The following is a 57671-nucleotide window of genomic DNA, read 5'->3' on the forward strand; positions in this document are numbered from 1 at the left end:
TAACCAACCTTCACCCGTTTTAATATAAGTAATATCGGTTACCCATGTTTTATTAGGCTTATCAGGGTTAAATTGCCTATCTACTCCATTAAAATATTAACAGATCAAACCTTTAGCACCCACTAACACTCAGAAAACCAATTTAGTTTTTCCCGTAATGCAACAACAGGCCCAATAATAATTAAACTAGGACTACAGGCTTGCAAAGATAATTGTGCTAAATCGCATAACTGGCCCGATATTACTTTTTGTTTCGTTGTTGTGCCTTCTTCAACAATTACAATTGGCGTATTTGCATTCATACCGTATTTAATTAATTGTTTTTCGATGTTACTAGCTTGAGATAATCCCATATAAAAAACTAATGTTTGTTTTTCAGCGGCTAAACTCTTCCAGTCAAGGTGATTACCATCTTTCAAATGACCAGTAATTAAACGTACGCTATGAGCATAATCTCGATGCGTTAATGGGATCCCACTATATGCAGAACAACCTGAAGCTGCTGTAATTCCTGGTACTACAGAAAATGGAATATCGGCGTTAAATAATGTTTCGAGCTCTTCACCACCTCGACCAAAAATAAAAGGATCTCCACCTTTTAAACGTACAACACGCTTACCTTTTTTAGCTTGTTGTAAAAGAATCTGATTTATTTGTTCTTGAGGTACACAATGAAAACCTGCTCGTTTACCAACAAAAATACGTTGAGCATCGCGACGGGTTAGATTCATAATTTCATCCGATACTAATCTATCATAGACAATAATATCTGCTTGTTGGATTTGCTGTAATCCCTTTAAAGTCAACAAGCCCGCATCACCTGGGCCAGCACCAACTAACACAACCTCACCACGGGAATCAAGTGAAGTATCAAATAACTCATTAGTGAGTTTTTCAACATGATCTGAATCGCTATTAGCAATCGCTTGAGCTAACCTATCATGAGAAAATAACCTTTCCCAAAACCGACGACGTTCCGTCACTGTTTGATAGGTTGTTTTAACTTTATTACGTAAATAACCGGCATATTTAGCTAATTTTCCTAAATGTTGAGGTAAAATGGACTCTAGTTTTTCACGCAATAATCGAGCCAAAACAGGAGCATGCCCTTCTGAAGAGACAGCAACCATAATAGGAGAACGATCAATAATTGAGGGCATAATAAAACTCGCATCTTTTGGAGAATCAACCACATTACAAAAAATACGCCTTTTTTCCGTCTCAACACTCACCCTTTGATTAGTTTCCTGACAGTCTGTTGCCGCAATAACTAACCATTTATCATTCAGTAATTCGGCATTAAACTCCCCTTGAACTAAAACTAGTTGTTTTTGTTCATTCCAACATATGAATTGCTCGTTAAATTCATGCGCATTGACAGTTAAGCGGGCACCAGCTTCAAGTAATAATCGAGCTTTACGTTCAGCAACTTCACCGCCACCGACCAATAAGCAATCACGGTTTTCTAGCTTACAAAATAAGGGGAAATAATCCATAACACCTCAAAATAAAACATTATCTGTTTAAAAATTTATTAACAACTAACCTCTAATAATAGAAATTTATTAATTATCCTATTGTTAATTGCTTCGTTATTTTTTTATCACTAATTATGATTAAAACCAAATATAATCCTAATTAATTTAACGTCTTTGGGGGATTGCTTACCATGCTTTCCCCCTTATATTGGTTATTTTAACCACATTTCCTTAATTAAACAGCTATTAAGGTCGATCTTCTTTGGGGGTTGAATACCAGTATCCCAGTCCCATAAATAATGCACCAGAAACAAGATTTCCTAATGAAACCCATAATAGATTATGACCAATTCCAGCTAATGTGTAAGCATCGCTATGATGACCAAACCACGAAAGTGAAAAAAGTGTCATGTTCGCAACGGAGTGTTCATAACCACAAGCAATAAATGCTAACAAACACCACCAAATAGCGATAAACTTTGCCGAACCTTCAACTCGATTAGCCATCCAAATCGCTAAACAAACTAACCAGTTACATAAAATACCTCTAAAAAATAATGCCGAAGCTGAAGCAGATGTTTTTGCTAAAGCCGCTGCATGAACCAAACTAGTATCCGTTGATAATAGAGGTGTTGAAGCATAAAAATACAATGCAGCAACAAAAATTGAACCTAATAAATTTCCTAACCATGTTTGTGGCAATACTGTCCACATTTGGGTATGAGTAATTTTTTTGCATTTTACTCCTAGGGTTAAAAACATGGTATGCCCTGTAAATAATTCAGAGCCAGCAATTACAACCAATGTTAAAGCAATACCAAACGTTGCTCCCATAAGTAAAGGTCTTATTGATGGTTCAACAAGGTTTCCTAAAGTAAAAATCAAAATAATACCTATTCCTACATAAGCCCCAGCCATAGCAGAACTTAGCCAAAAACCAAATGGGTTCGTTTTTGCCAAACGAACAATACGCGCAGCATTTGCTGCACATTTATTAATTGTCTCTGTATACATAATTAATTTATCCTTTTAAAAATACATTTAGCGCGACTTTACTTGTACGATCCCATCGTCATTAACATCTACTTCATAATGAGGGATTGAATATTGTTCATCTTCCAAACAATAACCATCTTTTAAACGAAAGCGTTGCTTTTTAAGCGGACTTGCCACCCATAACTCATTTTCATGTTCTGCTATAATGCCTCGGGATAAAACACTTGCCTTAGCAAATGGATCAATATTACTAATCGCATAAAGCTCAGCATTATTATAAGGGCGAAAAATAGCCACATGATCATTACCAACAAGTGCACAAACTCCTGTGCCAGGTAAAATCTCATCAAGTTTACAAATAGTTATCCATTGACTCATATTATTCCCCTAACATTACTTTACGTTCTTCTGCTGTTGCTGGGCGATGCTGAGCACGCTCAGGTACGATTTGGACATTCTCATCACGTTTGTTACTATTAATAAAATGAGAAAATCGAATTTGACCTTCTGTATTTTCAACAGCTTCCTTCCATTCACATACCATTAATTTACGTAAGCGTGTCATTTCACTTTCTAACTCAGCATTTATGCCTAATTTATCGTCAATAATAACACTACGTAAATAATCAATACCGCCATCTAAATTTTCAAGCCAGACTGACGTCCGTTGTAATTTATCTGCGGTACGAATATAAAACATAAGGAAACGATCAATATATCGAATTAGTGTATTTTTATCGAGATCAGCAGCAAGTAAATCAGCATGACGAGGCTTCATACCACCATTACCACACACATAAAGATTCCATCCCTTTTCAGTAGCAATAACACCAATATCTTTACCTTGAGCTTCGGCACATTCACGCGTACAACCTGATACGCCTAGTTTAAATTTATGTGGTGCACGAATGCCTTTATAACGGTTTTCTAGCTCAACGCCCAAACCAACACTATCTCCGACACCGAATCGACACCAAGTACTACCTACACAGGTTTTTGCCATTCTTAATGCTTTGGCATAAGCATGACCACTCTCAAAACCAGCCTCAATAAGCTCCTTCCAAATAGCAGGAAGATCGTCTTTTTGTGCTCCAAATAAGCCAATGCGCTGTGAACCAGTAATTTTAGAATAGAGCTGATATTTTTTAGCTATTTGACCAACAGCAATTAATCCTTCTGGAGTAATTTCACCACCAGCACTACGCGGAATTATCGAATAAGTACCATTTTTTTGAATATTACCTAAGAAAATATCATTACTATCTTGTAGAGGAATCAAATTATCTTTAAGAATATAATCATTCCAACATGAAGCTAATAAAGATCCGACGGTAGGTTTACAAATTTCACAGCCATAACCTTTACCATGTTTTTTAATCACTTGCTCAAAAGACGTTAGGCCCTCAACACGGATAAGATGATATAACTCCTGACGAGAGTATTTAAAATGTCCGCATAATGCATGGCTGACCTCAATGCCTTGTTTAGCTAACTCTAAATTAAGAATTTGTGTAACAAGTGGAATGCAGCCTCCACACCCAGTCCCAGCTTTAGTTTCAGCTTTTATTGCTGCAACCGTATGACAACCAGCATTAATGGCATTAACAATTTTTTCTTTAGTCACATCAAAACAAGAGCAAATCTGTGCTGAATCGGGAAGCGCATCAACACCCATAGCTGGTTTTGCTCCTGCATGTGCAGGCAGTATCAACGTATCTGGATGTTCAGGTAGATCCATATCATTAAGCATTAATTGCAATAAATTACTATAATCTGACGTATCGCCAACCAATACCGCACCCAAGAGTTTTTTATTATCATTCGAAACAACCAATTTTTTATAAACTGGCGTTGTTTCATCTAAATAAACATAACTATGACACCCTATTGTTTTTGCTTTAGCATCGCCAATGCTACCGACATCGACTCCCATCAGCTTTAGCTTAGCGCTCATATCGGCGCCTTCAAATTTATCTGTTTGTCCCATTAAATGCGCTAAGGCTATCTGAGCCATTTTGTAGCCCGGTGCAACTAAACCAAAAACCTTGTTTTGCCAACAAGCACATTCACCAATAGCATAAATATCAGGATCCGAAGTTTGGCAATAATCATTAATAACAATTCCCCCACGAGGACCGATTTCTAACTCGCATTCTTGAGCTAATTTATCATTTGCTCTAATGCCAGTTGAAAAAACAATAAAATCGACTTCAAGTGCAGAGCCATCCGCAAATTGCATGATTTTCCCAGCAGGTGTATGAATAATTTCTTGAGTATTTTTACTGGTGTGAACACCTACCCCCATCTCCTCAATTTTACGACGCAGTTGTTCTCCACCCTGAACATCCAACTGTTCGGCCATAAGCACTGGAGCAAACTCAACCACATGCGTTTCCATGCCTAAGTTTTTTAAAGCTCCAGCTGCCTCAAGTCCAAGCAATCCACCACCCACAACAGCGCCTTTTTGACAACGCTTTGCACATTCCTGAATAGCATCAAGATCTTCAATCGTACGATAAACAAAACAATCCGAACCATTAGCACCTTTAATCGGTGGTACCCAAGGATAAGATCCTGTCGCAATAATCAATTTATCATAAGCAACAATTCGCCCTTGTTGAGAATGAATCTCCTTACGCTGACGATTAATTAAAATAGCCCGTTCATTAAGTAAGACTTTAATATTATTCTCTTCGTATAAACCTTCACGAACTAGAGAAAGCGCTTCTGCTGTGTGACCAGAAAAATAAGAAGAAAGATGTACCCGATCATAGGCAAGACGAGGTTCTTCACAAAAAATAGTAATATTGAATTGATTGGGCTGCATTTTATCAATTAACTCTTCAATAAAACGATGCCCAACCATCCCATTACCAATAATAACGAGGTTGGTTTTACTCATACATAACTCCAATTTTAATTTAATTAAATTGCTAAAAAATTTTAATTTAATAACATTGTATGAAACTGTACATAGAATATAATTACCCTCAAGGATTACTACTTTAGTAGTATTTAAATATCAACTTGCTAAAACGCACTTAAAATAATTGCCAATTTTAGCTAAACCAGTATAATTAGCCGACTAAATAAATTGAGTAATAAAAATTGAATTACAATTCAAGAAAGCTGCCTTCACGTGAAACCTTAGCTCGAGCGCAAAGATTTAACGATGACATCGTTGATGTTTCTGGTGTTGATCTGGTTTTGAGCTTAATAACAACGGCCGATCTAATTCGTGCTAATATCTATGCGCAATTAGATAAAGATTACGGCGTTTCTGAAGGTAAGTTTGCCTTATTGATGTCATTGTTTTCAGAAGGTGAAACCTGTGCCAGTGATCTTGCTTTGCGCATTGGCGTAACACCTGCGACAGTATCAGTAATGGTTAAACGAATGCTGGCAGCGCCAGAGCCTTTAATCTCGATGTCAAAAAGTGGTGATGATGGTCGTTCTCGATTAATCACTTTAACACATACAGGCGAAAAGCTGATTCAAAATGCATTACCCAATCACCTAAAATCAATTCGCGCTTTTGCACAAGTACTCAATTCGCAAGAACAAGAGTCTTTAATATTGATGTTACGTAAATTATTACGAAAATAACGGACTTTAATCATTAAAGTTCTTCATTTCACTTAAATAGTTAGCTGACTAAATAAATGGAAAATAAGCTATATATGAAAAAAAATGTCAAAATTCCTGTTATCTTTTTACTCCTGCTAATCTTTGGCTCATTTTTAATCTTTTTAGGTTCAAGAAATGATGCGGTCTCGGTTGCCAAAAGCATCAAATCTGGTGTATTAACTGCCGATGAGATTAATATTGCCTTTCAAAATGTCGGCGGAAAAGTCACCAAGCGATTTGTAGAAGAATCACAAATAGTAAAAAAAGGTGATCCTTTAATGCAATTAGAAGATATCGATACCAAACTAGCTATCGATCGACTACAAGCTTTAGTTGATAGCCAAAAGGCGGCAGTAAACCAAGAACAAAAAAATATTGAAATCACTGAAAGTGAAACCAACCTTTCAGAATTATCAACTTGGCGAAAAATAGAAGAAGTGCAAGCCAATTTAGAAGCAGCGAAATCGGCTCGATACCTAGCTAATACTGAATTTGATCGCCAAACCCAATTACGTAAATCGGGGGGAAACTCGCAGTCACAACTTGATAATGCTCGCAATGTTTTTATTAATGCAAAAATGCAAGTTATTCAAATTGAAAGCCAACTTTCTACCTTAATGATTGGTGCGACGCCTGAACAAATTAGCCAATTTGAACAAACAAAAAATGCAACAGGAATGACAATACAATCAATCTTAATTGCACGACAAAAACTGCAAAACCGCCAAAATCAATTAACACAGCTTCAATCACAACTCGCGCAAGGCGAAGCTGAATTAAAACAACTACAGCTTAATTATGATCGACTAACATTAAGAGCACCCGAAGATGGAAAAGTATTAAAACTTATGTTTGAAGATGGCGAAATGGTACCAAACGGTGCGCCAGCAGTCTTATTAGAAACCGATCGTAAATATATCGACATTTATGTGAATGAAAAAATGGTTAATGATTATCAACCAGGCACAACGGTTACAGCAAATGTAATTGCACTTAACAAAGAAGTAAAAGGAAAAGTTCGCTTTGCCACCGCTGCACCATCATTTGCTGATTTACGCATGACACGAGAACGAGGTCAAGCTGATTTAACCTCTTATCAAGTTAGAATTTACATAGAATCAATTCCTAAACTATTAACTGGAATGACACTTGAGGTTGAAAAATGATGCAAAACATCATTAAATCCATGCTTGAAGAGCTTGACGCCATGTTGTCTGGCCATTTTATACCTTATTATAAAGTTTCGCTTGGCTTAGCTGCTATTGTTTCGCTTGTTTTTTCAATTGTATTAAGTCATGGAGCTGTGTTTGAAGGAAAAATTGCGGTTATTGATCTTGATGGTTCTCATTATTCGACTGAATTAATTAGCAAAGTCAATACATCGCCTTATATTGAAGTGACAGAAGTAATAAGATCGCCAGTAAATCCAATAACATTGGTTTCACACGACCGTAATTTAGGTGTTTTATATATTCCTAAAGGTCTAGAAAAAAGCTTAAAAAAAGGCGATCAAACCGTACGCCTAGGCTATTTTGCTGATGATACAAACGATGCACAAAATGCCAAAGTACTACAAAGCCTTAATGAATATATTCCAGAATTGGGGGCTGAACTTAGTGTTGGTAAAGTTGCAGCATTAGGACTTGGTAAAGAAGGCATTGAAGCAACTTTATCACCAATGCAACTTAAAACACGATATATGTTTAATCCAGCAAGCTCGTCCACCATATCGACGATTATATATTTTGTCTACTTTTTCTCGTCACTGACTTACGGCCTAACCTCATTAATGATTATTGGCCGCTTGAAAGTAACTGGCATGTGGGAACAAACAATAGAAAGAGGACTCTTACCTTTATTAGCAAAAACAATCCCTTATGCACTATTTTTTACAACAGCATTAACGCTTATCACAGCCATACTTGTTATATTTGGACAACTGCGTTTTGACGGTAACTATTTTGCTTTTGTACCGAGCATATTTATGACAGGATTAGCATTTGGTTGGCTAGGATTGTTACTGTCTTGGAAAACTAACAACCCAGGAGAAGGCGCTGGTCGAATGATTTTCTTAGTACCTCCAGGGTTTATCATGGGCGGTTCAACAATGGCTGTGGGAATAATGCCAATTTGGACTTACTATGTCAGCCATGCTTTCCCATTAGTTTGGTTATTTAAATTTTTCCGCGATTTTGCCATGCGAGGGCGTTCACTGATTGATATGTTAGCAACTTATGGGGCTTTCATCATCTATTTAACGATTATTGCTTTTGTCGTGATGATATTTGTTGAGCGAGCAAAAAAAGCGGCTAATGCATCATAATTTATTAGTAATTTTAGTTTCGAGCGTTTTAAGCATTATAAAAAAAACAATACAATACCTCGCTCGAAAAAAATAATCGATAAATTTATGTATATAAAAAAGCCTAATTTGTAGGAAAACGTCGAGTTATTTACAATTCATGATTAAAATAATCCTCTAAAAACTCATAAGACGTTTTCCCTGAAATCGCTTTATACGGTATAAAAATTAATAAAGCGTTTGAGCTTTTGTTTTCTAACCTTTGAATCGCTCATTATTTGCTGATTGTGCAACCTCTCAATTAACGAACGTATCACACTTTCGATTTAACCATTCGTTTGAAAGCAGGCAGATTTGGTGAATGTTTAATCGATATGATGGTTCTCACACATTTTAATAAATGGAAAACAAAGAAATCTAAATTCATCACAAAACGGTATAGAATCCTGAATATTTTTTACAAAATAGCGCCTAAATGTGAATAATTGGTTAAATATCTAATAGTTAGAATACAACTCACCTAGAAAATGACGCTATCTGTATCCCGTGTTTTATATTCAATGGGAGCATGTTATTTAATGTTTGATGAGATCTTTCAGTGCAATAAATGGCTAGACAACTGACCATAAAGCGGTTAGCCAAATCAGTGACGGTGATTTTTCTTTATGATATAGGCATCATCATCTGTTTGGGATACAGAGTTATGTCTATGCATTACAATTGTTTTTCAAATTACGGTAAACAACGCAAGTCATTCCTACAAATACTTAATGTGCTATCACTTAACACATTTTAACCAGCAGCGTTCAACTGCTGGTAATGAATTGTACGTTCTTGCTAATTCAAAACAACGCCTTGATCTTTCATATTATAATTTACCTGCACTACCGCAAATACGAATTTTATCTTCAACAATTTTTTTCATGGCAGCTTTTGCTGGCTGCATATAGTGTCTTGGATCGTTGACGTCAGGATGGAGTTTAAAATCTTGTTTTAAAGCATCTGAAAAGGCAATTTTTAATTCAGTTGCCACATTTACTTTGCAAATACCCAATGAAATCGATTTTTTTACCATCGCCTCAGGTATACCCGATGCACCATGTAACACTAGTGGAATATCAACTTTATTTCGAATTTTGGCTAATCGTTCAAAATCAAGTTTAGGCTCACCTTTGTACATACCATGAGCTGAACCAATAGCTACCGCAAGTGAATCTATTCCTGTGCGTTCGACATACTCTTTTGCCGCATTGGGATCTGTAAAAGCACTATCTTTGTTATCGACAATAAGATCGTCTTCTTGCCCGCCAAGCCGCCCTAATTCGGCTTCAACACTAGCATTATATTTATGACTAAAAGTAACCATTTTACTAACTATATCAATGTTTTCTTCAAAGGGGTGATGCGAAGCATCAATCATAATCGATCTAATTCCTGCCTCTATTTTTGTTTGAATATCACTGATATTTTCATGATGATCCAAATGTAACGCAAAAGGAAAATGATGAATGCTTGCTGCTGTTTCACAAATACTGATTAAATACTGTATTCCTGCGTAACTATAAGTTGCTGGCGTTGCTGCAAGTATCACGGGGGATTGCATCTGTTTAGCGGTATCAATAACAACTTGGATAGTTTCAAGGTTGTGTATATTAAATGCGGGCACAGCATAACATTCACGTTGAGCTTTTTTTAACATCTCTTGACTAGAAATAAGATACATAATTTAATCCTCATTAATCTGTTATTTTGCAATGATTTTGGTGACTTTAACGTGTTGATAATACTTGTCATAATTATCCATATTGACAAAACCGGTTTGCGATTCCATTGCATTTAGCATTCCCATAGTCATCGCACGTTTAAGCATTACCTCTACAGCTTCATTTTCATGAATGCTAACAGCAAGCCCAGCTAACGTAACATCACCCGATCCAACAGGATTAACCACGTTAATTTTAGGAATTGAAACTTGGTAATAATTGTGATGACAACGAGCAAAAGCACCGTTTTTACCTAATGAGATGATGATAAAAGCAATATCATTTAGTAAAGGATGATTAACGGCTTTAACTAATGAAGTTACATCATTTGGATCGATATCCATTTGAATAATCTGCTGTAGTTCATCTTTATTGGGTTTGATTAAAAAAGGTTTATTTTTAGAGATGAGCGTTTCTAATAACATCTTACCGGATGAGTCTAGCAATACAGGGATCTGATACTTATTTGCCTTTTCAATTAATTGAGTATAAAAACCGACTGGAAATCCTTGTGGCAATGACCCTGAAATAGCAATAACCTGCGCTTGGCTAAGCAAATTTAGGTAGTGTTCCAGAAAAACATTGACATCATGATTATCTAATACTGGCCCTGACTCTAGGATTTCAGTTTGATTTCCCTCATGTAAAATGGCAATACAGTTTCTTGATTCATGTTGGGTGATATAAAAGTTGTAATTAATATTATCGTTATCTAATTGTTTTTGAATATACTCGCCCGTTGTTCCACCAATAATGCCTGATGCAAGAACAGGAATACCTGAGTATTTAATGCCTCGAGTTACATTAAGCCCTTTACCTCCTGCGGTTTTTTTTACCTCTGAAACTCGATTAATATCATTAATCGCTAATTTATTTAATGGATACGATATATCCACCGAAGGGTTCATCGTAATTGTTAATATCATATTTTCTCCTACGCATTGATATCGTTGGGAGAAATAACAAGCTTAAATGATCACTACCATTAAATCGACTTGGCTAGAAGCAAAAATTTTTATCATTTAGGGTATCGAACCTAAACGAGTAATGGTTTTTAATATTTATGACCAATTAAGATATAAAAACACACGAGTGTAAGCACAAATATTAAACCGCTATTAATTTAATACCTTTTACCACAAATTCTTGTTTACAGCTACTGTCAACATCAGTATCAGTAATAATGGTATCAAGTTGGCTAAGTGGTAACACAACATTAATCCCATTACGACCAAATTTTGATGAATCGAGCACGGCAATCACATTTTTGGCGACATTAGCCATAACACTGCTGATAGTGTAACCTTCGTTAAACGTTGTTATTCCTCTTTTTGCATCAATTCCATCTGCACCAACAAACAAAATATCAGCAGAGATGCCAGTTAACGATTGCTCAGCAATTTTTCCATGAAAAGAACGCGTTTTATGTCTAAGTGTACCACCACACATAAATAGCATAATGTCACTATTGTCTGATAATATAAATGCAGAAGTAAGACTATTGGTAATCACAGTAATATGCTTCAATTTTACGAGTTCTTCAGCTATCAACATGGTTGTACTACCACTATCTAAAATAATAGTGTCACCTTCTTTAACATGTTTAACCGCTTCAATTGCAATACGTTTTTTAGCTTCTATAAATCGCTGATAACGTTCTTCTAATTGCAGTTCTTTAAATGATTTTAAGTCACCGTTATTTATGATTTTGGTTGCTCCGCCATGAAATCGTGTTAGCACTCCTTGTTTTTCTAGCAATCTCAGATCGGTTCTGGTTGTGACCTCAGAAACATTGAACTGTTCCGACAAATCAGAAACTAACACAGTTCCTTTCATATTAAGAAGTACTACTATCTGTTGGCGTCTTTCACTTGCATTCATAATATTTCCTTTTTCGAAAATTTTTTAGCAGTGTATAACAAACAGAATCAAAAGATAAGATTTCATTTTCAATCGCTGACTTAAATCAAAATAATTACATGCAATTTAATAAAATTTTGCCATTCATAGGACGACCATTTAAGGCAGTCACTTGTTTAATAAATGAATCAAATTCCTCTATGCCAGCAATCAGCTCATCAAGTTTAATTTTTCCATCCATAAAGTACTGACTTACTAATTGCCACTCTTTACCTGGCCATGGCGCTGAATAGTTCATCCAACTGCCTAAAATTTGTAACTCTTTTCGTAAAATCAGTCCAAATGTTTTTTCTGGAAGTGTAATATCATGATGAAGTGTACCCACCAAGGCTATCTTCGCTCTAGGGCCTGCAATTTCAATGGCTAAGTTGACCGTAACTGGTGAACCCGCCGTTTCTAATACAATTTGATCAAAGCGAGATAAAGATAAAGCTTGGTAAATCGCATCGGTGCTAAGATCTTGAGAATGATATACCATATCAGCGCCTAGTTGTTTGGCTAGATCGAGGCGCTGCTGGTTAATATCAAGCACCGCAACTGATTTTGCCCCCATTGCCTTGGCACATTGCATAGCAAGTAATCCAATTGTGCCACCGCCAACGATGACAACATTTTTGCCCTCACATCCATTAGCCAATAACAAAGCATGCATTCCAACAGTCATTGGTTCAAAAAATGCACCCTCAAGCGGGCTGATACCTTTAGGTAATTTAAACGCATTTTTCTTATCTAACACAATATACTCAGCAAAACCGCCTGTTATCCTTGAACCAACAAAAGTATAATTCTTACAAAGTGAATAATAATGATTTTGGCATTCATCACATTTAAAACATGGTAACAATGGCACGCAAGATATTAAATCATCAATCTCAAATTCAGTCACACCACACCCAATTTCAACAACTGTGCCACTAAATTCATGTCCCAATGTAATGGGATAAAAATGAGCACCATGGTGAAATATACGCGGAATATCTGAACCACATAAACCACAATAAGCCACTTTAACTAAAATTTGATCTGGAGATGTTATTTTGGGCATTTCTATATTTTGTATAGATAAAGCTCCCCCTTCATTGACAACAACCGCTTTCATGTTATTTTCCTTTATTGGTAAACAAATTACGTTGATGTATTGCTTTCACTCGTTACTGAGTGAAAGCTTTCTGATTGATTTTGGTGATGACTGTTTTGGGATTATTTTATTACTCCATCTTCTTGATATAATGATTGATTTTTTAAAAATAACTGGTATTTTTGTGCACGTTTCCATGTCAAAAATAAGCAGAAAAGGTAAAACAATCCAATAAGGGCAAAACCAATAGGTTGTTTCAAGTTGACCAACTGAACCATAAGATAAGTAATGGGTGACCCACCTTGATCCATTGCACCAACTGAAATACCATTATTCGTAGCCATCGTGCCTACATTAATGGCTAGTTGAGTAGTCAATGGAACCATTTGGGTGGCAATCCAAAGTGTAATGGCGATAATGATAGAACCAGAAATAATGATTCTAAACAGGTTACCTTGATGAACCGCTACTCCCATTGCGATAAAAAAGCCAATAGTTGCCAGATCACCAAAAGGTAAAACTTCATTACCAGGTAGGATGATGGCGATAAAAATACTTAATGGAATAAATATTAAACTTGCCGATACTACCGTTGAATGTCCTAATAACAATGCTGGATCTAAACCAATAAGAAAATCTTGCCCACCAAATTTTGATTGCAAATGTTTACGAGCTTGTTTAGAGATCGGTGTTAATCCATCCATAATAGGTTTAATTACGCGTGGCATTAATAACATTACCGCTGCAGTTTGAATCGCTAGTTGTAGCGTTTCTTTCACACCATACCCTGCTAATAAACCTAATATGATGCCCATGAATAAGCCTACGGTAACAGGCTCACCAAACGCACCAAACCGCTTTTGCATATCAACAGCATTAAAATTAATCTTATTAATGCCTGGGATTTTTTCAATGACAGCGTCAACAAAAACAGCAATTGGACCACAATATGCAGACGTACCATGAGGAACCGCAATACCGTCAAGCTCAAAAAAATTTTTGGTATCTTTGGCAAACCAATCACCCAGTTTATAAGCAATAATGGCATGAACAATAACCCCTACAATACCAAGCCAGTAAGAGCCTGTTGCAATGTAAACAAGCGCGCCAGTAAATGTCATGTGCCATATATTCCAAATATCAACATTAACAACCCTAGTTAATCTTAAAACTAACATAATAATATTTACTGCAATAGCGATGGGAATGGCTACTAAAGCAATTTGTGAAGCCCAAGTCATAGGCGCTGCACCAGGCCAACCAACATCGATAACATTTAGACTAATATCAAATCTTTCAGCCATCGCTTGAGCAGCAGGCCCAACAGAACTGGTTAACAAACCAACAACTAGTCCTATACCAACAAACCCTATTCCTATATGAATTCCAGCTTTTAGTGCATCACCCAACTTCATTCTTAAAGCTAATGAAAACAAGATAATCACAATGGGTAGCATCACCGATGGGCCAAGATCGAGAATGTACTGCATAATTTCAGTAAACATAGATTTATCCTTTTAAAATAGATAATATTTTTTCTTTTAGTTGATCAATACCAACCCCTGATACAAAAGGCATTCCATGAACAATTGGAATATCACCAAAATTCTGATCCATTCGGGCTGTAGTACAGATCAAATCAACATCATCAATAAAAGTATTAATTTCATTAATGCGACATTGAATAAGATCAAATTGAATATTATTCTCGTTGCACAATTCTTTTATCTCTTCAGCAGCTAAAGTGGAAGTTGCAACAGCACCACCACAAGCAACAATAATCTTCTTTTTCATAATGCCTCCTGAAACTTATTGATTAAATATCACGTTATTAAAATGATCCACAACTTCATTTTGCGGAGCGTTTAATAAAAATTGGTAAAAGTCTTTATTTTGTAAATTTGAAAAAAGCGCTTTTAATAGCTCAATTTGATCCTCAGGTGAAGTCACAACAAGTGAAATAATCAATGAAATATCAATATTGCTATCATCATCAGCTCGATTAAAAGCAACTGGGGATTGAGTGCGAATAATAAAGATTGCAGGAGTATTTGCATGTTTTGCTTCACAATGCGGAATCGCCACAGCATAACCATCAAAAGCAATACCCGTTGGAAATAATGCTTCCCTTTCGATTAAGGCTTTTAAATGACTTTCTTTAACAATGCCCTTTTGTTGTAATTGCTCACTAATATAAGTTAATGCTTCTAATGCATTATCAAATTTAAGGTTGTTTTCGAAAAAAAGCTGAAATTTATTCATATTTGTTCTCCACTATTTTTTAGTTTATTTTTTCGAATTTGACTTTCGAAAACAAAACAATAACGAAAGATTATTGCCTTTCGAATTAAAAAGCAAATAAGATTTTATATTTTTGTGATCGGAATCTATTTTTCAATAGTAACGCTCAACTAATAGATAATTTTCTATTTATTAATAATTAAAAGTAAAACCTGATCCAGATCACAAATAAACTTTTTTTATATTGCAAATAGAGGTTAGCATGTCAAAATGTTACCCGTAACTAGTTGGATGTACGAAGGATCAATAATGACTAAAAAAAATAAACAAGTTTTTGTATTAATGGGAGTATCTGGTTGTGGTAAATCAGCTGTTGCCAAACAAGTTGCTTACAATCTGGAGGCTGCTTTTTTAGATGGTGATTTTTTACATCCAAAGGCTAATATTTTAAAAATGCGGAGCGGTACACCTCTAAACGATGAAGATAGAATGCCTTGGCTTAGCTTAATCAGTAATGCCGTATTTGCTATGAGTAATGTTAACGATGTCTCAATTATTATCTGTTCGGCATTAAAACAAAAATATCGAGATATTATTCGCGGTGAAAATGAAAACGTACATTTTATTTATTTGAAAGGAAGTTTCGATGTAATCGCTGAAAGACTAGCTAAACGTAAAGGACACTACCAAAAAACAGGGATGCTACAATCTCAATTCGATACTCTAGAAGAACCAACTACTGATGAAAAAGATGTCTACAACATCAATATTGAACAACCATTAGAAAAGGTTGTGCACGATACTGAAAAAGTAATACGCACAATATGTCATTGTTAAAAAAATAGAAAAAAAATAAGACGAGGTCAATGTGAATCCGACTATTCAGGCTGTAACTCAACGTATTATTGAGCGTTCTAGGGCATCTCGTACCGCTTATCTGCAAAAAATAGAAAGAGCTATGCATAAAAAAGTAACTCGATCTAGTTTACCATGTAGTAATTTAGCCCATGGTTTTGCTGCTTGTTGTAGCGATGATAAAAGTGATCTAAAAAACATTTTAAAAAGTAACATAGGGATTATTAGTTCTTATAATGACATGTTATCAGCTCATAAACCGTATGAGTTTTATCCTGAACAAATTCGAAAAGCACTTCACGAAGTTGGCGCAGTTGGGCAAATGGCTGGTGGAGTACCTGCCATGTGCGACGGTGTAACTCAAGGCGAGCCTGGAATGGAGCTATCATTAATGAGCCGTGATGTGATTGCAATGTCGGTTGCTGTCGGGCTTTCACATAATATGTTTGATGGTGCTCTATATCTTGGAATATGCGATAAAATTGTACCAGGTCTATTTATTGGCGCATTAACGTTTGGTCACTTACCTGCTATTTTTGTACCTGCAGGACCTATGCCATCGGGCTTACCTAATAAAGAAAAGGTGCGTATCCGCCAGCTTTACTCAGAAGGTAAAGCTTCGCGTGAAGACTTACTTGAATCAGAATCGGCATCTTATCACACTAGTGGTACTTGTACTTTTTATGGTACCGCAAATAGTAACCAAATGGTTATTGAATTAATGGGACTACATTTGCCAGGGACGGCCTTTGTTCATCCTGAAACAGCATTACGTTATGAATTAACCAATGCTGCTGCTAAACAAATTACTCGCCTAACCAACCAATCAGGAAACTATATGCCTATTGGTAAAATGGTAGATGAAAAGGTGATTGTCAATGGTTTAGTTGCACTACTCGCAACTGGCGGTTCAACTAATTTAACAATGCATATTGTGGCAATGGCTAAAGCAGCCGGCATAATTATTAATTGGGATGATATTTCAGATCTATCAACAGCAGTACCACTACTTTGCCGAATTTACCCGAATGGTCCAGCCGATATAAACTACTTTCAAGCAGCTGGAGGGACATCTTTATTGGTTCGCGAATTATTATCGGGTGGTTTATTACATGAAGATGTTGAAACTGTAGTAGGGCGTGGACTTAGTCGTTATACTCAAGAACCTATTTTAGAAAATGGCAAACTTACTTTCCGTGAAGGTCCAACAAAATCATTAGATGACAGCGTCATTGCATCAATCAAAAGACCATTTAATTCTCATGGTGGATTAAAAGTGATGTCAGGAAATCTTGGTCGTGCAATTATGAAAACATCAGCCGTTGCACCTGAACATCAAATTATTGAAGCACCAGCAGTCATCTTTAATAGCCAATATGATTTAGATGCCGAATATAAAGCAGGCAAACTAAATAAAGACTGTGTAGTTGTTGTCCGTTATCAAGGACCAAAAGCAATTGGCATGCCAGAATTGCATAAACTAATAACACCGCTAGGTGTTCTGCAAGATAAAGGTTATAAAGTTGCGTTATTAACTGATGGTCGATTATCGGGGGCTTCAGGCAAAGTGCCCGCCGCAATTCATGTCACCCCTGAAGCTTATGATGGAGGTTTACTCAGTAAAGTTCAAGAAGGCGACATGATCCGTGTTAATGGTCAAACTGGCGAAATAACATTATTAGTAAGCGAGGCAGAATTAGCCAAACGTGAACCTTATTCTTTCGATTTAGCGGATTCACATCTCGGTTATGGGCGTGAACTATTTACCGTTATCCGAGAAAATTTAACTTCCGCAGAAGAAGGCGCCGTTAGTTTTTAATTCATTTATTCTGCCGCAAATCAGCGGCAGATCCCCCCCAAATTATACTGAAACACCCCTATTTCCTGAAACTTTTTAACAAAAACTCTCTGTAAACTTGTCATTTAAAATAAATATAAAAAATAATATAAACTATTTCTTGATAAAATTATCCACCAATAGATTTACTACATCGCCCATTTTCCCTTGCAAAGAAGCTTTTACACTGTAAAGCGCCATTCCCATAACCTGCGATGCTTGAATTTCAGGCGGCATAACTAATTCATTAGAGCTGGTTTTAACATCTAATAATGCAGGACCTTGATGCGATAAAAATGATTGCATTGCTTCATCAAGAGAATCAGAGTTATCAACTCTTATCGCAAATAATCCCATCGAATCGGCAACTTTTGCAAAATTAGGATTCTGTAAATCGGTATAGTGATCAACTAAACCTTCTGATTTCTGTTCCAATTCAACAAAATTAAGTGAACTATTATTAAGCACAATAATTTTAATTGGCAAATTTTCTTGAATTGTAGTTAACAAATCGCCTAATAACATACTAATACCACCATCACCTGATAAAGTAATGACCTGACGATTAGGAAATGCTTTTTGCACACCTAACGCTTGCGGCATTGCATTTGCCATTGTGCCATGTTTCAAACTAATGACAGTACGTCTTTTTCCGTTGGTATTAAAATGCCTACAAGCCCAAACCATAGCTGATCCAACATCAGCACAAAGCACAGCGTCTTGTGTCGCATATTTATCAACAAGCTCGGTTAAATATTGAGGATGAATCATTGCTTGAGAAGGTACAGCTTTCTTATTCAATTTATCCATTGCTTTTATATACAATTGGCGACATTTTTCTAAAAACTTAGAATCTTGTTTTTCATCAACTAAAGGAATTAAAGCGGCTAACGTTGGCTTACTACTACCAACAACCCCCACACTCACTGGATGACGCCGCCCAAGATGAGTGGCATCAATATCAACTTGAATAATAATCGCTTTATCAGGATAAAATTGTGACCACGCAAAATCAGCACCTAACATAATTAACACATCACACTCTTTAATCGCTGTTGTTCCTGACTCCATACCAAACATACCAGTCATACCAACGTTATAAGGATTATCATACTCAACAAAATCTTTACCCCTCGATGTATGCACAATAGGTGATTTTAATTTTTCAGCAAAGGCAATAAGCTCATCGTGAGCCTCACACACTCCTTGCCCAGCAAAGATAGCTATTTTATGATTATTATTAAGTATTTCTGCGATTTGATTTAATTCTTCATTTGACGGGCGAATAATAGGTTTAGGATGATAAATTTTATGCCCACTATTATCTTCAACCTTAATTAAACTAATATTATAAGGTACCACTAAAACAGCTACACCTCGTTGATTAATTGCAGCTTGAACTGCTGCGGTTGTTATTTGTCTTGCTTGGGTTGGATCATTGATTTGCTGACAAAATACAGAACAATTTTTATAAATAGATTCAAAGTCAACTTCTTGCGGAAAATCGGTACCTTGTTGCGAAGTCACCAATTGGCTTGCCAATAAAACAACAGGTACTTTATTACGGTGTGCTTCATAAATACCGTTAATAAAATGCAAACTTCCTGGACCACAAGATCCAGCACAAGCTGTAATTTGGTCTGTTAAATAAGCTTCTGCCCCTGCGGCAAAAGCACCGACTTCCTCATGACGAACGTGTACCCATTCAATATTACTTTTTTTAATAGAAGAAGTAATATGATTCAAAGTATCCCCAACAATACCATAACAATGCTTAACACCTGCTTCAGACAAAACATCAACTATAATTTGTGCAACAGATTTTTTTGATGACATATTCTCTCCTAAAGAGTTAACGATTAAATAGGTTTAGTTGCTTAAATTACACCTACTTTTCAATAATGCGAATAGGTCATAAAGAAAATAGCAAAAAATGTTAAAAAACGAAAAATAACGTAAAAAAAATTAACGATAAAGTAATTATAGCCATATAAACTTTATTTAGAGATATTCCCTATTACAATAAATCAAGGTATTATGTACAAAATGTAATCTGTATCATAGAGCTACTTTTTGTGGAACATTTGTCATCTGAGGATGGTTTAGTATCATCAATCGCTAAATTCTTACCTAATTATTTTATTGAATATTACCCACTTATTACTGTCTGCATATTATTATTAATAGCAATTTTAATGTTTTCGTTCAGCAAATTAAGAATGGACATTATTGCATTGCTCACAATCGCGGCAATCACCATCACAGGCGTATTAACACCAGCTGAAGCCCTCGCTGGATTTAGCGATCCTAATATTATCTTAATTGCCCTTCTATTTATTATTGGTGAAAGCTTGGTTAGAACAGGTATTTCATACAAAATGAGCGAATACATATTAAAAGTCGCAGGCAAAAACGATATTCGCATTATTACCTGTATCATGTTAGGCGTTGCTTTGCTTGGCTCAGTGATGAGCTCAACTGGCGTAGTTGCAATTTTTATACCCGTTGCCATTAGCATTGCTAACCATACCGGTATTCATGTAAAAAAATTAATGATGCCACTTTGTATTGCGGCATTAATAAGTGGCATGATGACACTGGTTGCCACCGCACCAAACCTTGTGGTAAACAGTGAATTAAACCGTGCCGCTTTGACTGAATTCAGTTTTTTCTCGATCACCCCAATTGGTATTGGTGTTTTAATTGTCGGGGTTATTTATTGCATATTAACACGCAATTGGTTACTCACAGCAGAACAAGTTACCACAACTAATACCCAACCACAAAGACGAAAAATCACCGATTTAATTCGAGACTATAAATTAATTGGCCGAGCCCATCGAGCACAAATACTAGCTGGCTCACCTTTTGTTGGGCGCACAATTGATGGCTTACATTTGCGTAGTGAACATGGTGTAAATGTTATTGGTATTGAACGTTGGCGCAAATTCCACAAAGTATTAATCCCCGTTAATGGCTCAACCGAATTTCGTGAAAATGATATTTTATTACTCGATATGTCACACTCCGAAGCCGATTATCGAACCTTTTTAAACACTAACAACCTTGAACCGAAAGTATTACGAGGTGAATATTTTTCAGAACAGGTTAAACAAGTCGGCATGGCCGAAGTTGCCCTGCTCCCAGAATCGACACTGTGTGGAAAAACACTTAATGAAATTGATTTTAGAGGAAAATATTTCCTGACTGTAATTGGTATTTGGCGTAATCATGCACCAGTTGAAACAAACAACTTATTCCAAGAACGTTTAGAAATGAGTGATACATTATTAGTTTGTGGTGACTGGGGTTCGATCCAAAAACTACAAACTCGAACCAATGACTTTGTTGTATTAGACTTTCCAGCCGATATCGACGATATTGCACCAGCAAGCTCACAAGCACCAGCGGCTTTAATTAATCTCGCCATTATGATTATTTTAATGGTGACAGGTATTGTGCCTAATGTGGTTGCGGCATTAATCGCCTGCTTACTGATGGGGGCAACACGATGCATTGACATGACCAATGCCTATAAATCCATACATTGGCCAACCTTAATTCTAATTATAGGTATGATGCCTTTTGCACTAGCACTCAACAAAACGGGGGGAATTTCACTCATATCAGCTTGGCTTGAAGTCCATTTACGCTCTTTCGGCCCATACATGGTGCTAACATTTATTTTCTTATTATGCTCAACAATTGGATTATTTATATCCAATACTGCAACAGCAATTTTAATTGCGCCAATCGCTATTGATTTAGGACTAAAATTCGGTTACTCACCTTATCCATTTGCCATGACGGTGGCAATTGCCACATCAGCGTCATTTATTACGCCCGTATCCTCACCGATTAAAACCATGGTGGTGGCACCGGGAGGATACAGCTTTAGCGATTTTGTCAAAATTGGTGTACCATTAACGTTTTTAGTAATGGCGGTAGATATTGCTTTAGTACCGGTGTTTTTTCCGTTTTAAAGCCTAACTATGGTAATGATTGAAAATAATACTAATATAAAAGCATATTTTATTAAATTGAGAAATAGGAGAATTTAAAAATGATGAATTTTTTACAAACCATTATGGGACTTGCAGTTTTTGCTGCATTAATTATCGGACTGTTGACTTTCTTAGGCATATTTATTCTATTGCTATGTTACACAATTATAAAGCAAGTAAAATCAGATAAAAAAAGTGATAAAATAAGTGATGAAATATTAATACAACACTATAATATGTTTAAAAAATACAAAGATAGTGTTGTTCTTGCAGTTTTGTGCTACGGCATTCTTTATATGTATGGCATGAAATTAAATCAAAAAGCTTTTGATGCTTATAAACAATGTATGATTAAACGTAATTTACCTTTATAATTTTTACTCACCAATTTAAACATAGTAATGGCAACAACAAAATAATCCACCAAACCTCCTGTTTTGCGTGCTGCTCTTACTTATAATTGTCATTACATTCTGACACCATAAAGAAGATTCCCATATTTACTTTACGGTGTTGTGAGCGTTTATTTTGATTTAAAACCATCAAGATATAGAATTTGATTGTATTGGAATTTTTGTTTTGCTTTTTTAAATTAAATCTGTTGGTTACTGCGTGCTAAGATTTTGTTTGGTGTAGTGGTTTTAGACGTTTTAGCCTTTTGGTGGAATAAATAACAATAGTGGCAAGCAAGCTATGCGAATTGCCAGATCCCATTTAACAATCTCATTCTTAGCTGTACAGAATAAAGCCTACTTATATTTACTCATATTATCCTGATACTCGCCTTTTCGAGATCATCTTCACTTTGCTCAAATATTCAAATTTGTTACAGAAAATATATCCGCCAGCGCTCAGTTTTAACTCATCCTCTATAATTCGTTCTTGACTAGCGCAGCCAAACATTCCTGTTGGCTTGGCCTTATGGAATTTCGCATAAAATTCGCCAAATCGGGCGTTAGTACGAATGTTATTTATTCTATAAAAAAGTCCGAAACATTGTCGAGCTCAAATAACTGTATAGCTGTATAATTGAATTAAAAAAACTCAATAAAATTAGTTAATATAATTTTTTATTATTTATTGGCACACAGGCCTATCAATTTTCAAATTTGAAACCGCTTTATTCATTTGTTTAATCATATCTTTAGGGCTTTGAGCAATATAAACTTTTCCACCTGTTGCATTAGCAATACAGTCAATTTTGTGTTCACCAGCAATATCCACAATATTAATCTTTAATCGTGGTTTTTGTGCAGCTATATAATTTGCTAATGTACAAATATTTTTCCTTGTACAATTATCTTCACCATCGCTAATAATAAGAATATAATCATCACGATTTATGCCATCAAGCATTTTACTCGCTTTTTCTAAACCATTATATAAAGGTGTTCCTCCTCCTCCGGCTGCAGTCGGTGTTAAGTTTCTAATTCTATGCTTTAGTGATGGGCGATTTTTGTAATTATAAAACGGCGAAACTTCTGCTGCTGGGCAATTAGTCAACGTTACCAGTGAAATACCAATATTCGGTTGTATCTTATCAATACTCGATGTAGCCACACTCTTACTACTTGATAAACGAGTTGGTAAACGGGTCATACGCTTTTCGTATTTGATTCTTTCTTCTTCTGACATATTACTACCATACGTCAAATATCGAAAATATTGTTCAACCGCTGATGGTGATTCATTTAATGTTACTGTCATTGATAATGAATTATCAAACACTATCGCCATTTTAGATGGATTAGGATCTTTATTCATCTCTTCTTTGGTTATACAGTTCGGTGGATTTTTTACCTTTGGCTTTAACGGTGGCTGAGGTATCGGTTCAGGTTTAGGCTCTGATGTTGCAATTGGCGTAGATTCTTCAGGCACGGTATCTTTTGGCTCAGTAACAGGCTCAGACGCCGGTTTAGGTTCAGGCTTCTTCACTATAACAGCCGGCGCAACAATAGCTATAGGATCGGGAACAACTGTTTTTTGTTTACCAAAAGGGCAAAATAAATACCACAGAATACCAAGCAAACCAACAAGCAATAAGGCTAATAGTAAAAAATGCCACCAACGCCAAAATGGTTTTAGTGGAATAACTGGAGCTACTACAGGTAAAACTGGTTCTTCAAAGGTATTAATAATAACGGGCTCATCATTAATAACATAAATTAGGTTACCTAAACTTTTAATTCTTGGAAGCCATGCTGAAACTAAATTTCGCTCTTCATCGTTTAATGGCATTAGTTTAATAGCATTTTCAATATCATTAATACGTGTTTGTAATGTCTTGGCTATTTTGTTTCTATGCGATTCATCGACAAGACTATCAAGTAATATAGGTTGCCCTTCAAGATTAGTGTACCATCCAATATATTCATTGTTATCAATCAATTTTGGTATTGCTAAAACCGAAAAAGTACGATCAGTTAAATGTGATTTTAATAATAATATTAAGGAATTATATTGTTCTAATAGAGAAATTTTCTCTAGATTATTATAATCAAAGACTATCCGCGTTATTCGTTGCATTATTGATTTAATTCCTTACATTCTCATATTATTACTCTAAATAATGTGCTAAATCTAACTTTTATAGATAAAAATATAAAAAACGATACATTCGAGCTATGTAATTGTATCGTTTTATTTAAAATTGATTATTCACATATAGGTTTACTAAAATTCATACTCGAAATAGCTTTATCCATTTGGTTAATTATCTGTTTTGGACTTTGAGCTATATAAACCTTACCTCCAGTTTTGTTTGCTACACAGTCAATTTTATGCTGCCCAGCGATATCAACAATATTTATTTTTAAACGAGGTTGTTGAGTGGCAATTTTGTTCGCTAAAGCACAAATATTAGCTTTGGTACAGTTATCTTCACCATCACTAATAACTAATATGTAATCATCACGGTTTACACCATCAAGCATTTTACTTGCTTGTTTTATACCACTATATAAAGGTGTTGCGCTTTTATTTTCTAATGGTTGTAACCTATTTATTTTATTTTTTAACTTGCTTCTATTTTCATAATGATAAAATGGAGTAGTTTGTGCAACAGGACAAGCAGATAGAGTTACTAGCGCAATATTAACGTCTGCTTGTATTTTATCAATGCTCGACAATGCTACTTTTTTACTTGTTGATAACCGATTTGGTAAGCGAGTCATTCGTTTTTCATATTCATCAATTTCTTGTTGTGTCATTGAATAAAAATCAGCATGCAAGTATTGATTAATGGATGCCTGAGTTTCCATTAAAGTCAATGACATCGATGCTGAATTGTCAAATATCATAACCATTTTCGGTGTGTCTGTATTATTCGCAATTTCTTCACGAGTAATACAACTTTTAGGTGCTGGTATCGGTTCAGGCTCCGATTTTACAACAGGTTGTTGCTCTTCTTTTGGTGGGTCTGATTTCTTTTCTTCAACTGGCTGAGTAATTACTGGCTTTGTATCAGGAATCGTAGGCTTTGCTTTTCCATATGGGCAAAATAAGTACCAAATAATACCAAGCAAAGAAAGTAATAATAGGGCCAGAAGTAAAAAATGCCACCAACGCCAAAATGATTTTGGAAGAATAACTGGTGCTGGAGCAGGTAAAACAGGGTCTTCAAAGGTATTAACAATAACCGGTTCATCATTAATAACATAAATATGATTGCCTAAACTTTTAATTCTAGGTAACCATGATGAAATGAATGCCTGCTGCTCAGCTGTTATGGGTATTAGCTTAACAGTTGTTTCGATATCGTTAATACGATATTGTAGCGTTTTTTCTATCTTAGCTTTAAGTGATTGATCACTAATTTCGTTCAATAAAACAGGTTGTCCTTCTAACTCGGTATACCAACCAATATATTGATTATCGTCAATCAATCTTGCTATTGCTAAGATAGAAAAAGTACGATCAGTTAAATACGGTTTTAGCAATGCTAACAATGAATTATATTGATCTAATAAAGATATTTTTTCAGAATTATTACGATCACACATAACTCTTGTTATTCGCTGCATTGCCTATTTATTCCCTTTTATTTAACTTCAGTTTTTGTTTGAATATTGATTAAACCAGAATATATTTATATATTCAGTGCTTTTTGCAATTGTTGAAGTTTTTTATTTAACTTTTCTAACTCAACTTGTTTTTCAAGTTCAGAACTACCTGAATTGTTAACTTTTTTCAGTTGCTGTTCTATATCTCTGACTTGAGCCTGTAGATCGTCACGGCCTTGGGCTTTTTGTTTAACTTCATCAGTTAGTTTAGTTAAATCAGTTTTTAATTTTTGCTGCTGTGCCTGTTTTTGTTTAATGCTTAATGAAGTGTTATTTTTTTGTTTTTCAATTACGGCATAAATTTCTTTAAACTGCTGATTAGCTCTTACTTCATTCTCTAGAATTTGCTTTTTTTGATCAATTCGAGCTTGGTAATTCCCTGAATAATTACAGCTGATTTTGTCCATAATACCAATGTTAGTATTAGTTGGATCACACTGTTCGGGCGTTGTTGAACAACCAACTAAAAAAATAAACGGGCTGAGTAATAGAAGATATTTTTTTTTCATAATTAGCTAACCTTAACCGCTGAACGTTGTTTTGTAACAAGATTAATTTGATTTTCAAGTACTGAAATTTTTTTATGTAATTGGCTTATTTGTTTATCAAGTTTTGATACATTCATACCTGATTGTCGTTCTTGAGATGATATTGAAATCCAATCATTTTCAACGCCTCTCATACGTTGTAATTTATCTTGTAAATAAGCAATATTAGCATCAATTTGAACTAAATCTTTTTGAGCCTGTTTTTTATTTAAGGTTTCTTTTTTAATTTGATTATTTAATACATTAAGTGTCGCTAAATTCTTATCTAATACAGCTTTAGCCGTTTCAGTTACAGCTTGTACTTCGTAAGTGTTTTGTTGAATATCTTGGATGTAAACATCGAGGCGCATTTCAGCATCCGCATATTCTGCTCGTTTGTTGTCAAGATAATAGTTTGCTCCCATCATAACACCACAACCTACGGCTGCAGACGCAATACATACACCTGTTTTTCCTCCTGCTAGCATACAGCCAATACCGCCCAAACCAGCACCAATAGCACAGGATTGCCACGCTGATTTACTAAAAAATTTAGCTGTATTACTTTTGGCCAATGCAGGATCGACATTTCTGGAGCTCACTCCGCCAGAACCTTGGCACCCTGTTAGAATAAGCGATACACACAAAGCAAGTGTTAGGATAATTTTATTCATTATTTATTTCCTTTTATTTCGGTACATGTTTGTAGCCAAACCGTTCGTTCGATTTTTCCCGATTCAATATATTGATTAATATGTTTGAAGTAAAGTTTTAAATAATCACTCATATTAGCCTTGCCACTATTTTCTAAAATAAATTGAGTTGATTTGGCTTGATCATTAATCGTATTTTTTTCGTAATTTGACGCAGTATTAACTATTGTGTCGGAATAATATTTCAATATAAAATCCCGTGCACTTTTAGATTCATCAACAACTTTTTTTAAATTATCTAGCTTCGCTTTTGAGCACATATTGTCATCTTCCAATGCGTCTGTTTCTTTTGGATCACAAACCTCATTGGTCATTGTTTTATATAAATTGTCATTATACTCAAATTTGCTGTTTAAATCTGAAACATTAGCGCACAAAAATGCGCCTAGCTGTAATGCCGATTGAATGGAACGATCCCGTTGTTCATCTCGAGCTTGATTAGCACTTCTTAAAAGCGTATTTAGTTTATTTAATTCTTTTTTTGTTTTTTCATCTTCAACTTGTTTGGTGATTTTTTCAAGCTCATTAACGACATTACCATTTTTTGTGCTGTCTGTTTCGTTACCTAACTGACTCCATTCTTTATCTAACTCTTTGATTTTGTCATTCGAATTCATCACTTCGGTTGTATAAACTAAACGAAATCCAACATCTTTACTTTTATACGCACCTTTATCATCATAAAAAGGTTTTTCGGTACGAAAAGCACTGGTAGTTGATGATTCTGGTGTTAAATAACTCCCACCACGGACAATCACTCCACCTTGTTGACCATGGTAGCGATCTAGTTTATTCATTCGAAACGAATCAAACATCATTTCGCTTGCATTACCTAAAATATCATAAAGATCTAGCGGGTTAGGTTCTAACCTACCAATCAGTTGTAATTTACCATTAGCAGATTTTGCGCCAGAAAACCATGCATAGCTTTCGAGATTACCTTTCATCGGAAATAGGGATTCACGAAACTCCGATTCTGTCACTTTTGACCCACCGCGAGCGGCATACTCCCATTCGGTATTATTAGGTAAACGAACATAACCATTAGGTAAATTACTTGATTTTATTTTTGATTGGTTTTCAATTAACCAACGATTATATTTATCCGTAAAGGCGATGACATCAAACCAGCTAATATCAGTAATGGGAAAAGAAAGATTTACTTTAGGAGTTGGACAAGTCTCGTTCATTACTGATTGATATTGCAATGCGGTAATCTCATATTTACCTATCAGGTAATACCGTTCTTTACCTGCATCAGAAAAACTACCAGCAATATAATTAGGTGTTGCATACTCGGCAAAACCGAGTTCTTTTTGGTTACTACCTAAAATGATTTTAATATCATCTAACGGTTTATTGGTCGGGGTAAAAACCTTTTTCATCACTAAACTGCCATCACATGGCATAGGTAAAATCACGTCATCTTTTGTTGGTTTGGGATTATAAAATTTACTATCCCAAGGTTGAGCAAAACTTAATGATGGATGTAGATTAATTGCAGCCAATCCCCAACAAGCTAGTCGGACGTATCGAGTACAATTATGCTTCACGTAAGCTTTCTGCTGGTTGAATTTTGATAGCACGTCGCCCTCCTATAAGCACAATGCCTGCAGCAATAAATAAAGTGAGTAAAAAGGCAATGATAAGATGATAAAATTGTAATTGACTTACAACAGATTGTGAAACCAAATTTTTACCTAAAACTAAATTAAACGCATAATTACCTATTACAAAAAGAGTACAAGAGGCAACAAAAGCCAAACAGCTTAAAATCATAGCTTGGTTTATTAAATAAAGCATAATACCTTTAGAGCGAAAACCGATTAATCGCATAAAGGCAATATCTTTACGTTTGCGTTCAATATTTGATAAAAATGATCCTATAAATGATAAAACACACCCCAAAATCGCTGTAATTGCAATAACGCTAAAAATAAAATTAAGTACTCTATTAATCGCTTGCATGTTTTCAATTGCGTTAGCCTGTGTACGCGTTTCAATGTGTTTTTCTCTTAATTTAAATGCTAGTGGTGATACATTATCAAGTGAGTCTGCATAAATACGAGCTCGTGCGAACGAGGTATGTTCAGGTGGATTTAATTGTCCTGTTGAGGTTGGAAAAATGTCACTTTGATAACCATCATAATAATTTTCCATATCAATAAGCAATTCTAAAGTAACAAAAACCGCGGCACGGCTATAACGGTTTTCGGGAATAATGCCAACCACATCTAATTCAGTCATGCCTTTTTCTAGTTTTCCATCAAGCTGCCTAGTAATTACCATTTTGACTCGACTTCCTACTGTTACTTGCATTTTTTCGGCTGATAATGAACTTAATAAAATTTGTTTTTTATTATTAAGTAATGGCAAGTTTTTTGTTATTGGATCATCTTTGGCTGTAGGTATAATTTCGGCATTATTAACAAAATGGCTAGCATCTTTCATTAAATCAGCTTGCGTATTTAATGAACGAGTTAATGGAATAACAAAAGCTGTTTCTGGCTGTTTCTTTATCCACTCAAACACTTCATCTTTTAGTTGTAAATTACCAACTATTTTTACTTCTAAATTTTGCGGGTCATTAAGCAATTGCTCTCGAAGTTGAGAAACCACACCATATTTTAAACTAAATAGCAATAATAGCGGTGTAATTACTGATATTACTGAGGCAATAATACAAAATGAAACTTTTTTGTCATACCATAAGTCAGCTACAGACAAACGAGTTATAAGTAACCATTTTGATATTGCTTTAGTCATCTTTTATGCCTTATCTTGTAATGGTAGAAATTCCGAAGATTGTGAGGAGGTTAATTTAGCCGATAAAGTAAATAATCCTTTGTTAGCTATACGCTGCAGGTCATGTGTTACAATCATGGCAGCTATATTATCCTGCTGAGCTTGTTCTATAATTAAATCAAAAAGTAAATTTGCATTATAGGGATCCAATGCCGAAGTCGGCTCATCGGCGAGTAATAACGCAGGTTTATGAATAATAGAGCGAATAAAGGAAGCTCGTTGCCTTTCACCAATTGATAACTGTTTAGGATATTTATTTAGTAAATTAATAATGTTGAGTTTTTGCACTAAATAATCAAAGCGATCATTATCCACTTTTTTCTGTAATAGCTTTAACGATAATAAAATGTTGTCACGAACCGTTAAAAATGGCAGTAATCCACCTGTTTGTAACATAAAACCTAAATACTTAGCACGAACATCTGCCAATTGATCTATTTTATCTTGTTTGATGAGTGTTGCAATATCGATATCACAACTATCTATAGCCAGATTATAACAACCAATTTCGTCTGGTTTTAGAATCATCCCCACCATTTCAAGTAAAGTACTTTTACCAGCACCACTGTCGCCCTGAATAACGACCACCTCACCAGCTTTTACAGTTAGCTTTGGTAGGCAAACACTAAAAAAGGATTTGCCTGTTGAGCGTGAAATTGCAATTTGATTGATGGTTAACATATTTTCTAACAACACAACTTTATGGCAACATTTCTAATGGTATAGGATACACATTCTCACGCGGATCGCTACCTTCAGCTAATGAAATCCAACGATCTACATCTGCATTACATTTTTGATAATAGCGAATTTTACTATTTAAATTACGAATAAATTTTTCTTGTTCAAGCCCACTCATACTTTTCCATGTATCTTGATCAAGCCCCGTTACATCGCTCTTATAAGGGATATTATCTAAATATTCACCAAGTAAACCCAAATCTGCAATTTTTGTGACAGAATCTGATTTTAATTTACTTGGATCTTGCCCCATTGCGGCAGCAACAGAGCGAAGTTGCGAAAACATATCATCGGCAGAAATCAATCCATCATTAGCTGCATTTGCAATTTTGCTAACAACATCACTCAGATCACTCAGTTGTGATTTTGTTAATAATATACGTGGCTCTGCTGTTGGTATAGTTGGTTTAACAAAATCTTTATCGGCAATCCAAGCCTTAAAAACTGACGGTGCTTTAGTACCTTTTACATCCCCTAAATAAGCAAGTTGCATTGCCTTACTTAATAACAATGCATCTTTTAACATATCAGAGTTATCATCTTTTGCATTTAGAGCATTACCAACAGAAGCTTCACCTTTATATGCTAGTTTGACTTGTTCAGATAGTGCTTGCGCTAATAAATCTACTTTTTTACCAAATTCATTAACATCACCAGCATTAACTGGGTAATAAAGTGATTTATGAATGAAATCGTTATAAGTTAAGTCTGAATATTGTGCTGCCGCTACTTGGTGATCTTTTGCACCACTTGGCGTTTTTAAATGTAGTGCATAAATGGCAACTCCTTTATGCTGAGCTTCTAGCCTTAATTGCGCTGCATCCATGCCAGTACTAGAAAGCTTATCATCCCCCGGAATCGCACTAGCATCTGTTATTAAAATCATATAACGTGCGCCAAAACTATTCCAATTAATATCATTTAATGCTTGAGCAATGCCCGCATAAGAATCTTCCGCAAAATACGAGGTAGAAACAGAAGCTTGTTTAAGTGAAGCACTTAACTTTTTAAAGTCTTCTTTATCCTTAACTTTATTTGGGTCGGCAAAAATCTTGGTAACAAATTCGAGCTTATCCGATGCTTTTAAGCTTGAGCGGAATGATATCAATCCGAATTTTACTTGTTCTTGTAGCTTTTCTTTTTCAATATGCTGATAAACTCGCGTTACCGCTTCTTTAGTTCTTGAAATATAAGGATCCATAGAAATAGTTGAATCAATAACAAACACAATAGCGGCTTTAAAAGGTACTACTTGATTTGCACTATCATCAGCAGTTTGAGCAGTGTTTTGCTTTGGGTTATTTTTTATCAATGATTCTTGTTTACTTACTGATGCGACCTCTAGCACTCGCTCATAAAACCCTCGCCCATTCATTACTTCTTCACCTTGCAAAATAGGTAATAAATAGAAATTACTTTTAAAATCTACAAACTCTTTAGGTTCTTGAGCAAGCACTTCTGGAGCTGCTTTATTCGCTTTTAGAGCTTCACGAATAGGTTTTAATAAAGTTTCAGGTTTATCGGCATCAACAATCGCAGTCAATGCAGCCTTATCTTTGAAAAATAGCAAAGGATCACGATCAACTGGATTAGTAAAAACTAATGTCATTTGCATATTCCAAGCAATAGTACATGAATCATTAATCCAACCAATAGTTTTTCCATAAGAATCTGGTCCTACATTAAGCCATTGCTGATTATTCTGATTTTTGCGCTCATAAACATAATAACGTGAAAATGCAGGTAAAGATTTACCAGTAGGATCAGCAATATTACTTTTTAATTCGCATGTTGGCGTACTTAGTACACGCTGATATAGCGTTTTTTTACCTACCTGCTTAAGTGGCTCTGCGGCAAAACCAATTAATGGTAAACATGTTAAACCTATTGTGGAAATCAGTTTTGAGATAGCTAGTTTATTCATTCTTGCTCCTCACTATTTTTGTAATTGGGTTAAACGATCTTTAACGAATGTATTCTTTGGATCGTTAGTCAAAGATGTTTCATACCAATAAATAGCCGTTTCTTTATCAGCTTCAAAACAATTATTCACTTCATAAAATTTTTCGTCATACTCTTTTGCATATAGCATAGCAATGTTAGCATTTGTTTGTGCTTGATTTGCATATAAACGCTGAGCTATATTACATTTTCCTGCTTTTTTAGCTTCAGTAATTATCTGAATAATTGCTCCCGTTTCAGGTTTAGTCTGTAAACATTGTTGAATAAATGTTAAATCATCAGTAGAAATGTTGCTTAAACTACATTGTTCACTAACTTCCACTGTGGGAGTAGGTTGTAATTGTTTTTGGAAAAATAAAAAATACCACGCCGCAAGACCTAGTCCAATTAGTATCATACATCCAACAACAATAGAAACAATTAGCCCTAGGCGACTTTTTGATTTAACTGGTTCCTCAGGAGTTATTCCAGATTCTGACTCCGTTTCAATAGGTTCGACTAATGTTTCCTTTTGAGAGGTAATATTAGATTCTTCAATTAATGGCGGTTCATCTTCAACAATAGGATCATTAACTGGCTCAGGATGTTCTATAACTTGTTCTTCATTAGATAAAGTTGTTTGTGCGTTTAATGCTGTTGAGGCAAAAACAGTTTCTGCAATACTAACAACACCACCATCAACATAACTTTGATTTTGCTTATCACGAATTTGTATAAGAAATCGGAGCTGACTTTCTTGTGTCACCAAAGAGTCGACCAACCATTCACCAACGTATCCCGTTAATTTTTCATTTTCAACTGACATATTTTCAAGAGTATGCCAATTTTTTTCGGGGTTCCATTGATTCAAACCAGATAAGTAATAGCCATCCTGATTGCGTTGTACAAGTATATCAATTTGAGAACTACCACTCCATTTTTGAGCTAAAAACTTCGCAATACCGGGTTTATAACTATCTAATTCAATTCTTAATGCCATGATATCCTCTATTTTTATACTCAAATACGCGAGTATTATTCATCCGATCTATTGAATAGGGAAACATTTTCAACTCAAATAAGACTTCCCTATTACTCTATTTTTTATTTAATTTTAATTAATCTGCGATTGTTTGAAAAAATTAAGAATTTCACCCAATCGGCTATTTTGTTCTTGACTAATTTCTCGTCCTGCATGGTGCCCCACATTTTCTTGCGCAAGCATTGCAAATGCAACAAACCAATCAAATATCGCATACTGGGAATAATTTTTAGTTTTATCGTCCAGTTTCGGTAATGAATGTGATGATTGAACATTCAATTCACTTAGCGGTGAAGAAAATATCGGTTTCCCCTGATTAACTTTACTCATTGGTATATCACCTCCCTGCCCTTGAATAAAACCAAGCCATGCAATAAAATCGGCTAGTAAAGTGTGAATAGTACTAATTTGTCTAGATTCTAGATCATCACGCTTACTACCAGTATTTTCGTTATTCAAAATATGCTCGGTTAAACTTGCTTCGAGTTTCATTCGATTAGCTGCAGTAATAAGTTCTTCTACAATAAAAGAGAGTGATTTTTGATTGATACCAAAAAACTGTAAAATATGCTTATCTAATACAATATTCCTTAAATGCTCTAACCATGCCGAAAAAACAGTTTTGGCAAACTTTGATTCGGTTGGTAATGTGGCAACTTGTTTAGTGGTCAATGGTGAATTCTCATCAGAAAATAACTCGAAATCAGCATTTAAACCAAAATCATTCGATAAATTATCTAACAAATTATCATTGCTATCTTGCTGTGTTTCATTTTCTATTGTATTGGAATGATAAAGTGCTCTAATTGTTTGATCTGGTAATTCAAACACTTTAAGTAGTTCACCTAATAATAGTGCTTTACTTTGCAATTCTTTAACTGCATCAGCAATTACTTGCTTTTTCTTAACTAGCTCTTCATCACTATCCGCTTGATACCAAGTATCAAAACGCATATTAATAATGTAATCAATTTTCTCATTAAGTTGTTCAACAATACGTTGTTGTTTTACTTCCGTAATGGCAACTTGCTCCAAGTATTGGCTAATTCGGCCTATACCGCCATCATTAAGTTTTAACATGGCATCCCATGCTTCTTCTGGCTGGAACACATATTCTTTAATATCACTATTTTGCACAAATGTATTTTTTAATACATTCATTTTATCTTGATAATTTTCTCTATAATCAATCTCTTGGCTAGTGCTCGGTTCGACATTTAAAAATGGCACATCAAATCCTGGTTTTCGAACTAGAAAAATATTATTAAATTTGTGATTGTTCGACCAATTACTTAACCAATCATAACTACCAAAACGTTCTAAGATAGTTTGTTGTAACAAACCTCCTTTGCCCCAGCTATTTTTTAAATTATCTTCAGATAGTGTTAATGATGTGCCAATGCGTTTATCAAACATGGTTATTGCCCATAATAATCCCGGCTTTTTAGTAGCTCTTTTTTCAGCTGTTTCACCTTGGGTTTTATCAATCCAGCGCTCAAGTACTGGACCTACATCATTAACATCAGATTGTTTATCTGATGGTGTACAAACAACTAGCACATTCATTTCCTGGCTGTCAGTATATTTTTCAAAAAGATAAGCAACTTTACCACGCAATAAAAGCTGAGCAATTGGATTACCTTCTTTAACATCAGAAATCGATATTAAGTTTAGACGGCCTCGGTATCCAGGAAAATCAAGTAAATCTACATTTTCAAATGTTGGTACTCTGGTTTTATTGACTAATGGAAAAATTAATTCGGCAGTTAAAAAAGCCAGTTGAGCTAAAGATATAGTTGTTGGTGCGCCATTTAATGGCGTTATAGTGACAGATGAATCTTTGTCGGTATTTAATCGCTCAAGAATATCAACATTCATAATACTGTCAATTTGTGACTTAGTACCGTTATTATCTTTGATTAAGACAGAAAGCGGCGCATATACCGTTTCAGCATGACTAAAACTTGATAAGGTCGTCGCTAGTTGGGTATAGATTGTGGTGAGTTCAGAAATACCACCCCATAAAACAGAAATCAGTTCACCACGATCAGATACAGGCAAATAAGGAAGAAGGTGCGTTGCTTTTTCCCAATATCCCCCTTTCAAACCTTCAAGCGAGTTACCGAAGTTCTCAGATAAATAATCATAAAGATCAACAACATCATCTTCAATAATACCGCCAACATAGCTTATTTGTTTTTTATTTTCTAACCGTTGAATCAACTGATTTAGCTGTGAAAACTCAATTTTATTGGATACTTTTTGTTGGTCAAAATCTTTAAAATAGGCATTTATTAAGATTTTTACAATTTCTATCTCTTTAAATAATTTTAATTCTAACGGATAGTTAGCTATACCACCTTTAGCAATACGGCTAAAACGAGTAACAAGACCTGTCGCTTCTTTACCACTACCTACAGGGTTTACATGATCAATAAAGTCTAAAACTTCGTTATCAACAACCGTTTCAAGCTTACCATTTTCACCCGCAGCTAGCGCTGAAATAAGGTACGATTTACCTGCCTGTGATAATCCAAAAAAACCAACTGCAACAGACTTAGTTGATACATCACCCAATCGTTTTGCACTATTACGTAAACGACGTAAATCTAAAATTAAATTATCTGCTTCACTATCTAAACGTTTAGATGAATGGCGTGTTTGATCTACCCACTCAATGGCCTTTGCTGATGCTTGATAGACCTGTTCCCAAGATTTAGGAAGTTGTTCATTTAAGTTTTTCATCGTTTTATCATTCCACTATCAAGCCAATATTGCGTACTTATTAAACCAGAGTTAACCATTGTATTTAAACTTAGTTTAATATCCTGATTTTTATTGCAGGCTCGCCCATCAGAGGCTTTTACATCCTTAATATAAAAATTTTCGACCGTTTTTTGTTTGTTTTTTATGCCGAGAGTAACTTCTAATACGACGCCTTCAGCACTTAATCGCTTGGCCACTTCACTATTTTCAATTGTTAAAATATAAATAGGCGATGCTGGCCACCTTTCAACTTCGAGTTGCCTAAAACCAAGTCTTGTGGTGCCTCTAATTTCAAATGAGAGATCAGGGAAATCATAATCAGGATTATCTAAGTCAATATCTTGATAATAAACATTTTCTTTTTTAATCATATTAAGATTATCTAAAAGTCCAATGTATTTAACTGTTGAATATAAATCCATATTAGAAGATCTAAAATAGAAATTAGGTAATCGTAAATTTTTGCTTAGAAAACAAAGCATAGCACCCACAGCAGCCGTTGTTTTAGGATCATCAATGCGTTCTTGTTTATGGAAAGGATACCAACCACCAGTATGATAACCATGTAAAGGCAAAATTCGCCCTGCAGGCATAGATAAGCGTGATCGGAAATAACTTTGAATTCCCGGTAATCGAGAAGGGCGACCAGTTAATAAAAGAACATCACACTGATAACAACTAATAATTTCGGATAATGCATCAAACGTTTTACAGATGTTGTAATAATCACCACGAATAAACAAATAATGTATACGTTTAAGGTTAATATCGATACTTAAATCAAGTACCGAAAACTCAGGGTTATTTAATGCGCGCCTAATAGGTTCATTTATAAAATTAAGCACATTGTCAGTCATAGTATTATGTTGTAATAATTCGCCAAAGGTAGAACGATAATCATGTTGCTCTGAATGTAATGGATCATAAAGTTCATACGCTTTTAATATTTGTAATCCAACCGGTGTAAATAACTGTAAAGTGAGTTGTTGGCGCAATACCGCATCTTGGATAGATAGTTGTTGTGAACCAATAATAGTAGATAAAATGGGGTTTGGATCTGCAATTCCAGCTTGTTTTAGACCATTTGTTAAAGCGGTTAGAACGGTATCTTGAATGATATCAAGTAAAATATCATCACCTGCAACTTTGAATCCATCACGAAAACGTTGCGTTGGTACAATATAAGCATTACTACTGTTGGTTTGACCACTTACACCATAATCTAATTGGTAATCGTTAATCACTAAATCTGTTGTGCCGCCACCAATATCAACTGTTGCAATAGTTAGTTTCTGTTTATTAGCTTTACCTGGACGTACCATTGAAGCAATAAATTCTTCACTGCGCCCATTATAATTATTTTGTGTCTCGTTAAAGAGGTAAACCACTTGCCCGCAAGTCGCCTCGTCCCATTGAATATACACTTCAGGGATATTTGGCCATACACTTTTTAGTTGTTCTGGATTATTAAAATCAATATTTTTATCTGAACTATCCCAACCTAGGCTTTTCCAAACCAAACCTATTGCTTGATATACGCAACTTTTAAATATTGCTTGTTCGGGTTTTGGCATGGCTGGCGGAATAGTTAAAATAATAGATCGTAAATTACGTGGCGTTTTAGCATGCTCAAGTTTATTACGCTGAGCAACACTATTCATTTGCATTAATGCATGCATTAATACTTCACATAACATAAAAGTCATCAAAGAACTGCGTGAGTATTTTGGGTGGAAAACTGGCATTTTACGGTCATACTCTTCTTCAATATCATTACTTAAAATATGTAATGCTTCACCGTATTCATTAATTAAGCTTGAAAAAGGTTCTGCTGTTGCAAATGGTTCATGATCACTTTTTACATAATGAGAATTAAAACGCCAACCTTGTTCGTATTTATCTTGATCCCATAAATAGCGTTTAGGGCTTGAAAGACCCGTTGCACCTTCATTGCCCTCTCGCCGACTTGCAAGCCGACTTGCCTCTTGGCCAACACGGACAATACTTGGCCATCGGAATGTATCTCGTCGACCGCTTTGTAATGAAAAATGTTCTTTACCGAAAAAAGTTTGGGCAAATTCTACTCGGCTTTCAAACGGTTCATTGTAAATATGCTCTGGTTGGGTTAAGTCTCGAATTTCAAGCTCATAACGATGATTTAAACTATCTTTATCTTGGGCATGATCTTCAATTAAAATGCCACAAGTGCGTGAATTACCCACATCTAAAATCATATCAACAGGAATTGATTTAACAACATCATCTTTATTGTTTGACACAATTTTAATTGTTGGCAATTGCAAGGAGTCGGCAAGTAAGTGAATGATATTTAGGTAATGCGCATAATAAGATTTATTTTTAATCTCTTTATTAATATCATCTTTATGTATCTTTAAACGTTCAGGTTGTGGCGCGAGTTCTTGAAAGAGATCAATTAACCAACTGGTTATCCATTTGAGTTCTAAATACCATGAAACGTGATCTGAGCGATGTGCTAAACTAAATACTGCACCAGTCATCACATCGTTTTCGGTTGGCGCAAGATAAGCAACATCTTGTAAGTTAGCAAATACTTTTGTATCAAAAGCAAAAGTGATTCGATGTGTATTACCATCAGGATCTTCACCTTCAGGAATACTAACGATTCGAACTCGGCTCCAGTTATGTGGCCCTTTATCAAAACGATTTGAAGGTATTGAACGTAACATAGGAACTGGTAACCAAATGCCATCGTATAGTTTTAAGGACTGTTCAACACTAATTTCCTGTGTTGGATTAACAGCAAATGTGGGATTATCTGGTGTAAAAAATTGACCACTTTCCACATCTTCAACCAACCTAATTAGCGCACCACTCTCAGAGGGATCAATAAAGCACCCATTAACTTTACTGCGCCATTCATTATCTTTCCAATCGATTTTAAGTGCAAAGTCAAGAAACTGAATACCGCTATTCATAATAAGTGTCACTTCTTGACCATAATTGCGTAATTCTGGAAGCATATACAACCTTTATTGTTTTTTCATTGTTATTGGGAATGAAGTCCCATTATTATAAATTCCCTGACAATTAGCATTATTATTTTTGTCTGGTGTACATTGAATCTTTGGTAATTGATATTTGGTATTGTCACTACAAACAGCCTCAGTGTTACCCGTTATATCTAAATTGGCATTTTTAATGTTTGTACCCACATTACCTGTACATTTGACACCATCACTACGTGTTACAGTGACTTCGCCATTCCCATCATTAAAGTTATAACTTAATTGTAATGGTTTACCAGTGGCTTTATCTTGAATACCACCATTTACAGACCATTGACCATTTAAGAATTTTGTCGATCCTTGTTTAATTGCATCAGCTGGCATAGCTAAATGATTAGTTTGATCAACAGCTGAATTAGAATCTGATTTATTATCTTTATCCGATGGCGAAGATGTCTGCTCAGCGCTATCTTTATCTTGTTTATCTTGCTCGCTTTGATCATTTTGGATATTTGCATCATCTTTTTTATCAGGATCTAAAGGGGTAGATTTGTCATCTTTATCATCCGTTTTTGTTGCATCTTGCTCGCTTTTATTATCTTTAGCATCAGGATCTGGAATATTATTACTATCATTTCCATTGTCTGTAGGTAAAGAATGATCAACTGAATCACCAGCCACGTTGCTATTGGTAGGAATATTATTTGCATTATCTAAAATCGTACCATTTGGTATAGCATTATTAGTGACACCTAATCGATTATCAACAACAACATCTTTTGGCTCTGGATCTTTTCTATCTTGTTTTTCATCTTTTTCTGGTTGGCTAATATTACTACTATCTAAAGATACATTTGGACTAATCGATATTTGAGGTTTTAGCCAACAGCCGCGTAATAAAAACAATGCTAACAAAAGTAACAATAAAGGTAATAACCCTAACAACCATACCCACCAACGTTTCCACCATGGTCTATTATTAATTTGTGGAGTAACTACTTCTGTGATTGTTGGCGTTACTTTTTTTGCAGGCTCTAAACAATAGAATGGAGAATTTACTTGAGGCGTTTGTGGATAAACAAACCCCCAAAAAGTAATCACTGGTTTACCATTAACAATATAAACAAATTGATTACTAGGAAAGCGTATTGCCATCAAGTTAGGTTCTAGACTTTGTGAATTGTGTTTTGGATCATAAATAAGGCGGCTGAACAATAGCTGATCGCCTTTAATATTTGGGTTACTAGCTAGTTGCTCACCTAGAGCCACAACTTTTCGCTCAAATTCCTTTAAAAGCTCAAGAGCTGATTCTTGTTCGGATTCACTAGCTGATGTCCAAGGGACTATATCATATTGCCCATCTGGTTGATTTGAATCAAGAGGAATATACCAATCAATAATATTACCTTGGTCATTGCGTTGAGGAATGGCTAAATAATCGGCAAATTGTTTGCCTAATTTAACTCTAAACGTTTCCCGAATTTGAGCTGCGACTAAATAAGCAGCTTTTCCATCATGCCCAAGCATTTTGAAATCTTTAATATCACCACTTCGAAGTAATGTATTTGCCATATATTTCTTTTCATTCCTTTATATCATTTTTATTTCTTATAATTTCTTTTTAAAATTATGACAAGTTTAACAGAAAACGCCATTATTGTAATTGATATCATCATGGATATTCTGAATTTTAAACATATCTTTTAATAGATTATGTCATAAATGGCAGAATTAATACAGATTATAAAAAATTAAATAATCAATTGAATTATAATAACTTTAATCATAATTGCGATACCATTGATGAGCTTAACTTTTATACTAAAACATATACTTTCCTGAAAGTTTTTTACAAAATTATTTTAAGAACTCATCATCTGTTAATACTCGTAATGGTTGCATATCGCTTTCACCTTTTATAACTAAAGAAGGATCGGAGCGTAAGCAAGTCCCACCATAATGACCACCAACAGTAAAAGTACATAACTGTAGATAACGATCTTCGACTTTCGGTAAGCACCATAGTTCTTGATAAATATTTTCTTGTTTAGCAAATCGACCTACTGTTTTATCAAGGATCTGTTCTTGATTATTCACTAATTGAATATCACTACCACGGCGTCCAGCTATTGGTTTTATTGCATAACCTTTTTTAATTAGGCTTTCATTGAGTTCAAATGTAGACTCTAATAGGTAACGATGATTAGGAAATAAAGACCATAATACGGGTAAAATAGCTTTATTACTTGGAATAACCGTCCACAGTGGTTCGAAAACAGAGACTTCCGGTCGCAAAAGCACATCGAGCAATCTAACTGAATTTTCAGGATGCCATGTACGAATTGGTAACCCTGCAATTTGTGCCTCGCTTTCTTCTCGAAGTTGCTCTAATACCGTTTCCCAAGCCCATGTCTTCCAAACACAAGTTACTTGGCGATCTTCATCATCAACAAGTCGACCACGTTTATCCCATCTTAGTCCAGTAAGCCCTCGTAAAATTTTGCTATTAAATCCCGCTTGAGTAAGTGCTGTTTGCATAAATAATGCATGATAATTTTCTTCACTATCATTATCTTGCATAATATGAACAAAAGATTGAGCATCACTATGCTTCCAACAGTTAGCTAAAGAATTAAGCAAACCACTACTAGGATTGGTTCCTATATTCAGTCCAGCTTGAATAGCCCATTTTTGCAAAATATGACCTGCCTCAGTATGGCAAGAAGCAGAATCAGCATTATATTCATAGACTTTAAAGCCTCGTTCATCCATACAAAAATCTAACCGCCCAGTAATCATTTGGTAACGGCGCTGCTGCCATGAAAGTCTTAATCTTGGCCATAATATTTCTGGGATATTAAAATTAAGTAATAAATTATCGTCCTTTAATACTTTATCTGTGGCATGCAAATACATTAAATGTAATTCATTGGTTGCGCGAATAAGCTCTTGTTCGGCACTTTCAGAAATAGTGAAATAGCGATAGTGATCATCATGACTAATAGCATGACCTGTCGCTGAAACATACGCACTTTCTAATGGATCTGATTCATTTAACCAATTTTTATCAAATTGACCTTGGTTTTCAATATGCGCGCTATGAATTTCAAGTAACGGTTTAGGAATTTTAGGTTGCGGTAAACTATATTCAGTCTTGTCAGTTTGAATCATCCACCCTAAGATTTTCGTATCATCAAACGTGTCATGTAGTTGGTAACCGTCACTGGTCACTGTCATTTTAAGTTCACGAGTCCATTGCTGCCCAATTGGTAAACGCTTATGTATGACATTTTGTTCTGCTATCCGTACTTTATCTTTAAATACTTCAGTAATGATAGCCACATGACCTGTACGGTCAAAAAAACCACCATCATCCCAAACAAGTAACGCACCAGCCTCGGGCTTTTTTTTGCTTCCGTTTGCAAAAGCTTGCAAAGGTAAAATCGCTTCATTAACAACTTTCCTTAGAAAACGTAGTGAAAAAATTTCATGCGCCATACCAACATCTGTAAAAACAATACCATAGTTTAAAAATAAAAATCGCCTTGCAAATTCAACGCATTGCCATTTATATCCCATATATTCATAACCAGAATAGCTACGAAAAGATGCATCATTAGGGTATTGTTTTTGATCTAAAGTTTCATAATCAGATGAATAAATGGCAACGCCACCTGGCGCATACCCTAATAATGTACCAAAAGGTTCTTTATTATTGGACTTAGATGACATGTTATTTTAGCCTTATTAGTAAATAGCAAGATACGTTAATTACACTATGTTATAATTTTCTATCATAGATCAAAATATATACTTTAAAAAGCAATGTTTATTATTCGTTACTTGAAGAATAGTAAACTGCCTATATATAGTGTTTATTCTTGGTAGTCGTAACGATACATCGAACCAAATAAACGAGAAAAATAAAATTATGCAAAAAACTAAATTAAATGAGTTATTAGAGTTTCCATGCTCTTTTACCTATAAAGTAATGGGAGAAGCAAAACCAGAGCTTGTAGACAAAGTGGTATCAGTGATTCAACGCCATGCTCCTGGCGATTATACGCCATCAATCAAACCTAGTAGTAAAGGTAATTATCATTCTGTATCAATTACCATTAATGCAACGCATATCGATCAAGTCGAAAATCTTTATAAAGAATTAGGCGAAATCGATATTGTAAGAATGGTTTTATAGTGTTTTACTTTTGCTAAAAATTGAAAGTCTTATCGGTATAGATAAGGCTTTCTGCTATACGATAAAAAATTCAATAAAATCAATACTCTACCTGAATGATTTTTAGTGAATATTCATCTTTATTACAACAAAAGAATTAATTAGAAAATATTATAGAATCAATGTATTTTATTAAGATATTCAAATTAGTATTGTATAAGCAGTGACATAAATTCATTCAAGATGATAAAGCGCAAGATAGTGTTAACTGCCTTGCGCTTTTAATAAAAAACAAATTATCCTAAAATTTTCACTAATTCTTTTGTTACTTCAGTTACAGCTTGCGTTCCATCAATACGGAAATATTGTGTCCGCCCTTCTTTGGCTTCATGCTGATAATAACTAATTAGTGGTTTAGTCAAATCGTGATATTCAACAAGGCGTTTACGAACGATTTCTTCGTTATCATCTTTGCGAATAGTAAGTGGTTCACCAGTCACATCATCAACATTTTCAACCTTTGGTGGATTATGGCGAATGTGATAAACACGACCTGAAGGAGCATGAATTCGTCGCCCACTCATACGATCAATAATCACTGCGTCTGGTACATCAAATTCAAGCACATAGTCAACATTTATGCCAGCTGTTTTCATTGCATCTGCTTGTGGAACCGTGCGAGGGAAGCCATCTAGCAAAAAGCCATTAGCACAATCGCTTTGTGCAATACGTTCTTTAACTAATGCAATAACGAGTTCATCGGTAACTAGCTTACCGGCATCCATTAACTCCTTAGCTTGTAAACCAAGTGGACTACCAGCTTTTACTGCTGCTCGCAACATATCACCAGTTGAAATTTGAGGAATACCATATTTTTGCATAATAAATTGTGCTTGTGTTCCCTTTCCTGCTCCTGGTGCTCCTAATAAAATAATTCGCATAAAATAACCTCTTATGGCTTTAATATAAATAAAGCTTCTATTCTGGTAAATAATGAAATATCACCTTACTGCTGGATATCAAACCATCAGTTGGGCAAATATAGTTAACCGCTCCACAACCTTTGATCATTTGAGCTTTTTGCAAACAAGTCGGGCAAATATACTGTTCAAGATAATGTTGCTTACAATGAGGACAATTAAAATTCTGTGGCGAAACAACACTCATTTTATGATGACAATTTGGACAAAGGCCTTCTTTCCCTGAATCATTCATTAATTTTCCTGACATAAATTAGTTTCGCCCTCTTACATGCTTCATTAATCGACGACGTTTACGTTGCTGTGATGCAGTTAAAGTATTTTTTCTACCTTCGAATGGGTTAGCCCCTTCTTTAAACTGAATTCGAATTGGTGACCCCATAATTTTTAGTGATCGTCTAAAATAGTTCATCAAATAACGTTTATAAGAATCTGGTAGATCTTCTACTTGGTTACCATGAATCACAACAATTGGTGGATTATAACCACCAGCATGTGCATATTTCAGTTTAACACGTCGTCCTCGAACTAAAGGCGGCTGATGGTCATCTTGTGCCATTTGCATAATCTTGGTTAATAATGCGGTATTAACACGACGTGTTGCACAATCATATGCTTCTTGAATCGAATCAAATAAGTTACCAACACCACTACCATGCAACGCAGAAATAAAGTGCACACGAGCAAAATCAATAAAATCTAATCTATCATCTAATGTCGTTTTAACTTGCTCTTTGATATCTTGTGATAAACCATCCCATTTATTAACGGCTATTACAAGTGAGCGCCCACTATTAATAATAAAACCAAGTAATGATAAGTCTTGATCGGATACACCTTCTCTGGCATCAATAACTAAAATAACTACATTAGCATCTTCAATTGCTTGTAACGTTTTAATAACTGAAAATTTTTCAACTGTTTCAGTAACTTTTCCTCGTTTACGTACACCAGCCGTATCAATTAGGATATACTCACGTTCATCTCGATTCATTGGTATATAGATACTGTCTCGAGTTGTCCCAGGCATATCATATACAACAACTCGCTCTTCACCTAAAATTCGATTAGTTAGTGTTGACTTACCAACATTTGGTCGGCCAACAATAGCAACTTTAATAGGTTGATTGATTAATGATTCTGTTTCATCAACAAAATCATCACATAATTCAGTTAGATCATCTAATTGTTGATTATCATCCAAGTTATTATCTTCGTTATTATCTAACTGGAAAATAGGATCTAATACAGTTTCAATTAATGAACTTACGCCACGACCATGACTAGCTGCAATTGGATGAATTTCTCCCAATCCTAAACCATAAAAATCAGAAATCGCAGTATCGACATCAATACCATCAATTTTATTGGCTACTAAAAAAGTAGCTTTATCGCGAGAACGGAGATGTTTTGCAATAGCATGATCAGCTGGCATTGCACCAGCTCTAGCATCAACCAAGAAAAGAACAATATCAGCTTCTTCTATTGCTTGTAGGGATTGTTCAGCCATAAAGCTTTCAACCCCATCTTCTGTTCCATCAATACCACCAGTATCAATCAAGATATATTCATGGCCCTTGATCTCAGCTCTTCCATATTTACGATCACGAGTTAATCCAGGAAAGTCAGCCACTAAGGCATCTCGAGTTCGTGTTAACCGATTAAATAGAGTCGACTTTCCAACATTTGGACGACCAACAAGCGCTACAACAGGTACCATGTTTCTTCTCTAGATTACTTTAATTCTTTGTAAAGGCGTAAATATCACCATTTTTAGCTTGGACAATTAAATTATTGCTTACAACTAATGGTTTAGATATTAATCCGCTACTACTCACTTGTGTTTTAGCAACAAGTTCACCGTTTTCAGCATTTAACCAATATAGGTAACCTTCAAAATCACCAAACACGACATAATTTTGGTAGATGACAGGATCAGTTAACAAACGATGAGTAAAGTTTGACTGAGTCCAAAGTTCTCCGCCACCACTCTTAGCGATGGCCCGAACATTGTCATCCTGATCAATAACAAACAATCTATCGGTATCAACAGCAAAGCTATGAATAGATCCAAGTACTTTACGCCAAACAGTTTGACCATTACTTAAATCAAGCGCAACAACACTACCATTATAACCAACAGAATAGACTAAATTACCTTCAACTACCGGAGTAGAATCAACATCATTTAATTTTGCTATTTCTGTAGAGCCTGATGGCTGTGAAATGCGTTGTTGCCAAATTAATTGGCCATCATTAATATAGTAAGCATTTACTCGACCATTATCATCACCAACGATTGCTGCACCATGAGCGATAGTGGGTGTAGAGTTACCTCTTATTGATAATGTTGGAACTTCGAAGGAAACATCCCACAAATAATCACCAGTGTCACGATTAATACCTTGAAGAACACCATTAGCAGTATGAATTATTAATTTGTTATCAGAAGATACCGGGCGAGCAAGTACTTCCCCTTTCACTGCTTTTTCCCAAACAACTCTACCGTTGAGACGATCTAACGCATAGACAATGGCACGTTCACTACCTACATAGACATATTTATCATCAGCACTTACACCACCTGAAAATAGTGCAGTTTTACTACTGAAAAGTGTACTTTTAGATAAATTGACATCCCATATAGTATTACCGCTTGATAAATCAATTGCCTTAACTTGTCCACTACGACTCGCTACATAGATAGCATTATCATAATTAATCGGACCTAATAATGAATAAATATGAGTATTACCAGCAGTACTATTTTTCCATACTTGTTGAATAGAAAATTGATTATCTACTTTCGGTGACGGTGCAATTTGTACAATCTCATCTTCTTTACCGAATAAAGAACACCCAGCTAGTGAAAAAACAAAAACACCAACAAAAAGATATTTTGATAACTTCATTGTATAGACCCTTATAGCAGGATAAATTAATTTTTACTTTCTTCAGATGCAGCTTGTTTCGCTTTAGCTTCTTGCTCTGCTTTTTCTTTGGCTGCCTGAGCCTCTTTTTCTGCCTTTTCTTTAGTAGCTAAAACTTCTTGTTCAACTTCTTGTTTTGCTTTTAAATATTCAGCTTGGTTCAACTTCATTTTAATACTTTCTTCTAAATCTTTAGTTGGTGAAGAAGTCAAAGCAACATTATAAGCACTCACTGCGTCAGCATAACGAGTCATTTTAACAAGCACATCACCTCGGAGATCATTAATTACGGCACCCCAACTTTCATTAGTTACATTACCTAAAGATGTTAGACTTTCTTGATATTGACCTTGTTGATACTGTAAGCGTGCTATACGAATATTGGTAATCGCTTTAACAGGCTCTGAATCCGCTTTCTTTAATGCATCAACTAACAAGGCTTGTGCCTCAGGATAATCTTTTAATACCTCAACATAAAATTTTGCTGCACGCAAATTAGCAAACACGCTATAAATAGTATCGTTGTTTTTAGCAAAAGATACTAATTCATTAACAGAATCTGGTTTATTATCATCTAATTGAGCAATTAATTGTTCATACTTATCTGATGATGCTATCGCCTTTTCAACTTTATATGATTGCCAATAACGCCAGCCATAAAAGGCCAATAATCCAATCACAATAATGGCAACCATAATTTTCCATGTTTTAGCAAAAAAACCTTTTATCTCTTCAATTTGTTCTTCACTGGATAACTGATGACTCACGTTTTTCTCCTATTTCCTTTACTTAATAGACAAACAAGTTTGGACAATATCTGCTTGTGCCACTTCAACTTGTTCGCCTGTTTGTAAATTTTTAATCATTACTGTCTGATTAGCTAATTCATTTTCACCAATAATAACTGCTATCTTAGCACCTAATTTATCTGCTTTGGTAAATTGTTTCTTAAAATTACTGCTACCATAATTTGTCATGATTCGCCAATCAGGTAGACCATCACGCAATTGCTCTGCAACACTTTGAGCAACTGAAATGGTTTTTTCATCACCAGAGGTGATCATATAAATATCAATCGAATTATCACCATTAAATGATGGATTAACCGCTTGAACTAATAATACTAAACGTTCAACTCCCATTGCAAAACCAACTGCTGGTGTTGGTTTTCCTCCAAGTTGGCCTACAAGACCATCATATCGTCCACCACCGCAAACGGTTCCCTGTGCCCCTAGGCTGTTAGTTACCCATTCAAAAACTGTTCGATTATAGTAATCCAAACCGCGTACTAATCTTTGATTAATATTATATTCTATCCCAGCACTATCCAATAGTCGGCATAAGTTTTCGAAGTGAATTTTGGACTCCTCATCTAAATAATCAAACAATTTTGGAGCTTGATTCAGCAGCTCTTGAACAACTGGATTTTTTGAATCAAGTATGCGCAACGGATTAGTATACATTCTACGTAAACAATCTTCATCCAATTTATCTTTATATTGTTCAAGAAAAGTAACTAATGCATTTCGATAGTTGACCCTAGCCTCAAGCGAACCAATTGAATTAAGTTCAAGAGAAGTATGCTGTTCGATACCAAGTGCTCTCCAAAAACGAGCCGTTAATAAAATCAGCTCGGCGTCAATATTGGGCCCTTCAAGTCCAAAGACTTCAACACCAAATTGATGAAATTGACGATAACGCCCTTTTTGTGGTTTTTCGTAACGAAATGCCGGTCCTAAATACCAAAGGCGTTGTTCTTGATTATAAAAAAGTCCGTGCTCAATTCCTGCACGAACACAACCTGCAGTAATTTCTGGGCGTAAAGTAATGCTTTCATCATTTCGATCATTGAAAGTATACATCTCTTTTTCAACAATATCGGTGATTTCTCCGACCGCTCGCTTAAATAGTGCGGTATCTTCAACAATAGGCGTTCTAATTTCGTTGTAGCCATAACTGTTTAGTACACCTTTAACGATTTTTTCAATCTGTTGCCAACTTGCACTATCTGTTGGGAGTAAATCGTTCATCCCTCGTATAGATTGGATCTTTTTCTCTGTCATTTATTTATTCACTATCTAATAAAATTATAATTCAGTTGCTGCAATTCTGTTTTTCAATATTAATGCTTTAGCACGAATTCTAGCTTCTAACTCATCAATCATTTGTTCATTATCAATACGACCAATACGTACACCATCTTCATAAAAACCACTTTTGTTATGACCGCCAGCAACTCCCATAGTTGAAGCTAATGCCTCCCCAGGACCGTTAACCACACAACCAATAATTGATACATCCATCGGTGTAATAATATCTTCTAATCGCTGTTCTAATGTATTGACTGTATTAATCACATCAAACTCTTGACGAGAACAGGTTGGACAGGCAATAAAATTAATGCCACGAGACCGTATACGCAGCGATTTTAAAATATCAAATCCAACTTTCACTTCTTCTGTAGGATCAGCAGCTAAGGAAACTCGAAGTGTATCGCCAATGCCTTCTGATAGCAATAATCCCAATCCTATGGCCGATTTAATAGCACCACTTCGAACACCGCCTGCTTCAGTTATACCTAGATGTAATGGTTGCTTTATTTGCTTAGCTAACAATCGATAAGCATCAACTGCAGTAAACACATCAGATGCTTTTACACTGACTTTAAACTGATCAAAATTAAGTCGATCAAGTATATCGACATGGCGCATCGCTGATTCAACTATCGCTTTTGGTGTAGGTTCACCATACTTTTCTTGAATATCTTTTTCTAGAGAACCAGAATTAACACCGATTCGTATCGGAATATTTTTATCTTTAGCACAATCAACAACAGCTCGAATTCTTGATTCATTACCTATGTTGCCAGGATTGATTCTTAAGCAATCAACGCCATATTCAGCAACTTTTAATGCAATACGATAATCAAAATGAATATCAGCAATGAGTGGAACTTTTGCCTGCTGCTTAATAAATTTAAAAGCTTCAGCTGCATCCTCTGTAGGTATAGAAACACGCACAATATCTACACCAACACGTTCAAGTGCTTGAATTTGGGCTACTGTTTTTTCTACATCTGTGGTTCGAGTATTTGTCATTGATTGAACTGCAATCGGAGCTCCACTACCAATAGGAACATTGCCGACATAAATTCGGGTAGATTCTCGTCTAACAATTGGTGAATCTTGATGACTCATACATATTTAACCATTTTACAAAATAACTAGTAATGATCTTAACAAGATTTAAGACAAATGTCTGTATGAGAATAAGAAAATTTGCTAACTATTAACACGAGTAGCTGAGGCTGGAGAAATATAATGACTTACTTCAATAAGATTACTTTTATTATCTTTATTGGCATAATATAAAATTACACCAAGCGCACAAAGAATTATAAATATTCCCCAAAAAATAAAAGGAGCTTTTCTAGTTCTTTTTGTTTTAAATGCTTGCGTTTGAACTTTCTTTTGTTGAGACTTAGATTGTTTAGTTAATTCATCGAAATACGGTTGATAGTGTTCTGATGATAAGCCAACAATTTCGGCATAAGAACGAATATAACCTTTTACAAAAACAAGTGGGGCGTGAGGTAATTGGTCATTTTCGATATCAACAATTACTGTCTTTCGCACATGAATTTTATTGGCAATATCATCTTGAGTTAAACCCATTTGTTCTCGTAAATCAACGAGCATCACTCCTAATGAAATATTATCCATCATACCCTCATTTAATACTAATCGTTAGCTAATTTAATCTTTACAAACAGTTACATATTTTTACAATTAATCAATTTTATTTGCATTAAACCATTGTGCTGGTTTTTCAATTTCATTTTGAGCTGCAACTAATTGTAATTCATATTCATCTTGTTTTAAGGTTTCAAGCATAACCGCATACACGGCCGAAGTAGTATGTTCTAAAGATTCAACCAATGATTTCCCAAGTAAAACATTAGCTAAAAAAAGTCCACTTGTCATATCACCAACACCAACGGGTTGTCTTACACCAAAGTCAACTAGTGGTCGGTCAATATGCCATGCTTCTTCGCTAGTTACAAGCAACATTTCAAAGCGATCAATTTTATATCCAGCTCTGCTTAAATGTTTAACTAAAATCGCTTTAGGCCCTTTTTTACATAACTCTCGACAAGCTAAAATTGCTTCATCAACATTATTAATACGTTGTTTTCCATTAAGCTCTTCAAGTTCCAAAATATTGGGTGCCATCATATCAGCCATAGGCAATGCTGTATTGCATAAAAACTCAGAAACACCTGGTGCAACAAAACATCCTTTTTCAGGATGTCCCATTACAGGATCGCAAAAGTAAATAGCATTAGGATTAACAGCTTTTACTTTTTTAACTATTTCAATAATTGCATTACCTTGTTCAGGTGATCCCATATAACCACTTAATACTGCATCACACCGTTTCAATTCATCAATTTCATTAATTCCATCAGCAATTTCGCTTAAATGCGATGCAGACATTACCGTTCCAGTCCATTGTCGATATTGAGTATGATTAGAAAATTGTACGGTGTTTAAAGGCCAAACATTTACGCCTATTCGACGCATAGGAAATACAGCCGCACTATTCCCTGCATGACCAAATACAACATGTGACTGAATCGATAAAATATTTCTCATGAAATTAACTCCAAATTAACAAACAGTAATATTTTTTACCACGACGAAGTAAAGTATAACGATTATATAGTTTATCGCTATCAGTAAAATGATAATCAGTTGTAGTGTTACGTTCACCATTAACAGAAATAGCATTAGATTCAATCATCGTTCTAGCTTGTCCTCTTGATGGTGCAAATTCCGCATTAACAATTGCTTGTTGTAAATCAACATTTTCCTCAACAGCTAATGTTGGCATACCATCTTGAGCTAATTGTTCAAAGTCAGCTTCAGACAAGTCAGTTAATTTACCAGAGAATAGGCTTTCTGTAATACGTTTTGCTGCGATCAATCCTTCTTCACCATGAACTAAGCGTGTAACTTGCTCAGCAAGTACATATTGAGCTCGTGGTGCAACACCACTATTTTTATCTTCCTCTTCCAATGCATCAATTTCACTTAGAGGCATAAATGTGAAGAATTTTAAGAATCGATAAACATCAGCATCAGCAGTATTTATCCAGAATTGATAGAATTTATAAGGACTTGTCTTCTTAGGGTCTAACCATACGGCACCACTTTCAGTTTTACCAAATTTGGTCCCATCGGATTTAGTGATTAACGGTACAGTCAAACCATAAACTTGTTTTTGATGTAAACGACGGGTTAAATCAATACCTGCAGTAATATTACCCCACTGATCAGATCCACCAATTTGTAAAACAACATCATGTGATTTATTCAAACAAGCAAAATCATAAGATTGTAACAAGCTATAAGAAAATTCAGTAAATGAAATACCCACCTCATCACGATCTATACGTTGTTTTACTGATTCTTTATTAATCATCGCATTAACTGAAAAATACTTACCAACATCACGTAAAAATGTCAGTACATTCATGCCACTAAACCAATCATAGTTATTAGCCACAATCGCTGAATTTTCACCACAATTAAAATCTAAAAATGGTGACACTTGTTGTTTGATCTTTTCACTCCACTCAATAACTGTTTCCTCAGTATTAAGTTTTCGTTCAACAGCTTTAAAACTTGGATCGCCAATTAATCCAGTTGCTCCCCCTACAAGCGCAACAGGTTTATGACCAGCTAACTGAAAACGTTTTAAACAAAGTAATGGAACTAAATGACCGAGATGCAAACTATCTGCTGTTGGATCAAAACCACAATAAAGCGCAATAGGATTTTGTTCAATTTGTTCTATTAGTGCTTTTTCATCAGTAAGCTGAGCAATCAGCCCACGTTCTTGTAGTTGTTTGATCACATTTTTTGTCATGATATTTTACCTATTAAATTTATTACAGTTATATTCTAGTTTAAATAAAATTTATTCTAATTTATTTTGTTGTGATAACGTTTATACGCTTGTTTAAAATGATCTGCTACTGTTTCGTTTGGTTTTTTATCAAAAAGACTAAAAATAATAATAGCTATAGAAGCAAATAAAAATCCAGGGATAAGCGAATACAAATTAAACCAATTAAAATTAATCCATAGCAACACAGTTACAGTACCAGTTATCATTCCAGCTAGCGCTCCATTACGTGTCATACGTGACCAAAAAACAGAAAATACGATTATAGGACCAAACGCCGCACCAAATCCAGCCCAAGCATGACTCACTAAATCAAGTACACTATTATTTGGATTAATAGCTAATAAAATAGCAATAACTGAAACTAATAGCACCATTATACGACCAACCCAAACCAGTTCCTTCTGTTTTGCTTTTGGTCTAAAAAACGCACGATAAAAATCTTCTGTTAGAGCACTTGAGCAAACTAATAACTGACAACTTAATGTACTCATGACTGCAGCTAAAATAGCTGCCAACAAAATACCAGCAATCCAAGGATTAAAAAGTAATTTCGACAATTCGATAAAAATACGTTCATGTTTACCATCGTTAATCAAGTAAGATAAATCTGGATTATGAGCAAAAAAGGCGATACCAAAAAAACCAACCGTGATTGCGCCAGCTAAACACAAAATCATCCATGTCATACTAATCCGTCGAGCGTTTTTCATTACTTCATGTGAATCAGCAGCCATAAATCTAGCTAAAATATGAGGTTGCCCAAAATATCCAAGCCCCCAACCTAATAATGAAATAATGGCAATAAAATCCATATGAGCAAATAAATTGGTATAATCTGAATTGAGCGATTCAATATATATCAATGCATCAGAAAGCCCACCAGCATTCACCATAACCATAATTGGCGTTAGAATAAGTGCAAACATCATTAAACTAGCTTGAATAGTATCAGTCCAGCTTACTGCTAAAAAACCACCGATAAACGTATAGGCAATTGTTGCACCTGCACCCGCTAACATCGCCCAGCCATAGCTCATACCAAATGTACTCTCGAATAACTTTGCGCCTGCAACTACACCAGAAGCACAATAAATGGTAAAAAATATTAGAATAATAACAGCTGAAATAATGCGTAGAAGTGAGCTTTTATCATCAAATCGACGAGCAAAATAATCGGGTAAAGTTAATGAATTATGATTGATTTCAGTAAAGACTCGTAATCGTCCAGCAATGAGTAGCCAATTTAAATAAGCACCAATAATCAATCCGATTGCAATCCAACTTTGTGAAATACCAAACAAAAAAACAGCACCAGGTAATCCCATTAATAGCCAACCACTCATATCTGATGCGCCAGCTGAAAGCGCAGTCACAACACTACCGATACGACGCCCACCTAAAATATAATCACCAAAATTTTGCGTTGAGCGAAACGCAAAAAAACCTATGGCAATCATGCCTAAAATATATACAGCAAAGGTGACAATCATTGGTAAGGGCATATCTTTAAAAAACCTTATTTGATAAAATTAAGAAATAGTACGCTAGCTTATCATAAAATGACTATGCTAAAAAGTCAGTGAGTATAAATGTGAATAGACAAATAATAAAAAACTAAACAACATTAAAAATAAAAATATCTTACAATTATTAATCAGTATGTTTCATCGTTCCCATCTATATTAAAAAAACTAAAGGCAACTTACAGATAAACAATAAATAAAAGTATATAATATGCACCTTACTATTTTTTAATAAAATTATTTTGTGAAACAATCTACCCGAATTCAAATTCTAGAAAGATTAAAGGATCATATTAAAGATCCAACAACAGAACTAGTGTATGAAACACCTTTTGAACTATTAATCGCAGTAGTACTTTCTGCTCAAGCGACTGACGTTAGTGTAAACAAAGCCACAAAACCACTGTTTGCTATTGCAAATACGGCTGAACAAATTTTGGCTCTTGGTATTGAGAAATTAAAAAGCTACATCCGCACCATTGGCCTTTATAACAGTAAAGCAGATAACATTATAAAAACATGTCAAATTTTGGTAGATAAATATCAGGGTGAAGTCCCTGAAAGTTTTGATGCACTAATTGAATTACCGGGTGTTGGTCGTAAAACGGCAAATGTTGTGTTAAACACCGCTTTCGGTTGGCCTACCATTGCAGTTGATACACACATATTTAGAGTAAGCAACCGTACAGGTTTTGCACCAGGTAAAACGGTAGAGGTTGTTGAAGAAAAATTACTGAAAGTCGTACCTAAAGAATATAAAATAAATTGTCACCACTGGCTAATATTACATGGCCGTTATACCTGTATTGCTAGAAAGCCTAGATGTGGATCCTGTGTTATAGAAGATTTGTGCGAATTTAAAGAAAAAATTTACCCAGAGTAGAAATCAATGCCAAATAAATTTAATTTAGACCAAGATGATATAAACTTGTTTAAAAATAGTATTGGTAACATCACCAAAAAACTAAAACAAGATACTGTCGTTCATAAACCACAAAAACGTTCACAAAAAGCAATAGAAACCCAAAAACAGCAATATGAAAAAATTAATGCTGAATTTTATTTTTCTGATGATTATCAGCCGCTATTGCAAGAAGACCCAATTCGCTATAGCCGAGAAAATGCAGATCCCTACGAAGTAAAAAAATTGCGTCGTGGATTTTATGAACCAGAATTCTTTTTGGATCTACATGGGTTAACTCAACAAGAGGCTAAAAAAGAAATTGCAGCTCTTATCGCAGCATGTTTACATGAAAGAGCTCATTGTGCTTGTATCATGTATGGACATGGGAAAAACATCTTAAAAAAACAAACACCCATGTGGCTAGCTCAACATCCTCATGTTATCTGTTTTCATCAAGCGTCTAAAGAATTTGGTGGCAACGCAGCACTTCTCATTTTATTTGATATCGAGAACAAACTAATAAATAGTTAGCTTTTGAAAACTTAACTATCTAGATAATCATAAAAATAATTTTTTACTCTTCTTCCGTCAATTTTCATCTAAACCTTTGTGATGACATTAGCATGTAGATAAAAAACAAAAAATAAAATAACGTTAACTAAAGAATAATGTTTAAAAAATAGTTGTTAATAACATAAAACAAAAAAACCAGCTTAGCGATAACGTCAAGCTGGTAAACATTGGAAGCAATGTGAGCAATGTCATACTTTTTCAAAAGCCTCTAAAGCTCTAACAAAGTACGAATTAATGATAATGATTATCATTAACAAAATCAAGCATTTTTTTATTTTTCTAAGCTAAATAAAAATAAACGCTTTATTCACTAATTTCATAATAAGAGGATTGATATTTAACAATATAAAAAATAAGCAGAATATTCCTATTCTGCTTTTTATAAAAAATTATACGCAATGGCTAATTTAGGCGAAATAAAATAGAGTATAATACTTATTATTTTTGATAAATAAATTCAACACCCTCTTCATCGCTTTCGTCCCAGTCATCAAAATCATCGTCATCATCAAAAGCCTCATCCATTGCTTGTTGATGGTAATCATCCCACATAAATTCCACTTTTTCAGGTGATGACTCTTCTTGTTCGGCTTCACGTGGATGCGCATTGATATATTCCATTAAGTCCCAACATAAGGCCTTTATACCTTCTTGATTAATGGCTGAAATAATATAATATTTATCTCGCCAATCAAGTGCCCTAGCTATTTCAGCTGCACGTTTAGTGCTCTCTTCAGGACCTAATACATCCATTTTATTAAATACCAACCAACGTGGTTTATTAGCTAATTTTTCACTATATTGTTGAACCTCTTTGATTATTACTTTAGCATTTTCTATCGGATCTGATTCATCTACTGGTGCCATATCGATCAAATGAACTAAAACACGACAACGTTCAAGATGTTTTAAGAAACGAATACCAAG

Annotated in this window: 47 protein-coding genes (1 of these 47 running past the window's edge); 10 read left to right on the forward strand and 37 right to left on the reverse strand. The window is 35.0% G+C overall.

Translation table 11 applies throughout. From position 1 onward, the window contains the following. Positions 1–122: 122 nt before the first annotated feature. From cysG to nirB, 4 genes are all read right to left on the reverse strand, one after another. Positions 123–1496 (reverse strand): siroheme synthase CysG, encoded by a 1374-nt coding sequence (gene cysG, locus B9N71_RS04930; protein WP_085164522.1) that lies wholly within the window; start codon positions 1494–1496, stop codon positions 123–125. A gap of 228 nt (positions 1497–1724) precedes the next feature. Then, positions 1725–2492, reverse strand: coding sequence for a nitrite transporter NirC (gene nirC, locus B9N71_RS04935; protein WP_085164524.1), 768 nt, complete (start codon positions 2490–2492; stop codon positions 1725–1727). A 27-nt stretch (positions 2493–2519) separates the two neighbouring features. Beyond that, positions 2520–2852 carry a nitrite reductase small subunit NirD gene (gene nirD / locus B9N71_RS04940; protein ID WP_085164526.1) on the reverse strand — a complete coding sequence of 111 codons (333 nt, stop codon included), beginning with the start codon at positions 2850–2852 and terminating at the stop codon, positions 2520–2522. A gap of 1 nt (position 2853) precedes the next feature. Further along, positions 2854–5376: a nitrite reductase large subunit NirB gene (gene nirB / locus B9N71_RS04945; protein ID WP_085164528.1), complete on the reverse strand. Its 2523-nt coding sequence runs from the start codon at positions 5374–5376 to the stop codon at positions 2854–2856. Positions 5377–5582: 206 nt separating this feature from the next. Here nirB and B9N71_RS04950 point away from each other — a divergent pair, with 206 nt between their 5' ends. The 3 genes from B9N71_RS04950 (at position 5583) to B9N71_RS04960 (ending at position 8424) form a co-directional block, all read left to right on the forward strand. Then, entirely contained in the window at positions 5583–6080 is a 498-nt protein-coding gene (locus tag B9N71_RS04950) for a MarR family winged helix-turn-helix transcriptional regulator (RefSeq protein WP_085164529.1), read from the forward strand. A 74-nt stretch (positions 6081–6154) separates the two neighbouring features. Continuing rightward, positions 6155–7267, forward strand: a complete 1113-nt coding sequence (locus tag B9N71_RS04955) for an HlyD family secretion protein (protein WP_081296749.1) — start codon at positions 6155–6157, stop codon at positions 7265–7267. After that, entirely contained in the window at positions 7264–8424 is a 1161-nt protein-coding gene (locus B9N71_RS04960) for an ABC transporter permease (protein ID WP_208610439.1), read from the forward strand. The genes B9N71_RS04955 and B9N71_RS04960 overlap by 4 nt, the downstream gene beginning before the upstream one ends. Positions 8425–9271: 847 nt before the next feature. Here B9N71_RS04960 and B9N71_RS04965 read toward each other — a convergent pair. The 7 genes from B9N71_RS04965 to gatA form a co-directional block, all read right to left on the reverse strand. Further along, on the reverse strand, positions 9272–10126 hold the full coding sequence (locus B9N71_RS04965; protein WP_085164531.1) for a tagatose bisphosphate family class II aldolase: 855 nt from the start codon (positions 10124–10126) through the stop codon (positions 9272–9274). Positions 10127–10147: 21 nt separating this feature from the next. Beyond that, positions 10148–11092 carry a hexose kinase gene (locus B9N71_RS04970; protein WP_085164533.1) on the reverse strand — a complete coding sequence of 315 codons (945 nt, stop codon included), beginning with the start codon at positions 11090–11092 and terminating at the stop codon, positions 10148–10150. A gap of 181 nt (positions 11093–11273) precedes the next feature. Beyond that, entirely contained in the window at positions 11274–12047 is a 774-nt protein-coding gene (locus B9N71_RS04975) for a DeoR/GlpR family DNA-binding transcription regulator (protein WP_085164535.1), read from the reverse strand. 94 nt (positions 12048–12141) lie between these two features. Continuing rightward, positions 12142–13185 (reverse strand): alcohol dehydrogenase catalytic domain-containing protein, encoded by a 1044-nt coding sequence (locus B9N71_RS04980; protein WP_085164537.1) that lies wholly within the window; start codon positions 13183–13185, stop codon positions 12142–12144. Between the two features lie 101 nt (positions 13186–13286). Further along, the gene (locus B9N71_RS04985; RefSeq protein ID WP_085164539.1) at positions 13287–14669 is read right to left on the reverse strand and encodes a PTS galactitol transporter subunit IIC; all 1383 of its coding nucleotides are present in this window, start codon (positions 14667–14669) and stop codon (positions 13287–13289) included. A 4-nt stretch (positions 14670–14673) separates the two neighbouring features. Then, entirely contained in the window at positions 14674–14958 is a 285-nt protein-coding gene (gatB, locus tag B9N71_RS04990; RefSeq protein ID WP_065606572.1) for a PTS galactitol transporter subunit IIB, read from the reverse strand. A 15-nt stretch (positions 14959–14973) separates the two neighbouring features. After that, positions 14974–15426: a PTS galactitol transporter subunit IIA gene (gene gatA, locus B9N71_RS04995; protein ID WP_085164542.1), complete on the reverse strand. Its 453-nt coding sequence runs from the start codon at positions 15424–15426 to the stop codon at positions 14974–14976. 288 nt (positions 15427–15714) lie between these two features. Here gatA and gntK point away from each other — a divergent pair, with 288 nt between their 5' ends. Together gntK and edd are read left to right on the forward strand one after the other, a co-directional pair. Further along, the gene (gene gntK / locus B9N71_RS05000) at positions 15715–16242 is read left to right on the forward strand and encodes a gluconokinase (RefSeq protein WP_085164544.1); all 528 of its coding nucleotides are present in this window, start codon (positions 15715–15717) and stop codon (positions 16240–16242) included. Positions 16243–16273: 31 nt separating this feature from the next. Beyond that, on the forward strand, positions 16274–18079 hold the full coding sequence (gene edd / locus B9N71_RS05005; protein ID WP_065589961.1) for a phosphogluconate dehydratase: 1806 nt from the start codon (positions 16274–16276) through the stop codon (positions 18077–18079). Between the two features lie 132 nt (positions 18080–18211). Here edd and B9N71_RS05010 read toward each other — a convergent pair whose 3' ends face one another. Continuing rightward, a complete protein-coding gene (locus B9N71_RS05010) occupies positions 18212–19933 on the reverse strand; it encodes a thiamine pyrophosphate-dependent enzyme (RefSeq protein ID WP_065589960.1) in 1722 nt (573 codons plus the stop codon). 305 nt (positions 19934–20238) lie between these two features. On the opposite strand from B9N71_RS05010, the gene B9N71_RS05015 reads away from it, so the two are divergent. Together B9N71_RS05015 and B9N71_RS05020 are read left to right on the forward strand one after the other, a co-directional pair. Then, complete coding sequence (locus tag B9N71_RS05015; RefSeq protein ID WP_370738301.1) at positions 20239–22080, forward strand: SLC13 family permease; 1842 nt, start codon at positions 20239–20241, stop codon at positions 22078–22080. An 80-nt stretch (positions 22081–22160) separates the two neighbouring features. Then, entirely contained in the window at positions 22161–22475 is a 315-nt protein-coding gene (locus tag B9N71_RS05020; protein WP_085164547.1) for a hypothetical protein, read from the forward strand. Between the two features lie 703 nt (positions 22476–23178). Here B9N71_RS05020 and B9N71_RS05025 read toward each other — a convergent pair. The 13 genes from B9N71_RS05025 to gss form a co-directional block, all read right to left on the reverse strand. Further along, complete coding sequence (locus B9N71_RS05025; protein ID WP_085164549.1) at positions 23179–24627, reverse strand: VWA domain-containing protein; 1449 nt, start codon at positions 24625–24627, stop codon at positions 23179–23181. Between the two features lie 128 nt (positions 24628–24755). Next, positions 24756–26123 (reverse strand): VWA domain-containing protein, encoded by a 1368-nt coding sequence (locus tag B9N71_RS05030; protein ID WP_085164552.1) that lies wholly within the window; start codon positions 26121–26123, stop codon positions 24756–24758. Between the two features lie 65 nt (positions 26124–26188). Continuing rightward, positions 26189–26671, reverse strand: coding sequence for a hypothetical protein (locus B9N71_RS05035; protein ID WP_085164554.1), 483 nt, complete (start codon positions 26669–26671; stop codon positions 26189–26191). 2 nt (positions 26672–26673) lie between these two features. Next, on the reverse strand, positions 26674–27363 hold the full coding sequence (locus B9N71_RS05040) for a hypothetical protein (protein ID WP_085164556.1): 690 nt from the start codon (positions 27361–27363) through the stop codon (positions 26674–26676). Then, on the reverse strand, positions 27363–28988 hold the full coding sequence (locus tag B9N71_RS05045) for an SUMF1/EgtB/PvdO family nonheme iron enzyme (RefSeq protein ID WP_208610441.1): 1626 nt from the start codon (positions 28986–28988) through the stop codon (positions 27363–27365). The genes B9N71_RS05040 and B9N71_RS05045 overlap by 1 nt, the downstream gene beginning before the upstream one ends. After that, complete coding sequence (locus B9N71_RS05050; protein ID WP_085164559.1) at positions 28945–30168, reverse strand: ABC transporter permease; 1224 nt, start codon at positions 30166–30168, stop codon at positions 28945–28947. The genes B9N71_RS05045 and B9N71_RS05050 overlap by 44 nt, the downstream gene beginning before the upstream one ends. Positions 30169–30171: 3 nt before the next feature. Beyond that, the gene (locus tag B9N71_RS05055) at positions 30172–30888 is read right to left on the reverse strand and encodes an ABC transporter ATP-binding protein (RefSeq protein ID WP_085164561.1); all 717 of its coding nucleotides are present in this window, start codon (positions 30886–30888) and stop codon (positions 30172–30174) included. A gap of 19 nt (positions 30889–30907) precedes the next feature. Then, complete coding sequence (locus B9N71_RS05060) at positions 30908–32872, reverse strand: vWA domain-containing protein (RefSeq protein WP_085164563.1); 1965 nt, start codon at positions 32870–32872, stop codon at positions 30908–30910. A gap of 12 nt (positions 32873–32884) precedes the next feature. Further along, on the reverse strand, positions 32885–33889 hold the full coding sequence (locus B9N71_RS05065; protein WP_085164565.1) for a flagellar basal body-associated FliL family protein: 1005 nt from the start codon (positions 33887–33889) through the stop codon (positions 32885–32887). A 114-nt stretch (positions 33890–34003) separates the two neighbouring features. Beyond that, on the reverse strand, positions 34004–36676 hold the full coding sequence (locus B9N71_RS05070; protein ID WP_085164567.1) for a putative virulence factor: 2673 nt from the start codon (positions 36674–36676) through the stop codon (positions 34004–34006). Beyond that, positions 36673–39699, reverse strand: a complete 3027-nt coding sequence (locus B9N71_RS05075) for a virulence factor SrfB (RefSeq protein WP_065609325.1) — start codon at positions 39697–39699, stop codon at positions 36673–36675. Before B9N71_RS05075 ends, B9N71_RS05070 begins: the two co-directional genes overlap by 4 nt. A 9-nt stretch (positions 39700–39708) precedes the next feature. Next, complete coding sequence (locus B9N71_RS05080; RefSeq protein WP_085164569.1) at positions 39709–41256, reverse strand: SrfA family protein; 1548 nt, start codon at positions 41254–41256, stop codon at positions 39709–39711. 285 nt (positions 41257–41541) lie between these two features. Continuing rightward, entirely contained in the window at positions 41542–43416 is a 1875-nt protein-coding gene (gene gss, locus B9N71_RS05085) for a bifunctional glutathionylspermidine amidase/synthase (RefSeq protein WP_085164571.1), read from the reverse strand. A gap of 199 nt (positions 43417–43615) precedes the next feature. Here gss and ybeD point away from each other — a divergent pair, with 199 nt between their 5' ends. Continuing rightward, positions 43616–43882, forward strand: a complete 267-nt coding sequence (ybeD, locus tag B9N71_RS05090; RefSeq protein WP_034913328.1) for a DUF493 family protein YbeD — start codon at positions 43616–43618, stop codon at positions 43880–43882. A gap of 275 nt (positions 43883–44157) precedes the next feature. Here the strand turns inward: ybeD and adk are convergent, their stop codons facing one another. The 11 genes from adk to putP form a co-directional block, all read right to left on the reverse strand. Continuing rightward, positions 44158–44802 carry an adenylate kinase gene (gene adk / locus B9N71_RS05095; RefSeq protein WP_034913307.1) on the reverse strand — a complete coding sequence of 215 codons (645 nt, stop codon included), beginning with the start codon at positions 44800–44802 and terminating at the stop codon, positions 44158–44160. A gap of 37 nt (positions 44803–44839) precedes the next feature. Continuing rightward, positions 44840–45091, reverse strand: coding sequence for a YfgJ family double zinc ribbon protein (locus tag B9N71_RS05100; RefSeq protein WP_085164572.1), 252 nt, complete (start codon positions 45089–45091; stop codon positions 44840–44842). A 3-nt stretch (positions 45092–45094) separates the two neighbouring features. Continuing rightward, the gene (gene der / locus B9N71_RS05105; protein WP_085164574.1) at positions 45095–46561 is read right to left on the reverse strand and encodes a ribosome biogenesis GTPase Der; all 1467 of its coding nucleotides are present in this window, start codon (positions 46559–46561) and stop codon (positions 45095–45097) included. A gap of 19 nt (positions 46562–46580) precedes the next feature. Next, complete coding sequence (gene bamB / locus B9N71_RS05110) at positions 46581–47753, reverse strand: outer membrane protein assembly factor BamB (RefSeq protein WP_085164576.1); 1173 nt, start codon at positions 47751–47753, stop codon at positions 46581–46583. A 26-nt stretch (positions 47754–47779) separates the two neighbouring features. Continuing rightward, positions 47780–48538, reverse strand: coding sequence for a YfgM family protein (locus tag B9N71_RS05115; RefSeq protein ID WP_065590196.1), 759 nt, complete (start codon positions 48536–48538; stop codon positions 47780–47782). A gap of 18 nt (positions 48539–48556) precedes the next feature. Next, positions 48557–49834 carry a histidine--tRNA ligase gene (gene hisS / locus B9N71_RS05120; RefSeq protein WP_085164578.1) on the reverse strand — a complete coding sequence of 426 codons (1278 nt, stop codon included), beginning with the start codon at positions 49832–49834 and terminating at the stop codon, positions 48557–48559. A 24-nt stretch (positions 49835–49858) separates the two neighbouring features. Then, positions 49859–50968: a flavodoxin-dependent (E)-4-hydroxy-3-methylbut-2-enyl-diphosphate synthase gene (gene ispG, locus B9N71_RS05125; RefSeq protein WP_085164580.1), complete on the reverse strand. Its 1110-nt coding sequence runs from the start codon at positions 50966–50968 to the stop codon at positions 49859–49861. A gap of 84 nt (positions 50969–51052) precedes the next feature. Continuing rightward, positions 51053–51496: a helix-turn-helix domain-containing protein gene (locus B9N71_RS05130; RefSeq protein WP_081296710.1), complete on the reverse strand. Its 444-nt coding sequence runs from the start codon at positions 51494–51496 to the stop codon at positions 51053–51055. 63 nt (positions 51497–51559) lie between these two features. Continuing rightward, complete coding sequence (pdxY, locus tag B9N71_RS05135) at positions 51560–52426, reverse strand: pyridoxal kinase PdxY (protein ID WP_085164582.1); 867 nt, start codon at positions 52424–52426, stop codon at positions 51560–51562. 4 nt (positions 52427–52430) lie between these two features. Then, complete coding sequence (gene tyrS / locus B9N71_RS05140) at positions 52431–53702, reverse strand: tyrosine--tRNA ligase (RefSeq protein ID WP_194240441.1); 1272 nt, start codon at positions 53700–53702, stop codon at positions 52431–52433. Between the two features lie 56 nt (positions 53703–53758). Then, positions 53759–55246 carry a sodium/proline symporter PutP gene (gene putP / locus B9N71_RS05145; RefSeq protein ID WP_176701303.1) on the reverse strand — a complete coding sequence of 496 codons (1488 nt, stop codon included), beginning with the start codon at positions 55244–55246 and terminating at the stop codon, positions 53759–53761. Positions 55247–55511: 265 nt separating this feature from the next. Between putP and nth the strand changes: the two genes are divergently transcribed. Together nth and smrB are read left to right on the forward strand one after the other, a co-directional pair. Beyond that, positions 55512–56150 (forward strand): endonuclease III, encoded by a 639-nt coding sequence (nth, locus tag B9N71_RS05150; protein ID WP_065561076.1) that lies wholly within the window; start codon positions 55512–55514, stop codon positions 56148–56150. Between the two features lie 6 nt (positions 56151–56156). Then, positions 56157–56702: an endonuclease SmrB gene (gene smrB / locus B9N71_RS05155; RefSeq protein ID WP_085164584.1), complete on the forward strand. Its 546-nt coding sequence runs from the start codon at positions 56157–56159 to the stop codon at positions 56700–56702. A 480-nt stretch (positions 56703–57182) separates the two neighbouring features. On the opposite strand, the gene cgtA is transcribed toward smrB, so the two are convergent. Further along, on the reverse strand, positions 57183–57671 hold the end of the coding sequence (cgtA, locus tag B9N71_RS05160; RefSeq protein ID WP_085164585.1) for an Obg family GTPase CgtA. The gene runs 678 nt beyond the window's last position; only the last 489 of its 1167 coding nucleotides appear in the window; its start codon lies beyond the right edge, outside the window; its stop codon occupies positions 57183–57185.

Source organism: Gilliamella bombi, assembly GCF_900103255.1.
GTDB classification, from domain to species: Bacteria; Pseudomonadota; Gammaproteobacteria; order Enterobacterales; family Orbaceae; genus Gilliamella; species Gilliamella bombi.

Excerpts from the sequence above, each read along its gene's own strand:
- B9N71_RS05035 (WP_085164554.1), bottom strand. The coding sequence starts at position 26,671 with ATGAAAAAAAAATATCTTCTATTACTCAGCCCGTTTATTTTTTTAGTT.
- B9N71_RS05030 (WP_085164552.1), bottom strand. The coding sequence starts at position 26,123 with ATGCAGCGAATAACAAGAGTTATGTGTGATCGTAATAATTCTGAAAAA.
- B9N71_RS05070 (WP_085164567.1), bottom strand. The coding sequence starts at position 36,676 with ATGAAAAACTTAAATGAACAACTTCCTAAATCTTGGGAACAGGTCTAT.
- bamB (WP_085164576.1), bottom strand. The coding sequence starts at position 47,753 with ATGAAGTTATCAAAATATCTTTTTGTTGGTGTTTTTGTTTTTTCACTA.
- hisS (WP_085164578.1), bottom strand. The coding sequence starts at position 49,834 with ATGACAGAGAAAAAGATCCAATCTATACGAGGGATGAACGATTTACTC.
- der (WP_085164574.1), bottom strand. The coding sequence starts at position 46,561 with ATGGTACCTGTTGTAGCGCTTGTTGGTCGTCCAAATGTTGGAAAGTCG.
- B9N71_RS05010 (WP_065589960.1), bottom strand. The coding sequence starts at position 19,933 with ATGTCATCAAAAAAATCTGTTGCACAAATTATAGTTGATGTTTTGTCT.
- nirC (WP_085164524.1), bottom strand. The coding sequence starts at position 2,492 with ATGTATACAGAGACAATTAATAAATGTGCAGCAAATGCTGCGCGTATT.
- B9N71_RS05080 (WP_085164569.1), bottom strand. The coding sequence starts at position 41,256 with ATGGCAAATACATTACTTCGAAGTGGTGATATTAAAGATTTCAAAATG.
- ybeD (WP_034913328.1), top strand. The coding sequence starts at position 43,616 with ATGCAAAAAACTAAATTAAATGAGTTATTAGAGTTTCCATGCTCTTTT.
- cysG (WP_085164522.1), bottom strand. The coding sequence starts at position 1,496 with ATGGATTATTTCCCCTTATTTTGTAAGCTAGAAAACCGTGATTGCTTA.
- nirB (WP_085164528.1), bottom strand. The coding sequence starts at position 5,376 with ATGAGTAAAACCAACCTCGTTATTATTGGTAATGGGATGGTTGGGCAT.
- B9N71_RS04980 (WP_085164537.1), bottom strand. The coding sequence starts at position 13,185 with ATGAAAGCGGTTGTTGTCAATGAAGGGGGAGCTTTATCTATACAAAAT.
- B9N71_RS04985 (WP_085164539.1), bottom strand. The coding sequence starts at position 14,669 with ATGTTTACTGAAATTATGCAGTACATTCTCGATCTTGGCCCATCGGTG.
- B9N71_RS04955 (WP_081296749.1), top strand. The coding sequence starts at position 6,155 with ATGAAAAAAAATGTCAAAATTCCTGTTATCTTTTTACTCCTGCTAATC.
- B9N71_RS05020 (WP_085164547.1), top strand. The coding sequence starts at position 22,161 with ATGATGAATTTTTTACAAACCATTATGGGACTTGCAGTTTTTGCTGCA.
- B9N71_RS04965 (WP_085164531.1), bottom strand. The coding sequence starts at position 10,126 with ATGTATCTTATTTCTAGTCAAGAGATGTTAAAAAAAGCTCAACGTGAA.
- gntK (WP_085164544.1), top strand. The coding sequence starts at position 15,715 with ATGACTAAAAAAAATAAACAAGTTTTTGTATTAATGGGAGTATCTGGT.
- B9N71_RS05130 (WP_081296710.1), bottom strand. The coding sequence starts at position 51,496 with ATGATGGATAATATTTCATTAGGAGTGATGCTCGTTGATTTACGAGAA.
- B9N71_RS04970 (WP_085164533.1), bottom strand. The coding sequence starts at position 11,092 with ATGATATTAACAATTACGATGAACCCTTCGGTGGATATATCGTATCCA.
- adk (WP_034913307.1), bottom strand. The coding sequence starts at position 44,802 with ATGCGAATTATTTTATTAGGAGCACCAGGAGCAGGAAAGGGAACACAA.
- putP (WP_176701303.1), bottom strand. The coding sequence starts at position 55,246 with ATGCCCTTACCAATGATTGTCACCTTTGCTGTATATATTTTAGGCATG.
- B9N71_RS05025 (WP_085164549.1), bottom strand. The coding sequence starts at position 24,627 with ATGCAACGAATAACGCGGATAGTCTTTGATTATAATAATCTAGAGAAA.
- B9N71_RS04960 (WP_208610439.1), top strand. The coding sequence starts at position 7,264 with ATGATGCAAAACATCATTAAATCCATGCTTGAAGAGCTTGACGCCATG.
- B9N71_RS05040 (WP_085164556.1), bottom strand. The coding sequence starts at position 27,363 with ATGAATAAAATTATCCTAACACTTGCTTTGTGTGTATCGCTTATTCTA.
- tyrS (WP_194240441.1), bottom strand. The coding sequence starts at position 53,702 with ATGACAAAAAATGTGATCAAACAACTACAAGAACGTGGGCTGATTGCT.
- B9N71_RS04975 (WP_085164535.1), bottom strand. The coding sequence starts at position 12,047 with ATGAATGCAAGTGAAAGACGCCAACAGATAGTAGTACTTCTTAATATG.
- B9N71_RS05075 (WP_065609325.1), bottom strand. The coding sequence starts at position 39,699 with ATGCTTCCAGAATTACGCAATTATGGTCAAGAAGTGACACTTATTATG.
- nirD (WP_085164526.1), bottom strand. The coding sequence starts at position 2,852 with ATGAGTCAATGGATAACTATTTGTAAACTTGATGAGATTTTACCTGGC.
- ispG (WP_085164580.1), bottom strand. The coding sequence starts at position 50,968 with ATGAGTCATCAAGATTCACCAATTGTTAGACGAGAATCTACCCGAATT.
- gatA (WP_085164542.1), bottom strand. The coding sequence starts at position 15,426 with ATGAATAAATTTCAGCTTTTTTTCGAAAACAACCTTAAATTTGATAAT.
- gatB (WP_065606572.1), bottom strand. The coding sequence starts at position 14,958 with ATGAAAAAGAAGATTATTGTTGCTTGTGGTGGTGCTGTTGCAACTTCC.
- gss (WP_085164571.1), bottom strand. The coding sequence starts at position 43,416 with ATGTCATCTAAGTCCAATAATAAAGAACCTTTTGGTACATTATTAGGG.
- smrB (WP_085164584.1), top strand. The coding sequence starts at position 56,157 with ATGCCAAATAAATTTAATTTAGACCAAGATGATATAAACTTGTTTAAA.
- B9N71_RS05055 (WP_085164561.1), bottom strand. The coding sequence starts at position 30,888 with ATGTTAACCATCAATCAAATTGCAATTTCACGCTCAACAGGCAAATCC.
- B9N71_RS05065 (WP_085164565.1), bottom strand. The coding sequence starts at position 33,889 with ATGGCATTAAGAATTGAATTAGATAGTTATAAACCCGGTATTGCGAAG.
- B9N71_RS05060 (WP_085164563.1), bottom strand. The coding sequence starts at position 32,872 with ATGAATAAACTAGCTATCTCAAAACTGATTTCCACAATAGGTTTAACA.
- B9N71_RS05050 (WP_085164559.1), bottom strand. The coding sequence starts at position 30,168 with ATGACTAAAGCAATATCAAAATGGTTACTTATAACTCGTTTGTCTGTA.
- pdxY (WP_085164582.1), bottom strand. The coding sequence starts at position 52,426 with ATGAGAAATATTTTATCGATTCAGTCACATGTTGTATTTGGTCATGCA.
- B9N71_RS05100 (WP_085164572.1), bottom strand. The coding sequence starts at position 45,091 with ATGTCAGGAAAATTAATGAATGATTCAGGGAAAGAAGGCCTTTGTCCA.